A 56,438-nucleotide genomic window follows, 5' to 3' on the forward strand; every position below is an offset into this window, starting at 1 on the left:
GCGCCCGGAACATCCGGCACATCCGAAGCGCCCTGCGCACCGGAGCGGCGGCCGATCACCCTCATCGCGGCCGGTACGGGCTGGGCCCCCGTCAAGGCGCTGCTGGAGCAAATGACGGGCGAGGCGCTACCGGGTGGAGATCTGCCGGGTGGGGATCGGTCGGGCGGGGATCTGCCGGGTGCGGGCCGGTCTGCCCTGGGACTGCCAGGTGAGGATCGGTCGGGTGAGGAGGCGGCGGGTGAGGAAGCGGCGGGAGAGGATTCGCCGGATGAGGCGCCTGCGGGCGGGCAGTCGCCCGAGGCTTCCACGGAGCGCCGGCCGGCGGAGGGCGGAGAGAGGACGCGGCTCCCCGCCCGGCCGCGCGGGTCGGCGGGGACCGGGGGCCGGAAGAAGCCCCTCGCCGATCCGAGCGCTCCCAGCGTCCGGCTCTTCGTCGTCGCCCGGGACAGCGCCCGTCTCTACGACCGCCTCGCCCTCGAAGCGGCCCAGGCCCGGCTGCCGGGTCTCACCGTCACCTGCATCACCCCCGCTCCCGGCCGCCCCGGCGCCCAGGCCACCGAACGGCTGCTCACCGCCCTCGGCAACCGCGCCGGCTGGGACCGGCACGATGTCTATCTGGCCGGGCCACCCGGACTGGTCGACGAGGTCACCGCCCACCTCCCCCTTCTCGGCACCAGGCCGGACCGCATCTTCCACGACTCCCTGCCGCCCGCCGGCGAGGACACCGCCCGCCCTCTCGGCCCGGGCGAATGGCTGCTGGGCCGCCCCCAGCCGCACTGGCACGACCCGGCCGCGCGCGACCTCCCGGACTGACGCGGCGACCGCTCCGCTGCTCCCCTACTCCCGCTACTCCCCCTACCTCACTGCTCCCCTACTCCCGCTCCGCGGCCGTCCCGTCGCCCGGCTCGCCCGGCTCCCGCGCCTCCTGTTCCTCGTACGCCCTGATCGCGTCCCGGTACGCGCGGGCCGCCGCGCGCAGGGCCGCCTCCGGGTCCGTGCCCTCGGCCTCGGCGCGCGCGGCCAGGGCCAGCAGCTCGTAGCCGATGCCCTGGGAGCGCGGCAGGGGGACGTCCAGTTCCGCGGTTCGCACCCGGGACGCCAGCTTCGCGGCGAGGGCGAGACCGGGCTGGTGCAGGGGCACGCCCTCCGTCACCGAGGTCCGCTGCTTCTCCTGGGCCTTGGTGCGCAGCCAGTGCTCCTTGACCTCTTCCGGCGTGGCGGCCGTCTCGTCCCCGAAGACATGCGGATGCCGGCGGATCAGCTTGGCGACGATGCCGCCGGCCACGTCGTCGACGGAGAACGGCGCCTCGATGTCCTCCTCGGCGATACGGGCGTGGAAGACCACCTGGAGCAGGACGTCCCCCAGTTCCTCGCGGAGCTCGTCGCGGTCGCCGTCCTCGATGGCCTCGACGAGTTCGTACGCCTCCTCGATGGCGTACTTGGCGAGCCCTTTGTGGGTCTGCCGGGACGACCACGGGCACTCCGCGCGGATGCGGTCCATGACCTGCACGAGGTCGAGGAGCCGGGCGCCCGGCAGGTCGTAGGAGGCGGGCAGCAGTTCCAGGTCGGGCATCTGCACCCGGCCGGAACCGGCGAGCCGCGCCAGGCCGTCGGTCAGGGCGGGCTCGCCCTCGCCGACCGCGACGACGACCACGGTGTGCCCGCCGGCGCAGGCGTCGACCAGTTCCTCGGCGGTCGGGGCGGCCTCGTCGACCGCTATCCCGGCCTCCCGCAGATAGGGGAGCTGCGGATGGGCTCCGTCCGCGCACAGCACGCGGTCGGCGGCGTGCAGCGCCTGCCACGCGGGCCAGGACAGCAGGCCCGGTGCGACGCGGTGGCTGGTGGTGAGCAGGACGACGCGTCCGGGGGCGGTCGGGTCCGGGGCGCCTTCGAAGCTGGTTGCGTTCACGATCCGAACGTAACGCACCCCGCCGACACGCCTCGCGAGTTGTCCACAGGCGTCCGCGATGATCCGATCATGTCACCGGCGCACGTCACCGGATCCGTCGTCGGGGCACGTCACCGGAGTGCGTCACAGAAGCGCGTCACCGGAGCGCGTCACCGGAGCGTTCGTCGAAGCACGTCGCGGAAGCGCGTCACGCCGTCTGCTGCGTCTGTGCCGTCGTGACCTCGCGCACCCACGGCGTCTTGGCGTCGACGCGGCTGCTCTTCTCCACGTCCCAGGTGCCGTAGCGCGGGTTGAGGTCGACGCCCAGGTCGGCGGAGGCCTCGGAGAGGGCCTTCCAGAAGGCGGGCTGGCTGGTGTCGGTGCCGAGCTTGGCGGCGAGCTTCTGGGCCTCCAGCTGGAGCCGCAGATTGTCGTCCAGGCGCTCCGGCGCCACGCTGTACTGCTGGAGCCAGGCCGTCTCCAGCGCCTCGGACCCGCCGACCTGCTGCTCCAGGCCGGACCGCATCTCCTGGACCTCCTTGCGGCTGACGGTGATGCCGGCGTCCTGGGCCGCCCGGTGCAGCACCTGGTCGAGGACCATGCCGTGCAGGGTGTCGCGGGTGAGGCTGCCGGTCTTGGCGATGGCCTGCGCGTACTGCGCGTCGCCGGCCACGGCGGCCCGCTGGGCGGCACGCACCTCGTCGACCCGGTTCTCCAGCTGCGAGACCGTGATCCGCTGGTCGCCGACGACGGCTGCCGCGCCGGGATGCGCATCGTTTCCGCAGGCGGTGAGGAGCGGCGCCGCGGCGATCGCGGCGGACAGCAGGAGCGCGGTGCGACGGCGGTGCAAGGAAGCCTCCCGAGGAGATTGTGCGACGGTGCACAAGGTCTTGCAGTGATCGATGGTAGGCAGTGGCCAAGCTCTGGCCAACCCATTCGACCAACGATTCACCGCCACTTCGGGCACCGCCGCGCCACCGGGCCGTACGTCCTAGCCGTGCACCTGCCCGAGCCACTGCAGGCTCCGGCGCACCTCCGCCGCCATCGGGTGTCCGGGGCCGCCGTGCCGTTCCACGTCGTGCAGCAGTCGCACGAGGGTGTCGTGGGCGGCGGCCCGGTCGCCGAGGGCGAGCAGCAGGTGCCCGATGCGGCGGCGGACGTCGTGGGCCGGCTCGGGGTCGCCGGAGACGTACTGGTTCTCGTAGTACGGCAGCAGCGCGCGGTACTCGGCGAGCGCCGCCGCGGGCTCCCCGAGCTGCTCCAGACACTGCGCGGCGTCGAAGCGGAAGCGGAGCGACTGCGGGTCGGCCTGGCCGGCCTCGGCGGCGCGTTCGTCGGCGAGGCGGCGCAGTTCGGGCAGCGCGCGCCGGTACTGGCCGTCGTCCATGAGCGTGGCGGCGTACTGCTTGCGCAGGGTGCGCACCACCGGGGAGTGCTCGCCGTGCTGCTCGGCGGCGGCGGGCAGGATCGCGCCGAGGATGTCGACGGCCTGGGTGATCCGGCCCTCGCCGAGCAGCCGCTTGACCTCGTCGACGGCGCCGGCGACATCGGGTTTCTCGGCGACGCTCGGGACCGGTGTGACGGCGGCGGGCTGGGGTGCGGGGGTCCGCGCACGGTCCGGCCAGGGAGCGTGGGGGCGCAGGAAGGGGCGCGTGGGGTCGAGGGGCGCGCCCGTGGGCATCCCGCGCGCGGGCAGCAGCAGCGCCAGCTCCTCGTACACCTCCTGCGCGGAGCCGGGCCGGTGCTGCGGGTCCTTGGCGAGCAGGCGCAGGACCAGGGTCTCCAGGGCCTCGGGCACCTCGGGGCGGAGCCGGCGCACCGGCAGCGGCGGCTCGTACAGATGCCGGTGCAGGACGCCGAGCGCCGTCGAGCCGGAGAACGGCACATCGCCGCTGAGCAGTTCGTGCATCAGCACGCCGAGCGCGTAGAGATCGGTGTACGGGCCGACCGCGCCGCCCATGGCCTGCTCGGGCGCCATGTAGGCGGGTGAGCCGATCGGTGAGCCGGTGTGCGTGAGCCGGGTGGTGTCGCTGTCCATGACGGAGGCGACGCCCAGGTCGAGGACGGTGACCGTGCCGTCCTGCTTGACCATCACATTGCGCGGCTTGAGGTCGCGGTGGACGATCGGCACGGCGTGCACGGCGCTCAGTACGGCGCACAGCTGCGCGGCGACCGCCACCGCCCACTGCCACGGGTACGGGTCGTGCTCGGCCAGGTGGTCCGAGAGGTCCGCGCCGTCCACGTACTGCATGACGAGGAACAGCTCCTCGCCCTCGCTGCCCGCGTCGTGCACGGTCACCAGGCCCGGGTGGTCGACCTGCGCGGTCACCCGGCACTCGCGCACGAAGCGGCGGCGCAGCTCGTCGGCCTCCTGGCCGGCCACCTTGTCGGGGCGCAGCAGCTTCACCGCCACGCGCCGGTCAAGCCGCTGGTCGTAGGCCGTCCAGACCTGGCCCATGCCGCCCTGCCCGATGAGCGTGGCCAGTTCGTACCGGCCGGCGACGACCCGTCCTGTCGCCACGGTCACCGTCCGGCCTCGTGATCGCCGTCCTGCCTGCGCAGGTAGTCACTGAGCTCGTCGAGTTCGGCGCGCACCTGGTCGATCCGGGCGGGCGCGGGGCGCTGCGGCGGCGGGGTGTGCGCCGGGGGGACCGGCACGGCGCCGCCGGGAGCCGGGATCGGGGTGTGGGGCTGAGGAGTCTGAGAGGGCTGAGAGGGCTGGGAGGGCTGGGAGGTTCGAGGGCTCTGGGGGCTCTGGGATAGGTGCGGCGTGGCCGGTGCCGGGGTCGCCTGGGCCTGCGGGGTGGCGGGCGTCAGCGGCGACAACGGGGACATCGGCGCCATCGGCGCCATCGGGACCGTGGTGGCGGTGCCCGTGGCGTACGGCGCGGCGGGCTGCGGATACCCGTACGCCGGTGTCGGCTGCGGGGCGTACCCGCCGTAGCGGAGCTGGTGGAAGTGGCGTACGTCCGCGGCGAGGTAGTACGCGATCACGATCACGAGCGTGCCCAGCAGCAGCGCGAGACCGGTCCAGCCGCCCGCGGTGTGGATCTCCTCGCCCGGTTCGGTGCCCAGCAGCACCATCGCGAGGATGTCGGTGACCAGTACGGCCACGAACAGCCCCCAGTCCAGCGACTTCCGGGTGACGATCGCCAGGCGCAGCAGCATGGTCCAGGTCAGGAAGCCGAGGCTGAGGATGGAGATCACCACGAACAGCACGCGCAGGAAGATCAGCCACGCCGTGGGAGGCGGCGGCTTCACCGGCCGCATGTAGCCGTGGCCATGCATGACTGCTCCTGATGCCTGAGGTGGGCGTACGGTGCCCGCCGGCGTCGGGCAACGCCGGTCGTGCGAATGTCGCTTCGAGCGTATAGGCCGACACGGACAAGCGGTCCCGGGTTGTACCGAACCGTTGTCGTGCTGATCACTTCCCATGACCGGGCAGGTCGGGCCGGGGCGGGCGCGCCCGGTGCCGGGAGGCGCGCGGAGGTGGTGGTTCCGCGCGCTGCCGTGGCCTCAGTCCGGGGTGACCGTGCCGTCCGTCAGGCCGTCGTACATCCCGCGCACGAGCTGCTCCCCGAGCCGGCTCGCGTGCCGGAGCGCCCGCTCGAACTCGTCCAGTGCGCGGAAGCGCGCGCCGTAGCGCCGCTGTTCGTCGAGCGGGAGCCGGGGCAGTTGCAGCCGGCGCACGTCGAGCCGGGTGGCGGTGGAGGCGTAGCTGCTGGCCTGGCGGTTGTTGGCGGTGCCGCGCAGGAAGCCGGCGAGGAACCACGGGTCGAGCGCCGTCGGGTCGGGGCGCAGGAGCACGAGGTTGCGCCCCAGGGCGGCGCCGGCGGTCGCGGCGTCGATCACGCGCGCCACCGCGCCCCCGCCGAGCACCGGGACCACGACATCGCCGGTCTCCGTCAGCACCGCCTCGTCGTCGCTCTCGGGAAGGGTTCCGGAAGGGGTCGTTCCGGCGAGGACGTCGTGGTCGGTGAGCACCGGCACGCGCGCGTGGCCGCCGTTCCCGCCCGTCCGCATCACCAGGGCTCCGCCGCGCGCGAGTTCGCCGACGGTGGTCAGCGGCCAGCGCGCGGGCTGGGCGGACCGGGCCGGCGGCGGGGTGAGGTCGCCGGTCAGCCGCAGGGTCTCGCCGAGGCGGGTCCGCACGTCCGCGAGCTGTTCGGCGCCGTCGGCCGCCGCCGCGGGCGGCAGATGGCGGGCCGGGGCGAAGTCCACGTCGTCGTCGAGAAGTTCGATGACCGGTACGGCACGCGCCAGCCCCGGCCGGGGCGGGAGGCCGCCGGTGCGGTCGAAGGTATGCCAGGCGTCGAGGACGGCGTCCCGCACGGACTGCCAGTCGGGCCCGCCCCGCCCCTCCGTGGCGAACTGCCCGACGTCCGCGAGCAGCACCTCGGGCTGCGCGGGAGCCCGGTCCGGGCGGCGCAGCACCCACAGGTGGAGCGGGATGTTGTACGGCGGTGCCGCGCCGACCGGCAGCGCGACGACCGCGCGCAGCGCCCCGCGCCGCAGCAGGTCGGCGCGGATACGGCGGCCGGAACGGCGGGAGGCGGCGGCGGGCGGCATGAGCAGTACGGCCGTACCGCCGTCCCGGAGCCGGGCCAGCGCGTGCTGCACCCAGGCCAGCTCGGACTCGGTGCGGGCAGGGAAGCCGTACTCCCAGCGCGGGTCGTAGGCCAGCTCGTCGTGGCCCCAGTTGCGCTCGTTGAACGGCGGATGGCACAGCACGACGTCGGCCCGCAGCGCGGCGTGGCCGTCAGCGCGGAGGGTGTCACCGGTGGCCGCGCGCACCACGGCCGGCGTGTGCAGGGCGAGCCGGAACGCGGTGAGCGCGGCGAGGTCGGCCGCGCTGTCCTGGGCGTACAGCTCCTGGTCGGGGCGGGGGGAGACGGCGCGCAGCAGGGCGCCGGTGCCGCAGGCCGGGTCCAGGACGGTACGGGCGGGTCCGGCGAGGTCGGCCATGAGACGGGCGAGTTCGGCCGGGGTGAGCGTGTACTGCCGGGGGTTGGCGTCGAGGTGCCGCCCGAGCAGGAACTCGAAAGTCTGCCGCGCGCCCAGCTCCGCCGCCAGCTCCGCGACGCCGCGCAGCAGCGGGACGGAGGGGAGGAGTGCGGGGGCGGCGGGGAGGAGTGCGGGGGCGGCAGGGAGGAGTGCGGGGGTGGCGGGGAGCGCGGAGGCAGCGGGGGCGGAAGTGGCCGCGGGAGCGGAAGGGGCCGCGGGAGCGGAGGGGGCCGCGGGAGCGGAGGGGGCGGAGGTGTTCACGCCTTCCGGCTGCTCGCCGCCGGTGGGTGTGTGAACCGTCGGGGACACGTTCACAGCACCGCCGGGGTTCACGACCCCGGCTGCGGCGCCGCGTCCGCGCCCGTCCGCCGTGCCGAAGCGCGGCGCGATCACCTCTTCCAGTGCCCCGGGCAGCATCGCCGCGAGCCGTTCGTCCGAGCCGGCGCTCACCTCCAGCCAGACCGTCGGCCGGTCGTGGATGAGCAGCAGGACGCAGCCGGCGTGGGTGAGTGCGGTGACCGGCCCTTCGGGGTGTCCGGCGAGCTGCTGCCAGACGCGTTCACGCAGCGGCACCTCGGCTAGTTTGCCCTGGTCACGCAGCCAGTTCTCGACTTCGGCGAGGGCGAAGGAGGGGCTGGTCTCGGTGCCGCCGACCGGCTTCGGGAAGTCGGCGTGCCGGCGGCGCCAGTTGCTCACGGCGGCCCTGCCGACGCCGGCGAGCCGTGCGATCCCGGCGGCGGTCACCTCTGTCGTGTCGTCCTGCACCGCCCGCTCCCCTCGCCGCGTGTGGCGTGCCGTACGGCATGCCGCTTGGCATTCCGCTGCCGTGTGGCATCCGTGTGTGCGTCGAGCATACCGACGGAAGCAAGACCTACGGATTCACGGCCGTGTACACAGTCGATTCCGTGAACCGTGTTGACTCGGTTCACAGCCCGTGCTCTTATTGACCCAGCGAACGAACGGCTGCCGGACGGAGGCAGTCGACACGCCGGGGAGGGAACAGTCATGGGCATGAAGACCAAGGTCGTGCTGGGGGCCGTCGTGGGTGTCGTCGTCATCGGCGCCGTGTCGGCGAACGGGGGCGGCGACGACGGCAAGTCCTCCGGCGACAAGGGCTCGTCGGCGTCCGCGGACCGCAAGTCCGGGGCCGGCGAGGACTCCGGGGCCGAGGCGGCCGCCGAGAAGAAGGTCGCCTTCGAGGGGGACGGCGACTTCCAGGTCGGTTCGGACATCAAGCCCGGCACCTATCGCACCACCGGCAACACCGACGACATGTGCTACTGGGAGCGCGCCAAGGACGCCTCGGGCGAGATGGACTCCCTGCTGGCCAACGACAACGTCAGCGGCACCAGCTACGTGACCATCAAGGACACGGACAAGATCTTCAAGTCGAGCGGCTGCAACGACTGGGAGGCCGTCGACACCAAGGCCAAGGGCTCCCCCGCGGACAAGATGGCCGGCAGCGGCGGCATGTTCAGAGTCGGCGTGGACATCGCTCCGGGCACCTACAAGTCGACCGGCAACACCGACGACATGTGCTACTGGGAGCGCGCCAAGGACGCCGACCACTCGATCGACTCGATCATCGCGAACAACAACGTGTCCGGCTCGGCGGTCGTCACCATCAGCGCCTCGGACGCCTACTTCAAGACGTCCGGCTGCCAGGACTGGAAGAAGACCGGCTGACACGGCGGCCCGCCGGGCGACCGACCGCTCCTGGGGACCGCCGTGGAACCGCCGTGAACTGCCGTTGACCGCCGTGCGGGGCACGGCCCACCACCCGGCAGCCCGCAGGCACACGCCGTCATTCCCCCCACCGAACCTCGCACCACCTCGCCGCACCCCGCCGCACACCTCGCACCACCACGTACATCCACCCCCGCAGATCACCACCGAGGAATCCTCATGCGCCGTACCGCTCTTGCCGCTCTCTGTCTCGCCGCCGTGACCACCGTCGGCCTGACCGGCTGCCTGCCGGGCCAGGACAAGGCGGACGACAAGCCGAAGGGGCCGTTCGCCGGGCTGACCGGCGGGCAGATCGCCGACCGCTCCGTTGAGGCCACGACCGCCGCCGCCTCGCTGCGGCTGACGGGCGACATGCCCGACGAGGAGAGCGGCGGCACGATCCACTTCGACATGGCCGTGAACAAGAAGGGCGAGTGCGCCGGAACGCTCGGCGTCAACGACGGCAAGGCCGATCTCATCCGGACCGGCGACACCGTCTACATGCGCTACGACGAGGCGTTCCTGCGCGCCCAGAGCGAGGGCGAGCCCGAGGAGGAGACCGACGCGGTCGTGGACATGCTGGCCGGGAAGTGGACGAAGATGGCCGCCACCGGCGCGGACGCCGACGACCTCGCGGCCTTCTGCGATCTGGACGAGCTGCTGGGCGGCGCCGAGGACACCGACTCCGACGCGCAGCGCGGCAAGACCACCACCGTCGACGGCACCCCGGCGATCGTCCTGCACGAGAAGGACGGCAAGGACCGCTACACGCTGTACGTCGCCACCGAGGGCAAGCCGTATCTGCTCCGGCTGGACAGCAGGACCGCCGGCGACCGGGGTTCACTGGTCTTCAGCGACTACGACAAGCCGGTCGACACGAAGAAGCCCAGCGGCGAGATCCTGGACCTGGACGCGCTCGCCGGCTGAGCCGCCGCCCGCCACCACCCCGGTAGGAGCCTGAACCCGCGGGCGCCGACCGGGGTTTCCGGGTTCCGGGCGGGGCGTACAGGGATCCAAGCCGGCACCCGCTCAGTCCGCGTGGAAGCGGGCCGGTGCCCTCGTCGAGGTGCCGCCGGCGGGCAGTTTCTGGCCGGGGCAGCCGGAGAGCACGCGGGTCATCGCGCTCTTCTCGGCGGAGGTCACCCACAGGCCGTACTTCTTCTTCACGGCGACCTGGGCGGCCACATAGGTGCAGCGGTAGTCCTTGTTCGGTGGCAGCCAGGTCGCGGTGTCCCCGTCGCCCTTGGCCCGGTTGGTGCCGGCGTCGACGGCGATGAGGTTGAGCGGGTCGTTGGCGAAGGCGATGCGCTTACTGGGGTCCCACTTCCCGGCGCCCTTCTGCCAGGCGTCGGAGAGCGCGACGACATGGTCGATGTCGACCTGGCTGCGGCCTCGGACGAAGTCGACGTCCCGGCCGGTGTAGGGGTCGGGGTCGAGGGTGCCGGAGGCCACCTCGCACTCCCCGTCGCTGAAGCGGACGCCGGACAGGTCCCGTTGGAGTATGTCGTCACGGGTGCCGCAGTCGTTGGAGTCGGTGTCCGCCCATGGACTGCCGAAACGGTCCCGGTCGTAACCGGTCTTCGGCGCGCGCCCCTTGACCGGCAGGGACCGCGCGGCGGCAAGGGCCGCTCCCCCGCCCGCCGTCTCCTCGGGTCCGCCCGCTCCCGTGGTCGACTCCACGCAGCCGGTCGCGGCGCACAGCAGTGCCGCGAGGACGGCCGCCGTCCCGCCCCTCAGACGCCTCACGATGCGTCCCTCCCCTGTGCCTGTCTCCCCGATGCCGCGTGTGCGGACGGGCCGTTGTGCCTGGTGCCACGGTAACGACTCAGAGGTCCAGACCATAGCGGGCGTAACTCGGCATCCGGCACATCTCGGGCGTATCGTCGGTTTTGAGTCACCTCGGAAGGAGCTCTGGATGGGCATCTTCGACAAGTTCAAGAGCCACGCGTCGCGGGACAAGGCCAAGCAGGCGTCCGACGCGGCGGAACGGAAGGCGAACGAGAGGACGGGCAACAAGTACGAGGGCCAGGTCGACGCGGCGCAGCAGCGGATGGAAGGCTCGCTCGGCATGGACCGTGACCGTGAACGGCCGCCCGACCAGCCCTAGGGCCGCCGGACCCGCGAAGGACAGAGGCCGACCCCGGGGCGCACCGCCCCGGCGGCGACCCGCTGGACCACCTCGAACCGGAAGCCGCCCGTGAACGGTCGGACTCACGCGGGCGGCTTCACCCGTGCCCGCACTCCCGCCCGCACTCCCGCCCGCACCCGCGCCCACGGCGAGCGACCCGGCGTCTTTGCGCGCGCCCGTCCGGGCCGCCAAGTCCGTCGCGTCCGCCAGGTCGCTACACCTTGCCGATCCCCAGCGTGTTCTCCGCGGGCAGCAGGCCCGAGCCGAGGACCGCCACCCAGTAGTCGCCGAGCAGTCCGGAGAGGCGCTCCAGGCCTTCGCCGCCGAGGGACTGCCAGGGCGCGGCGGCGAGTTGGTCGGTGTGCTCCTCCACGCGGTGGCGCAGGTCGCGGCCGGCTCGCGTCGCTCTGCCCTCCCGGTCGACCAGACCCCGGCCCTCCAGACGCTCGCGCGCGGCCGTCCACTGCGCCTCGCCCCAGCCGCGGCTCGCGAAGCGCTCGGTAGGGGCGGCGCCGATCGCGGCGAAGGACACCAGGGACTCGACCGGATCTAGGCCGGCGACCAGCAGGGCGGCGACATGGCCGTCGCCGCGGTGCTCGCGCAGGATGGTCGCGGCGTGCCAGAGCTGGAGGTGGGGTTCCTCGGGCCAGTCCAGTGCGGCGTTGGCCGCGGCCAGCGGGCGGCCCGCCGTGTTCGCCGCCTCGGCCGCGCACCGGGCGAGGGCGGCGGCCTCCGCCAGCTCGGGACTGTGCACGCCGTCGCCGAACAGCGCGCGGTAGACCCGGTCGACCGCCCGCAGCCGTGCCTCCAGCACCGCCTCCGGGCTGGCGACTTCCCAGGCGGGGTCGATGTGTTCGGCGACCATGTCCGGCGCGAAGCTGTAGAACGCGGAGGTCACCACCTGGCTGTCGACCGGCCCCAGGAGTGCGGCCCGGAACGGGAAGTAGCTCGGCCAGCGGTCCCGCGTGGAGTAGCCGAGCGCGGCCGCCTCCTCCAGGGCCTGCGGCGCGTAGTACAGCACCGCGTGCAGCGGCTCCAGCAGGTGCCAGATCTGGCGTACCCGCGACAGCTCGATCTCCTCGACGAATCCCGCCTCGTCCACGTACCGCGCCATGACACGACCCCCGTCACTCTCCGTAGAACTTGACGTTGTCAAGATTGCCAGCGCCCATCTAACTTGTCAATGACTAGATCGGAGTACGCTGGCGCCATGACCCCCGCCAAGCCGCAGACGGACGCCAGCACCGGGGCGCCCGCGTCCATCCCCCGCAGCCGGCCCTACCACCACGGTGACCTGCGCCGCGCCATCCTCAGCGCGGCGCTCGACGTCATCACCGCCGACGGCCCGGCAGCGCTGAGCCTGCGTGATCTGGCCCGCCGCGCCGGCGTCTCGCACGCCGCGCCCGCCCACCACTTCAAGGACCGCACAGGGCTGCTCACGGCCCTCGCGGCCGAGGGATTCGGGCTGCTCGCGACCACCATCAGGCAGGCGACCGACCTGAAGGACGCGGGTGTGCGCTATGTGCGCTTCGCCCGTGAGCACCCCGCGCACTTCCAGGTCATGTTCACTCCCGGCCTGCTGCGCGCCGACGACCTGGAGCTGACCACCGCCCGCACGCTGGCCGGCGACGCCCTGCGCGAGGCCGTGTCCGCCGTGCGGCCCGAGCGCCGCGGCGACGACGCCCGGCTCGCCGGTGTCGCCGCCTGGTCGCTCGCCCACGGCTTCGCCACGCTGCTCCTCGGCCACAACCTGGACGGCCCGGTGGGCGACCAGGACCCCGAGGAGGTGTTCCGCACGCTGGCGGCGATGCTGTTCCGCGTGACCTGACCTGCCGTGGCCCCAGGCACCGCCGCTCGGAGCGGCCCGGGGACCACCGGCTCTACGGCCCCGGCACCGATGTCAGGACCCACCGCCCCCGGCACCCATGGCACCGAGGCCAGGACCACCGTCCTACGACCCCGGCACCGAGGCCAGGACCCACCACCCCTGCGCCCCCGGCACCGAGGCCAGGACCCACCGCCCCCTGCACTCCCGGCACCGAGGCCTGAACCACCGTCCCCACGACCCCGGCGCCGACATCACGACCGGCCTCTACGACCCCGGCACCGCCTTCCCGGCCACCGTCCCTACGACCCCAGCACCGACGTAAGGAACTCCCCGACCCACGCCAGCAGCTCCCGCCCGACCAGCGGCTTGCCGCCGACCTTCGCGGTCTTGGGCCGTGGCACCAGCACCTGGTGCGCCGTCGCCTTGATGACCGTGCCCGGGTAGAGCCGCTTCAGCCGCAGTTCCTGCGACTCCCGCAACTCCACCGGCGCGAAGCGGATGTTGGTGCCCTGGAGGACGACCTCGCCGACGCCGCAGGCGCGGGCCAGCATCCGCAGCCCGGCCACGAGCAGCAGGTTCTCCACCGGCTCCGGCAACTTGCCGTAGCGGTCGACCAGTTCCTCGCGGACGGCCTTGATGTCCTCCTCCGTGTTGGCGGAGGCGATGGCTCGGTAGGCCTGGAGCCGCAGCCGCTCGCCCGGCGCGTAGTCGTGCGGCACGTGCGCGTCCACCGGCAGCTCGATCTTGACCTCGAGCGGCGGCTCCTCCTCGATCCCGCCGGTCTCCAGCTGCCGCCGGTAGTCCGCCACCGCCTCGCCGACCATCCGCACGTACAGGTCGAAGCCGACGCCCGCGATATGGCCGGACTGCTCGCCGCCGAGCAGGTTGCCCGCGCCGCGGATCTCCAGGTCCTTCATCGCGACGTACATGCCCGCGCCCATCTCGGTGTGCTGGGCGATGGTGGCCAGCCGCTCGTGCGCGGTCTCCGTGAGCGGCTTCTCCGGCGGGTAGAGGAAGTACGCGTAGCCGCGCTCGCGGCCTCGGCCGACCCGGCCGCGCAGCTGGTGCAGCTGGGAGAGGCCGAAGGTGTCGCCGCGCTCCACGATCAGGGTGTTGGCGTTGGAGATGTCGATGCCGGACTCGACGATCGTCGTCGACACCAGGACGTCGAACTTCTTCTCCCAGAAGTCGACGACGACCTGTTCCAGCGCGGACTCGGACATCTGGCCGTGGGCGGTGGCGATGCGCGCCTCGGGCACGATGTCCCGCAGCCGGGCCGCCGCGCGGTCGATCGACTCCACGCGGTTGTGGATGTAGAAGACCTGGCCCTCGCGCAGCAGTTCGCGGCGGATCGCCGCGCCGATCTGCTTCTCCTCGTAGGGGCCGACGAAGGTGAGGACCGGGTGCCGCTCCTCCGGCGGGGTGGTGATCGTGGACATCTCGCGGATGCCGGTGACGGCCATCTCCAGGGTGCGCGGGATGGGCGTGGCCGACATGGTCAGCACGTCGACGTTGGCCCGCAGCTTCTTCAGCTGCTCCTTGTGCTCGACGCCGAAGCGCTGCTCCTCGTCGACGATGACCAGTCCGAGGTCCTTGAACTTGGTCTCCGAGGAGAACAGCCGGTGGGTGCCGATGACCACGTCCACCGAGCCCTCCTTGAGGCCCTCCAGGACCGCCTTGGCCTCGGTGTCGGTCTGGAAGCGGGAGAGCGCCTTCACGCTCACCGGGAACTGCGCGTACCGCTCGCTGAACGTCCCGAAGTGCTGCTGCACCAGCAGCGTCGTCGGCACGAGCACCGCGACCTGCTTGCCGTCCTGGACGGCCTTGAAGGCGGCCCGGACCGCGATCTCCGTCTTGCCGTAGCCGACGTCGCCGCAGATCAGGCGGTCCATGGGGACCGACTTCTCCATGTCCTCCTTGACCTCGGCGATGGTGGTGAGCTGGTCGGGCGTCTCCGCGTACGGGAAGGCGTCCTCCAGTTCGCGCTGCCAGGGTGTGTCGGGTGCGAAGGTGTGGCCGGGGGCGGCCATGCGGGCGCTGTACAGCTTGATCAGGTCGGCGGCGATCTCCTTGACCGCCTTCTTGGCGCGGGCCTTGGTCTTGGTCCAGTCGGCGCCGCCCAGGCGGTGCAGGGTGGGGGCCTCGCCGCCGACGTACTTGGTGATCTGCTCCAGCTGGTCGGTCGGGATGTACAGCCGGTCGCCGGGCTGGCCGCGCTTGGCGGGGGCGTACTCCACGACCAGGTACTCGCGGGTGGCGCCCTGCACCGTGCGCTGCACCATCTCGATGTAGCGGCCTACGCCGTGCTGTTCGTGCACGATGTAGTCGCCGGGTTCCAGGGTGAGCGGGTCGATGGTCTTGCGGCGCCGCGCGGGCATGCGGGCGCCGTCCCGGCCGGCCGCCTTCTGCCCGGAGAGGTCGGTCTCGGTGAGCACGGCGAGCTTGAGCGCCGGGTCGACGAAGCCGTGGTCGATCGAGCCGCACGACACGTGCACGACCGACGGGGAGATCGTGCCGAGGTCCGTCTCCAGGCGGGCCGCGATGCCCTCGCCGCCCAGCACCTCGGCGGTACGGGCGGCCGGGCCGTGGCCCTCGGTGACGTAGACCGTGCGCCAGCCGTCGGCGAGCCAGCCCTTGGTGTCGGCGAGCGCCTTGGCGGTGTCCCCGCGGTAGGTCTCCGGGGCGTGCATGCCGAGCTTGAGGGTGTCGGCGTCCTCCAGGGCGTCGTCGGCGGCGAACGGCGACACCGACCACCACATCATGTCCAGCTCGCGCGCGCGGTCGCGGACGTCGGCGATGGACCACAGGGAGGCGGCACCGACGTCGATGGGGGCCTCGCCGCCGCCGGCGGTGGCCGCCCAGGAGGCCTGGAGGAACTCCTGCGAGGTCGCGACGAGGTCCGAGGCGCGGGTGCGCACCCGCTCCGGGTCGCAGACGACGGCCATCGAGCCCTTGGGCAGGACGTCGATCAGCAGTTCCATGTCGTCGACGAGGACCGGGGCGAGTGACTCCATGCCCTCCACGGCGATGCCCTCGGCGATCTTGCCGAGGAGTTCGCCCAGCTCGGGGTGTTCCTCGGCGAGGGCGGCCGCGCGGGTGCGGACGTCCTCGGTGAGCAGCAGCTCGCGGCAGGGCGGGGCCCACAGGCCGTGCTCGGCGACCTCCAGGGAGCGCTGGTCGGCGACCTTGAAGTAGCGGATCTCCTCGACGTCGTCGCCCCAGAACTCGATGCGCAGGGGGTGTTCCTCGGTGGGCGGGAAGACGTCGAGGATGCCGCCGCGGACCGCGAACTCGCCGCGCTTCTCGACCAGCTCCACGCGCGCGTACGCGGCGGCGGCGAGGGCTTCCACGACCTCGTTCAGATCGGCCGTCTGCCCGGATCTGAGGGCCACCGGTTCCAGGTCGCCGAGGCCCTTGACCTGCGGCTGGAGCACGGACCGCACGGGGGCGACGACGACGGAGACGGGGCCGGTCTCGGGGTCGTCGGGGCGGGGGTGGGCCAGGCGGCGCAGCACGGCGAGCCGGCGGCCCACGGTGTCGCTGCGCGGGGAGAGCCGCTCGTGCGGGAGCGTCTCCCAGGAGGGGTACTCCGCCACGCCGTCCGGCGGCAGCAGGGTGCGCAGCGCCGCCGCCAGGTCCTCGGCCTCGCGGCCGGTGGCGGTGACCGCGAGGACGGGGCGGCCGGACTCGCGGGCCAGTGCGGCGATCGCGAAGGGGCGGGCAGCCGGGGGGCCGACCAGATCGACGTGCATCCGGTTGCCGTCCGCGGCCGCCTTGATCGCTTCCGCGAGTGCGGCGTCCTTGACGACGGCGTCGAGCAGACCGTGCAGACTCATGGAGGGGCTTTCCGTCCGGTGATGGGCAACGCGAAGGGCCCGACACGTGGTGCGGCCGGGGGGTCTCCAGCCTACGACGGTGCGACGACGGCCGCCCGGGCCTGTGGACAACGCCCGTCCTGTGGACAACGCCCGGCTCACGGATATAGCCCGGCTCCCGCACAAAGCCCGGTGCCGAGGAGCGACCGCTCCCCGGCACCGGGCCACCACCCCCGCGACCCCCGTACGCGAGGGCTAGTCCGTGGCGATGGCGTTCAGGACGTTCATCCGGCCCGCGCGGAACGCCGGGATCAGCGCGGCGAACAGGCCCACGAAGGCCGATCCGACGAACACCCCGCCGATCGTCGGCCACGGGATGTCGAGGACCTTCAGGCCCTCCAGCGCCAGCAGCTGCTGCGCGGTGGCGCCCCAGCCGATGCCGAGCCCGAGGCCGAGCAGCGCGCCGAACAGGGCGATCACGACCGACTCCAGGCGGATCATCCGGCGCAGCTGGCGGCGCGAGAGGCCGATCGCCCGCATCAGGCCGATCTCCCGGGTGCGCTCCACGACCGACAGCGCCAGGGTGTTCACGACACCGAGGATCGCGACGATGATCGCCAGGGCCAGGAGGCCGTAGATCATGTTCAGGAGCTGCCCGATCTGGTCCTTCAGGGCCTCCTTGTAGTCGGTCTGGTCCCGGACCTGGTACTGCGGGTAGTCGTGCAGCACGTCCTTGATCGACTGGTAGGCGGCCGCCTCCTGGCCGTCCTTCGCCGCGGCGAAGACCAGCGTGTCCAGCGGCATCTTGTCGGCGGGCACGTACTTGGCCAGCGTGTCGATGGAGGTGTACATCGCCCCGGCGTCGATCACCGCCTCGCTGCTGGTGATCGCGCGGACGGTCAGCCGGCCGGTGGAGCCGTCGTTGAAGTCGACGGCGATCGTGGAGCCGATCTCGATGCCGTGGTCCTTGGCGTAGTCCTCGTGGACGGACATCGAGTCGGGCCGGTAGGCGTCGGCGAGGTCGCCGGCGACGGTCTCGACCCGCAGGTCCTCGGCGTACGTCGGGTCCGCGGCGGTGATCGCGGTGTTCTCGGAGGTCTTGCCGTCGGGGGTCTTGAAGTCGGCCTCGAGCCACTTGTACTCGGTGACCCGCTCCACTCCGTCGGCCGACTTGACGGCCTGCACGGCCTGCGGAGTGATCAGCTGGCCCTGGTCGTTCTGGATGATGAAGTCGGTGCCGACGCTCTTGTCGAGTTCGTCGGTGGCCGAGGCGACCATCGAGGAGCCGACCACCGACAGGCAGGCCACCAGCGCGAGCCCGATCATCAGCGCGGCGCCGGTGGCGCCGGTGCGGCGCGGGTTGCGCAGCGCGTTGCGTTCGGCCATGCGTCCGACCGGCCCGAAGACCCGCAGCAGGACGGCGCTGAGCACCCGCACCACACCGCTCGCCAGCAGCGGTCCGACGACGACGAACCCGATCAGCGTGGCCACCACGCCGGCGCCCAGCCACAGCGAGCCCTCGCTCGCCTTGTCGGCGCCGGCCGCGAGGTAGAGGGCGTAGCCGCCCGCGCCGGTCAGCAGCAGGCCGATCACGGCCCGGACGACACCGGCCTTGGCGTCGGTCGGGGCGCCGGCGTCGCGCAGGGCGGCCATCGGCGAGACCTTGCCCGCGCGGCGGGCCGGGAGGTAGGCGGCCAGGACGGTGACGACGACGCCGAGGACCAGGCCGACCACCGGGGTCGTCCAGGCGATCGTGAGGTCGTCGGTGGACAGCTTCATGCCCATGGTGCCCATGAGCTTCATCAGCCCGATCGCCAGGCCCACGCCGGCGGCGACGCCGAGCACCGAGCCGACGACACCGAGCAGCAGCGCCTCGACCAGCACCGACCGGTTGACCTGCTTCCGGCTGGAGCCGATGGCCCGCATCAGGCCGATCTCGCGGGTGCGCTGGGCGACCAGCATCGAGAAGGTGTTGATGATCAGGAAGATGCCGACGAGGAAGGCGATCCCGGCGAAGCCGAGCATCGCGTACTTCATGACGCCCATGAAGTCGCCGATCTCCTCGGCGTTGGCGTCGGCGACCTCCTTGGCGGTCTGCACCTTGTAGGCGCCGTCGAGGGCGGTCGAGACGTCCCGCTTCAGCTGCGCGTCGGTGACGCCGGGCGCGGCCATGACGTTGACGTTGGTGTAGACGCCGCTCTCCCCGACCAGGGTCTTCTGGGCGGTCGCGGTGTCCAGGTAGAACATCGCGGCACCGGGGTTGGTGACGGTGAAGTCGGCGATGCCGGAGATCTTCGCGCGGTGGGTGCCGACGGCGGTGATCACACCGATCTCGTCGCCGAGTTCCAGGCCGTGCTTGTCGGCGGTGTCCGCGTCGACCATGACCTGGTCGGCGCCCTTGGGGGCCTTGCCGGAGGTGATCTCCATGGTGCGGGCGTCGTTGGAGTTCCAGTTGCCGACGATGGTCGGCGCGCCGCTGGACGGCGAGAGGCTCTCCTTGTCGCCGTCGACGACGGTCACGGAGGTCGAGAAGATGGTGCCCTCGGCCGACTTGACGCCCTCGACGCCGCGCACGTCGTCGACGACGGAGGCGGGCATCACGGGCGGCTTGCCGGTGTCGGAGGTGGTCTCGCCGGTGTCCGAGGAGCCCTTGGCGCTGACGGTCACGTCGGAGGACGTGGCGGCGAACAGCTTGTCGAACGTCGTGTTCATGGTGTCCGTGAACACCAGCGTGCCGCACACGAACGCCACCGACAGCAGCACCGCCACGGCCGACAGGGCCATGCGCCCCTTGTGCGCGAAGAAGTTGCGCATCGAGGTCTTGAGGACGGTCATGACGTACGCCCCCGGGCGTCGAAGTCCTTCATGCGGTCCAGGACCTGCTCGGCGGTCGGGTTGTGCATCTCGTCCACGATCCGGCCGTCGGCCAGGTACAGCACGCGGTCGGCGTAGGAGGCGGCCACCGGGTCGTGCGTGACCATGACGATCGTCTGGCCCAGCTCGCTGACCGAGCGGCGCAGGAAGCCCAGTACTTCGGCCCCCGCGCGGGAGTCGAGGTTTCCGGTCGGCTCGTCACCGAAGATGATCTCGGGCCGCGCGGCCAGCGCCCGGGCCACGGCGACGCGCTGCTGCTGGCCGCCGGAGAGCTGGGTCGGCCGGTGCTTGAGCCGCCCGGCGAGCCCGACGGTGTCCACCACGCGTGCCAGCCACTCCTTGTCGGGCTTGCGGCCGGCGATGTCCATGGGCAGCGTGATGTTCTCGATCGCGTTCAGCGTCGGCAGCAGATTGAACGCTTGGAAGATGAACCCGATCCGGTCCCGCCGCAGCTGGGTGAGCTTCTTGTCCTTCAGCCCGGTGATCTCGGTGTCGTCCAGGTGGATCTGACCGCTCGTCACGGTGTCGAGCCCGGCGAGGCAGTGCATCAGGGTGGACTTGCCGGACCCCGAGGGGCCCATGATCGCGGTGAACTGGCCGCGTGCGATGTCCACGTCGACATGGTCGAGGGCGACGACGCGCGTCTCCCCGCTCCCGTAGGCCTTGACGACCTGCCGCGCCCGCGCGGCAACGGCCGTACGCCCTCCAGTGCCCCCGTGCCTGGGAATGGTCACAGCCGATGTCACGGTATGTCTCCTATGTCGGTCAACAGGTCCTTCGTGCTGAGCCGGTGGGGCTCGCACGAAGGGGTCACGTGAATGAGTCTCGCGGTCGGAGGGGGTGCGGTTCGATGGTGCTCGGCCCCGTCCTGTACGGGGGAAAACCCCACCCCCGAAGCTGCGGTACGCCGGTGCCGGCGGCGCCCTCAGCGGCGTAAAGCCAGGTTAAGGACGCCCCCCGCCCGCTCTCGTCCTCCGCCGGGACGAACCCTCCCCGAGCCGTTGTACGGAGGAACCCCTAGGGGCCGTCCACCGGCAGGCGGATCCGCTCTCGGGGTCGCCGTCCGTCCTTCGGCGCATTCACCTTGCACCCTCCCGCCGCGTCAGGGGCAAGTGGGAAGCTGTCCCGCGGCAGATAGGTGCAAGGGGAAGGAATCTCGTGAGCCAGGGGGACACCGAGCCGACGGGCCGGGAGCACACCGGCATACGCGCCGCCGACGCCGGCCGGCCGCCGGACACCCGGGGCCGCGGCGCCGTCGTCGCCGCGCTGATGCTCTCCATGGCGCTGGCCGCGCTGGACTCCACCATCGTCTCCACGGCCGTCCCGCAGATCGTCGGCGACCTCGGCGGCTTCTCGGTCTTCTCCTGGCTGTTCTCCGGCTATCTCCTCGCCGTCACCGTCACCCTCCCGGTCTACGGCAAGCTGTCGGACACCTTCGGCCGCAAGCCGGTGCTGATCGTGGGCGCGGTCCTCTTCCTGCTGGGTTCGCTGCTGTGCGCGCTGGCCTGGAACATGACCGCGCTGATCGCCTTCCGTATCGTGCAGGGGCTCGGCGGCGGCGCCCTCCAGGGCACCGTGCAGACCCTCGCCGCCGATCTGTACCCGCTCAAGGAGCGCCCCAGGATCCAGTCGAAGCTGTCCACCGTGTGGGCGGTGTCGGCGGTCGCCGGACCCGGTGTGGGCGGGGTGCTCGCCGCCTACGCCGACTGGCGCTGGATCTTCCTGGTCAACCTGCCGGTCGGCGGACTCGCGCTCTGGCTGATCGTGCGTCATCTGCACGAGCCGGAGCGCGCACGCGCGGCCCGCGCGCGCGTGGACTGGGCGGGCGCCCTGGCGGTGTTCGCCTGCGGCGGGGTGCTGCTGACCGCGCTGGTACAGGGCGGGGTGGCCTGGCCGTGGCTGTCGGCGCCGTCCGTGGCGCTGTTCGCCGCCGGGCTCGCGCTGGTCGCGGTGGTGGTGCTGGTGGAACGCCGGGCGGCGGAGCCGATCATCCCCGGATGGGTCTGGCGGCGCCGCACGATCGCCGCCGTCAACCTGGCGCTGGGCGCGCTGGGGCTGCTGATGGTGGCACCCACGGTGTTCCTGCCGACGTACGCCCAGTCGGTCCTCGGCCTCGGCCCGGTCGCGGCCGGATTCGTGCTGTCGGTGTGGACGCTCAGCTGGCCGGTCTCGGCGGCGTTCAGCCAGCACGTCTACCGCAGGATCGGCTTCCGCCACACGGCGATGCTGGGCATCGGGACGGCCGCGCTGATCCTCTTCGCGTTCCCGTTCCTGCCGTATCCGGGCGCGGCCTGGCAGCCGGCGCTGCTGATGCTGCTGCTCGGGGCCGCGCTCGGCCTCTTCCAGCTGCCGCTGATCGTCGGCGTCCAGTCGACGGTCGGCTGGGCGGAACGCGGCACGACCACCGCGTCGGTGCTGTTCTGCCGGCAGACCGGCCAGACGATCGGCGCGGCCGTCTTCGGCGCGGTCGCCAACGGGGTGCTGGCCGCGCGGCTGGGCGACGCCGGGGACCTCGACTCCGTCGCCCGGGGCCTGGACGGCGGCGCCGCGTCCGAGGCGACCAGGCGGGCGATCGCGGACGCGGTCCACGCGGTGTACCTCGGCGCGGCGGGGGCGGCGGCGCTGGCCTTCCTGGTGCTGCTGACGCTGGCGCCGCGCAGGTTCCCGGTGCTCGCGGAGAACTGAGCCGGCCGGTACCCCGGAAAGCGGAGAGCCGAGCCTGCCTGGAGGCCCCGGAAAACCGGGGGCCCGCGGCCGACGCGCGGTCATACTCTGGGCCGCATGGTGACCTTGGAGCGGCTGCGCGCCGATCACGCCGGCGCACTGCTGGCCTTCGAGCGGGAGAACCGCGAGTACTTCGCCCGGACGATCCCGGACCGCGGGGACGCCTACTTCGCCGAGTTCACCGACCGCCACCGCGCGCTGCTCGCCGAACAGGACGCCGGGATCTGCCACTTCCACGTCGTCCTGGACGAGGAGGGTCGGCCGGCCGGCCGGGTCAACCTGATCGACGTCGAGGACGGTTCGGCCGAACTCGGCTACCGCGTGGCGGCGCGCGCCGCGGGCCGGGGCGTGGCCACGGCGGCCGTACGCCTGGTGTGCGCGGCGGCCGGCACGGCGTACGGCCTGCGATCGCTCACCGCCGTCACCACCCTCGACAACGTGGCGTCCCGCACCGTCCTGGCGCGCACCGGCTTCACCGCGGTCGGCGACCTCACCGTCGGCGGCCGTCCCGGGATCCTGCACCGACGGGAACTGCTCGCCGAAAGCCAGGGTTAACGCGGGTAACACCGCAGGTCATCGCGGGATCGGCGAAGTAAGCGCATACCGACCACTCAGTTTGGTGAAAACGTCGCGCACTCCCGGTGCGCCGAGTAGCGTGCGTCACCCGCAACCCGCCCCCCACTCCCTGCGGTCCCCGCCGGACCCGAGCCACGCAAGGAGCACCGGGATGTCCTCCGACCCTCATCCACCTCCCCGCACACCCCGCGCGCCCTACCGCGCGGGCGACCTCTCACCCTCGTACCCGACCTATCCGTGGCAGCCGCTCCCCCCGGCCCCGGCGGCCGAGGCCACCGGCCGACGGCGGCCGGCCCACGCGCCGCTCGGCCACCACAGCGATCTGCGCGTCCTGCGCAGCGCCTACCGCTGGCAGCGAAGGGTCGCCACCCTCACCGCGCTGGGGTACTTCACGCTGTTCCTCCTGCTGTCGGCGCTCGCGCCGTCGTTCATGACCGCGGACGTCACCGCCGGCCTGCCCGCCGGACTGCTGCTGGCGCTCGTGCAACTGCCCGTCACCTGGCTGGCGATCGCGCTGTACGAGCACACCGCGCGGCGCTACGTCGACCCGCTCGCGGACCGCATCCGCAAGCAGTCCGAGCTGGACGCCAAGCGGGAGGCGGCGCGGTGACCGGGTTCGATGAATCGGCGCAGACCATGTCCCTGGTGGCCTTCACCGCCATCGCGACGATCACCCTGCTGCTGTGCGTGATGACCGGCCCCGACCGCGACGACCTCGACGAGTTCTACACCGGCTACAGCTCCCTGTCCCCGATGCGCAACGGCCTGGCGATCGCCGGCGACTACATCTCCGCCGCGACCGTGCTGGGCACCGGCGGGGTCATCGCGCTGTACGGCTACGACGGCATCGTGCTGGCGCTGAGCACCGCGCTGTCGCTGATGCTGCTGATGTTCCTGCTGGCCGAACCGCTGCGCAACGCGGGACGGTTCACCATGGGCGACGCCTTCGCACGCCGTATGCCCGGCCGCGCGGTGCGGATCACCGCGTGCCTGGTGACCCTGGCCGCGCTGCTGCCGCTGATGCTGGTGCAGCTCGCCGGCACCGGACAGCTCCTGGCGTTCATCCTGGGCTTCTCCGGCGACGAGGTGAAGACCGGCTGCATCGTCGGGCTCGGCGCGCTGATGATCTCGTACGCGGCGATCGGCGGGATGAAGGGCACCGCGCTCATCCAGATCCTGAAGATCGTCATCCTGCTCGGCTCGGGCGGCGCCGTCGCCGTACTGATCCTGAACAGGTTCGACTGGAACCCGGCCGCCCTGTTCGACGCGGCGGCGGACAGGAGCGGCGTCGGCGCCGACTTCCTCAGCTCCGGGCTGGAGTTCGCCGGCGGCCCGTACCCGCGCATCGACATGATCAGCGCGCAGCTGTGCGTGGTGCTCGGCGGCGCCTGCCTGCCGCACGTCACCATGCGCATGTACACCGCCTCCAGCGCGCCGCAGGTACGCCGGTCGATGTCCTGGGCGGTGTCCTGTGTGGCGGTGTTCGTGCTGGTCATCACGGTCGTCGGGATGGGCGCCACGGCGCTGCTCGGCCGGGAGGCGATCGCGCTGGCCGACCCGCAGGGCAACTCGGCCTTCCTGCTGGGCTCCCTGGCGGCGCTCGGGCCAAAGGTGTCGACGGCGGAGACGTTCCTGTTCACCACGGTCGCCACGGCCGTCTTCCTGACGGTGCTCGCCTCCGTCGCCGGCATGATCCTCGCCTGCGCCAACTCCCTCGCGCACGACGTGTTCTCGTCCCGCTTCCAGGAGATGTCGGCCCGCCGCGAGATGACGCTGGCCCGCCTCGGCGCCCTCGCGGTCGGCGTCCCGGCGATCGTGCTCGCGACGCTGGTCCAGCACCGCAGCCTGCAACCGCTGGTGACGCTCTCCTTCAGCCTCGGCGCGTCGGCCCTCGCGCCCGCGCTGGTCTACAGCCTCTTCTGGCGCCGCTACACCCGCGCCGGCCTGCTCGCCACCCTCATCGGCGGCACCCTCGCGGTGCTCGTCCTCACCCCGGGCACCAACCTGGTCTCCGGCTCCCCCACCGCCGCCTTCCCCGAGGCGGACTTCAACTTCTTCCCGTTCACCACGACCGGCCTGGTCTCGGTCCCCCTCGGCTTCGCCTTCGGCTGGCTCGGAACGGTGCTCTCCGGCCGGCGGAGGGCGGAGGAACAGCGGCGGCAGTACGAGGCGGTGGAGGCGTGGATCCTGGCGGGGGCGGTGCGAAGGCGCGGCTGAGGGGGCGCCGCGCGGGCGCGGACGTCACTCCACCGGCGCCCGCCCGCCGGTGAGCGCCGCCAGGCTGCTGCGCACGGAAGACATGTGCGCCTGGACGTCGTCCCAGCGCTCCCCGTGCTCCCGCAGCACCCGCTCGGTGTCGCGCGCGATGTGCTCCTCGCGGACCCGTGCCTCGGCGAGGATCTCGGCGGCCCGCGTGTGCGCCTCCTGTGGCCGGCGCCGGGTGAACTCCTCCGCGTCGGCGAGGGCCCGCACCGCGTCGGCGAGCGCGGCCTCGGCACGGGCGAACTGCTGGGCGTGGTGGGCGTCCAGCGCGGCGGCGCAGGCGATGGCCTCGCGGTCGGCGGCGGCCAGCCGCTGGGCGTACTCGCTCTGCTCCTCGGCCAGGAGCGCGGCGGTGCGCTGCCGCATCTCGCGCAGGGCGGCCAGCGCCTCGGAACGGCTCTCCTTCACCTCCCGCCGGGCCTCGACTCGGATCTCGTCGGCCTCGGCACGCGCCGCGAGCAGCCGGTGGCGGGCGCGTTCCTCCGCCTCCGCGCGGAGCGCGTCGGCCTCCTCCTGCGCCGCCCGGCGCACGCTGAGGGCGTACTCCTCCGCCTGCGCCACCTGCTCCTGCGCCTCACGCCGCGCCCTGGCGCGCACGGCGGCCGCCTCCTCCGTCCCGAGCTGGAACAGGCGCCGCGCGCGCTCGCCCAGGGAGTCGTACGTCTGCGGCGGAAGCGCGGCGACCGTCTCCCGCAACCGCGCCGCCTCCGCCTCCATCTGCTTGGCTAGCACGGTCAGCCGGGCGGCGCGTTCCCAGGCGGCGTCGCGCTCCTCGCTGAGCGCCGTGGTGAACCTGTCGACCTGTCGGGGGCGGTAGCCGCGCCCCCGGACGGCCACGAACCCGTGTGGTGACTCCGATGCGCTGCTCATCCCGGGACCCCTCTCCGCCGACCACGCGACACGACATTTGCACGATTTCGTTTTTTTTCGATTGCGCGGACATCTTGATGGATCGGATGGAAGTGTGCATAACGCGACACTCCGGGCACAGGTAACGGACGGCACGGACACACGAAAGGGGCCTGGCCCGGTCGTCCGACCGGGCCAGGCCCCTCCTCACACTCCGTCAGGCGGCCCGCGCCGCCCGTGCGGTCACAGCAGTCCGTCCCACATCTGCTCCAGCAGCACCGACCACCAGCTCTCCGGCGAACCGAGCGCCGCCGGGTCGAGGGCGGCCAGCTGCGCCTGGAAGTCGACGGTCCAGCGGCCCGCCTGCTCCTGGTTCAGCCCGAACCGCAGCCGCCACATCCGCCCGAGCAGCGCCAGGCAGCGCACGAACTCCGGCAGACCGGTGTTCACGAACTGCGGCGGCACCGGCGCACCGCCCGGCCCCGCCTCCACGGGCACGGCGACGATGTTCGCCGTGCCGTACTGCACGCAGATCGCCCTGCCGAAGTCGCTTCCCATGACCAGGTAGGAACCCGCGTCCGCGGCCGGCTGCACACCACGCTCCTGCGCCAGTTCGGCGAGGGTCGGCACTGGGCGCCCCGGCTGGGCCTGCGCCCAGAAGAACGGCCCCATGTCGAGCGGCAGACCGGCCACCATCAAGGTGTGCGCCACGATCGGCGGCACGCCCTGCCGGGACACCGCGACCTGCTCGAACCGGAAGACCCCCGGCCCGAACGCCGCCGCCAGCTCCTGCGCCACGCCCTCCGGCGGAATCGGCGGCGCGGGCTGCACCGGCGGCAACGGCGCCCGCACCGGCGCGGGCCGCGCGGGACCGTCCGCCACCTGATGCAACTCGCCCTGGTGCACCAGCAGCTGCCGCATGCCCTGCTGCCGGCTCGCGTGATCCGTGCCGTACGGCGCGATGCTCGTGATCCGCGCCTGCGGCCACTGCTCCCGGATCATCCGCGCGCAGTACGCACCCGGCAGCTCGCACGACTCCAGCTCGGTGTGCAGCTCCAGCACCTGGTCCGGCGGCACGTTCATCGCCCGCAGCTCATGGAAGATCTGCCACTCCGGGTGCGGCGTGCCCGGTGCCGAACGCCGGATCAGCTGCTGCTCCGAACCGTCCTGCGCGCGGTAGCGCAACACGGCCTGATAGCCCGGGCCGACCGTCGGCTGCCCCTGCTGCGGATAGCCGTACGCCGGAGGCTGCGCACCCGGCACGGGCTGACCCGGCAGAGGCTGACCCGGCGCGGGCGGCATCGGCTGATGGGCACCCGGAACACCGGGGGCACCGGGGACACCGGGTGCGCCCGGGGCCTGCGGCGGCGGAGGCGCGCCCGGTCCGGCCACGGGAGGACCGGCCAGCATCGTCTCCGCGTGATGCACGGCGCCGGGAGCGCCAGGAACGCCAGGAGCACCCGGAGCACCCGGAGCACCGGGCGGCTGAGGCGCGCCCGGAGCGCCCGGAGGCTGCGGCATGCCCGGACCGCCCGGCCCCAGCTGCGAGGGGTCGGCCAGCATCGTGGCGGCGTGATGGACACCGCCCGGAGGCGTGCCACCGGGGGTGTTGGGAACGCCGGGCGGACCCGGAGGCGTGGGAGCACCCGGTACGCCCGGAGGCTGCGGCGCGCCCGGTCCGCCCGGTCCGCCCGGTCCGCCCGGTCCGTCGGGACCGAGAGCCGAGACGAGCTGAGTGGGCACGTACGCACCGCCCGCCGGAGTACCCGGAGTGCCCGGCGCGCCCGGCGGAGGGGGCGTGCTGCCCGGACGCGCGCCCGGCGTCCCCGGAGTGCCCGGCGGAGGCGGCGGCGTCGCACCGCCGACCCGGCCGCGTCGCGGCGGCGGGGCCGCCTTGCTCGTGGCGGCGTCGGCGATGTCCCCGGCGTTCGGCGGCAGCGGCTGCGCGCCGCCCGGCTGCGGGTGACCGTGGGAGGGCGCACCCGGCGGGGGCGTGCTGCCCTGCGGCGCACCGGGAACGGGCGCCGCGGGGACGGACGGAGGAGGCGGTGTGCCCGGCAGGCCAGGAGCACCCTGCGCCCCGGCCCCACGGGTCCCACCGGTCCCACCGGTCCCACCGGTCCCACCGGTCCCGCCGTGCGCCCCGGCCGCATGCGGATCCGTGAGCGCCGGCGCGACCGCCGTGGGCGGAAGCCGGCTGCCGCCCGACATCAGTGCCGTCTTCGCGTCCGGCACCACCGCCGGCGGCGGCGGTTCGTCGTCGGTGCCGCTCAGCGGCGGCGCGAACACGGTCTCCGGTAGCGGCACCGAACGGTCCTCACCGGCATCGGCGTTGGTGTCGGTCCCGGCCCAGGGAGTCGCCCCCGGCGGCACACCGGGCACCCCGGGCACCGGACCCGGCGCCCCCGTCACCGACGCGCTCCCCGGAATCCCGGCCTGCGTCTGCGGCAGCTCGGCCCCGGGACCACCGGCCGGCGGAAAGCCACCGGCGACGGGCGGAGCACCCACGGCGGGCACCCCAGGAGCGGCCGAACCGGCGGGCACGGCACCGGAGGGCACGGCACCGGAAGGCACGGCATCGGAGGGCACAGCACTGGAAGGCACCGCGTCCGAGGGCCCGGCGCCCGCAGCAGGCACCGCGTCCGAAGGCACCGCGTCGGAAGGCACCGCGTCCGCGGGCACCGCGTCCGCCGCCCCCTCGGACGACACACCCCGCCCGGACGTCTCCCGCCGGTCCGGGATCCCCAGCTTGTCCGCCGCCTCCTGCAACCACTCCGGCGGACTCAGCAGGAACGACGTCTGGTTCAGATCCACCCGCGCCGCCGGCCCGGCCACGGGCTCCGGCTCCGCGTCGGAACGGCCGTACTCCTCCTCGTACCGGCGGATCACCTCGCCCACCGGCAGCCCAGGCCACAGCGTGGCGTCGCCGCTGTCGCGAGCGATGACCAACCGCTGCGCGCCGCCGTCCGAACGCGGCCCGTCGGCACGGTCCTCGGCCCACACCACGAACCCCAGGTCGAACTCCCGCACCCGCACCTCACGGTGCTGGTACGCGGGCAGCTCACCGTTGATCCACTCCTCGGCGCGCTCCTGCGCCTGCGCGAACGTCACCATCGTCAGCTCACTCCCCCACCGACGGCGCGGGCACCGACGCCACCGGCACCGCTCGCGCGAAACCACCGTCGACCATCAGATCGGCCACCGTCTCCAGCTCCGGCGGAGACCCCGCGAGCCGCGACAGGAAGGCGTCGAAGTCCTCCCCGCACGGCAGCAGCAGCCGCTCCACCCGCTCGGCCGGCGCCCACGACGGGTCCACGTCCCGCGCGTCGTCGTACGCGCAGAACCACACCGAACCGATCCGCTCGCCCCGCACCTTCACGGCCAAAAGACCGCCCTGCACGAACGACACGCACAGGTAGTCCTTGGTCAGATGGTCACGCAGACACTTGTTGACGTACACGAGGTCGTTGACCGCCGCCTCGTCCCGCACCGTGAAGAACGGCTGGTCGATCAGCAGCCCCAGCTCGGCGTCGAGCGCGGTCCCGACCGGCGCGCAGCCACCCGCCGCCTTCAGGAACGACCGATAGGCGCCCGGCAGCCGGTATCCCAAATCCTCCTCGACGCCCTGCACCTGCGCCTCGCTCACCGCCACACCCGACTTCGGCAGCCCGAAGTGCGCCGGACGCGTCTCCTGGAGCGGCCGCGTGCCCCGCTTGTTCTGGTCCACCACAGCCGTCGCGATACCGCCGTGATGCCGCAGCAGCGCCTTCACCTCGACCGGCACCAGCTCCAGCCGCCGCGTCCCGGCCGCGTGGTGCCACGTCCAGCCGTGCGGCGTCGCCACCGCAGGCACCGTGTCCCACAGATCGTGCCCGGAAGCCGCCAGCGCCGCGTTCGCCGAGACGTAGTCCGTCAGCCGCAGCTCATCGACACCGAAACCCTCCGGCGGATCCGCGATCTCCGCCGCAGCCCGCGCGTAGGGCGAGAAGTCGGGGTAGCCGTGCTCGTCCACCCGCACCCCTCTCGGATGACGGGCCGCCCGGACCGGATCCGGGAAATGCACGACCTGCCCGGCGTAGGCCGCGTTCGGCGGCGCGGCTTGTCCCCCGGCCTGGCGGCCGGGAGGTGCCCCGAGCCCGAGCCGACCTGTCGTCATGGCGGTTGCCCCCTGCGGCACTCTGTACGACCCGTAACGACCGACTCCGGCCACTACGCCCCGTATCGACTTCTCTGCTCCGACGCACCCCTGTCCCGGGCACACCGACCGCGCGCGGCGCGGTGTCGACAGCCTATGCGGTACGGGGAAAGCGGTCACCGGCGCCGGTCACGGCACCTCGCACCACCGGACGCCCCCCTTCCGCACCCGGCCCGCAGACCACCCGTCCCGGCACCCGCACCCCTGACCCCGCGTCACCACACCGTGACAGCCCGCCCCCGAACAGGCGTGTCGCGCCGCCCCAGCTTCCCCACCCGCCACGGCATTTGGCACTCTGTGTCCGCCGGGGGGCTGCACGGGAGGGGAAACACGATCATGAACGCGACGCAAACGGGACCGCACACCGGCGCCTCCGGCGACCCCCGCATCGGCTGGAGCGCCACCGGCGACCACCACGCACCCACCCTGCTCCACCGCCGCGACGGCATACTCCCCACCGTCGCCGCCGCACTCTCCGTCCGCGGCGCCACCCTCACCGGCACCGCCGCCCGCGGCGACCAGCCACCGGCACTGCACCCCCTCGTCCAGGACTTCCTCGACACCCTCACCAGCGCCCAGCGCGACCGCTTCACCGGCCGCTGCGCCGAGACCATCCTCATCTCACGCCACCTCTCCGCCGCCGACGCCGCCCGCAGCAAGCGCGCCGCCCGCAGACCCATGACCAACGGCGAAGCCCGCAAAGCCCTCAAGCACGCCAAGCTCACCGCCCGCCGTATCCGCGAGGACGGCGACCCCCTGCACGGCAGCTTCGCCACCCCCTGCCGCGCCTGCACCGCCCTCAGCGCCCACTTCGGCGTCCGCGTCGTCGACCCCGCGGCAACCGACGGCTGAGCCGCGGCGACCCACCCACGACGCCGCACCACACCACCGAACAGACGACTGAAGGCAGATGCACGCCGACCGCACCTCGACCACCCGCTTCTCCGTCCCCGTCGACGCCGCCCTGCGCGACGCCGGCTGGCAGCCCGGACGCTGGGACATCAAACAGGCCGAGATCTGGGCCGACGCCCTGCGCGAACACAGCTCACCCGCCGGCCACCGCCACGCCGTCTTCCCCGCCGCCGTCGAAGCCTGGGCCGAATTCGGCGGCCTCCACATCAACCCCACCGGCCCCGGCCGCCAGCTCGCCCCCGCCGCGCTCCACCTCGACCCCCTGCACGGCCTCCACATGGCCCGCACCCTCGGCGACCTCGGCCGCGCCCTCGACACCGAGGTCAGCCCCCTCGGCGCCGAGACCGACACCCAGACCCTCCTCGCCATCGACACCGAAGGCCGCGTCTACGCCCTCGACCACACCGGCGACTGGTACCTCGGCCCCGACATCGACCACGCCCTCACCACCCTCGTCGCCGGCCTCGAACCCGTACGACTGACGGCCGGCTGAACACCCGGGCACAGACACACGACGCCAACCCCGCACCCGCCACACACCGACGGCCACACCGGTCACGCAGGCCACCCAGGCCACACCGGTCACGCAGACCAAGCCGGTCACGTAGGCCTTACGCCGCCGGAATCACCGCGGACACCCGAAAACCCCCCGCGTCCGTCGGCCCGGACACGAACACCCCGCCGAGCCCGACGACCCGCTCCTTCATCCCCACCAGCCCATTGCCCCCCGACGGCAACCGGGCCGACGACGCCGACGACACCTCCGGCGGCGGCTCGTTCTCCACCTGCATCGCGATCTCCGACAACCGATGCGCCAACCGCACATGCGTCTTCGCCCCGGCCGCGTGCTTGTGCACGTTCGTCAACGCCTCCTGCACCACCCGGTACGCCGTCTGCTCCACCTCCGGCGCGTACCCCCGCGCCTCCCCCTCCACCGACAGATCCACGACCATCCCCGCCGCCGCCGACTGCCCGATCAACTCGTCCAGCTCCGACAGACACGGCCCCTCCCCCGGCACCCCGTCCTCGTCCACCGCCCGCGAGGCCGCCGCGGCAGCCGCCGCACCCACCGCCGCCAACGGCACCGACGCCCGCTCCCGCCGCACCCCGTCCCCCGTACGCAGCACCCCGAGCATCTCCCGCAGCTCGGTCAGCGCCTGCCGCCCCATGTCCCCCACCAGCGCGGCGTTCCTCACCGCCTTCTCCGGATCCTTCCGCGCCACCGCCTGCAACGCCGCCGCGTGCACCACCATCAGACTCACCCGGTGCGCCACCACGTCGTGCATCTCCCGCGCGATCCGCGTCCGCTCCTCGTTGCGCGCCCACTCGGCCCGCTCCTCCGCCCGCTCCGCGAGCAGCTGAAGCTCCCGCTCCAGACTGTCCGCCCGCTCCCGCAGACTCTCCATCAGCCGCCGCCGCGCCCCCACGTACAGCCCCAGCAGCAACGGCGGAGCCGTCACCCCCAGCGACGCGGTGATCGAGATGAACGGCACGAACCAGTCCCCGAGGCTCAGCCCCATCTCCCCGCGCGACATCCCCTGATGCGCCCGGACGAACGTCACCACCAGCGTGCCCAGCAGCGACATCCCCGCCAGCGCCGCGATGATCCGGCGCGGCAGCTCCGACGCGGCGAGCGTGTACAGGCCCACGACCGTCAGCAGCAGCCCCATCTGGGCCGGCGCGATCGCGATCGACACCAGCACCACCACGATCGGCCACCTACGGCGCAACAGCAGCGTCGAGCCCGCGAGAACCCCGAACACCACCCCCGCGGCCACCGGTATCCCCGCGTCCTGCGCGAAGGGATACCCCTCCACCCCGCACTCCAGCGCCGACAGCAGCGCGAGGCCGCCGTCGAGCACCGCACCGCGCCACCTCTCCCACCACAGAGGCCCCGAACGGGCCTCCGTGCGGTCATCCCCCGTCGTGGTCATGCCTCCAGCCTACGGGCGGCGCCCCCGGCTTTTCCGGCGAGTTTTGCCGAGCGGCCGACACCACACTCCGTAATCGAATAACAACGAAACCCACCGGAATCCCTCGAACTGCTGAACCCCGCCCGTTCGATCCCGGAACCCACCATTCCGATCGGACGGTATGCGTATGGCACATACCAACGGCAAGCACGCCGACATGGAGACCCTGCGCGAGCAGGCGGTCGCCCTGCGGCGCACGGGGCACAGCAGGCGCCAGATCAGGGACCGACTGCACATCGACAACAACGACCTCCTCAACCGCCTCCTGGAGGGCGAGCCGGCCCCGGAGTGGACGAAGCGGCCCAACGCGAGGGACGACCTGCGCGAGAGGGCGAGGGAACTCCGGCTCCAGGGCTGGACGTACGACCGCATCCAGCTGGAGCTGGGGTGCTCCAAGAGTTCGATCTCCCTATGGGTACGGGACCTGCCGAAGCCCGAGCGCAGGCGCAGCCGGCAGAAGGCGTCGGCGATCGCCCGGAAGGGCTGGGGAGAGAGGCTCAGGATTCGCGACGAGGAGCGGCAACGGACGAAGGAAGCAGCCGAGCGGGCTGTCGGCAGCCTCTCGGCCCGCGAACTGTTCCTGGTCGGAGTGAGCCTGCTTTGGGCGGAGGGCAGCAAGGACAAGCCGTACGACCGGCGGGAGAACGTCACCTTCGTCAACAGCGACCCCGGGGTCATCCGGGTCTTCCTCGCCTGGCTCGACCTTCTCGCGGTGGAGCGCGAGCGGCTGCGCTTCACCGTCATGATCCACGAGAACGCGGACGTGGCGGGCGCCGAGCGCTACTGGGCCGGCCTGGTCGGCGCCGATCGCTCCGCGTTCAACAAGACGACCCTCAAAAAGCACAACCCGAGGACGATCCGGAAGAACGTCGGCGATTCGTACCGAGGCTGCTTGGTGATCAAAGTCCTGAAGGGGGCCGACTTGTACCGTCGCATCGAGGGCTCCTGGTACGGCATAGTTGGGTCTGCGCACGAGGCCGATCAACAGAATCGGACATAATGCGCAAACCATCCCGGATCGTCTAAGGGCAGGACAAACGGTTTTGGTCCGTTGAATGAGGGTTCGAATCCTTCTCCGGGAGCTCACAGAACACAGATCCACCGTTCGGGCCCTGACTGCCAACAGCCAAGTCAGGGCCCGCTCCCATGTCACCCCCAAACACCCCCGGTATCCTGCGGTTGTCCACACCCCGTCCACAGCCGAAGGGCATCCCGTGAGCGCCATTCGCCCGGCAGCCGTCGTCGTACTCGCAGCGGGTGAGGGCACCCGTATGAAGTCGGCCACACCCAAGGTCCTGCACGAGCTCTGCGGTCGCAGTCTCGTGGGTCATGTGCTGGCCGCGGCCGGTGAGTTGGAGCCGGAGAATCTGGTCGTCGTGGTCGGGCACGCGCGAGAGCAGGTGACCGCGCATCTCGCCGAGGTCGCGCCGGACGTGCGGACCGCCGTGCAGGCCGAGCAGAACGGCACCGGGCACGCGGTCCGGATGGGCCTGGAGGAGCTGGGCGGCGGCGTCGACGGGACCGTCGTGGTGGTCTGCGGCGACACTCCCCTGCTGACCGGCGCCACGCTGGCAGGCCTCGCGCGGACGCACTCCGAGGACGGCAACGCGGTCACCGTCCTGACCGCCGAGGTCCCGGACGCGACCGGGTACGGCCGGATCGTGCGGGACGAGTCCACGGGTGCCGTGACGGCGATCGTGGAGCACAAGGACGCCTCGGAGGCGCAGCGGGCGATCCGGGAGATCAATTCCGGGGTGTTCGCGTTCGACGGGCGGCTGCTGGCGGAGGCGCTGGGGAAGGTCCGGCGGGACAACAGTCAGGGCGAGGAGTATCTGACGGATGTGCTCGGGATCCTGCGGGAGGCGGGGCACCGGGTGGGTGCTTCGGTGGCCGGTGATCATCGGGAGATCGCGGGGATCAACAACCGGGTGCAGTTGGCGGAGGCTCGGCGGATTCTGAACGATCGGCTGCTGGCAGAGGCGATGCTGGCCGGTGTGACGGTGGTGGATCCGGCGTCTACGTGGGTGGATGTGACGGTGACGTTCGAGCGGGACGTGCTGGTGCATCCGGGGACGCAGTTGGAGGGTGCCACTCATCTGGCCGAGGGGTGTGAGGTCGGTCCGAACAGCCGGCTGCGGGACACTCGGGTCGGTGCGGGGGCGCGGGTGGACACTACGGTGGCCGATGATGCGACGGTCGGGGCGGATGCGTCGGTGGGTCCGTTCGCCTATCTGCGTCCGGGGACGCGGTTGGGGCGCAAGGGCAAGATCGGGACGTACGTGGAGACGAAGAACGCGTCGATCGGTGAGGGTACGAAGGTGCCGCATCTGTCGTATGTCGGGGATGCGACGATCGGCGAGTATTCGAACATTGGTGCCGCGAGTGTGTTTGTGAACTATGACGGTCAGGAGAAGCATCATTCGACGGTCGGCTCGCACTGCCGTACCGGTTCGGACAACATGTTTGTGGCTCCTGTCACCATCGGGGACGGCGCGTACACGGCTGCCGGCTCGGTGATCACGAAGGATGTGCCCCCCGGCTCGCTGGCCGTGGCCCGTGGTCAGCAGCGGAATATCGAGGGTTGGGTGGCTCGTAAGCGTCCGGGAAGCGCGGCGGCGAAGGCGGCTGAGGCGGCGTCCCGGGAGCCGGAAGGCGAAGGCTGACCGGAAACAGGTGCGTCTGGGACGGCGTACCGTGATAAGTGCACACCCGCACCCCACCAGCTGAGACGACGGTTCTCGCCCAGCTGCCGAGACGTTGTGTCCACATCCAGCTGAGACATCTCTGAGGAGAAAGTGCTGTGACCGGGATCAAGACGACCGGCGAGAAGAAGATGATGTTCTTCTCCGGCCGCGCCCACCCCGAGCTTGCCGAGGAGGTCGCCCACCAGCTGGGTGTCGGGGTTGTCCCGACGAAGGCCTTCGACTTCGCCAATGGCGAGATCTATGTCCGTTATCAGGAGTCGGCGCGTGGCGCGGACTGCTTCCTGATCCAGAGCCACACGGCTCCGATCAACAAGTGGATCATGGAGCAGCTGATCATGATCGACGCGCTGAAGCGTGCGTCGGCTCGCTCCATCACGGTGATCGTGCCGTTCTACGGTTACGCGCGGCAGGACAAGAAGCACCGTGGTCGTGAACCGATCTCGGCGCGTCTGATCGCGGATCTGATGAAGACCGCGGGTGCGCACCGGATCCTGACGGTGGATCTGCACACGGATCAGATCCAGGGTTTCTTCGACGGTCCGGTGGATCACCTGTTCGCGCTGCCGCTGCTGGCGGACTACGTGGGTCAGAAGGTGGACCGGGAGAAGTTGACGGTGGTCTCGCCGGACGCGGGTCGGGTCCGGGTGGCGGACCGTTGGTGCGACCGGCTGGGTGCGCCGCTGGCGATCGTGCACAAGCGGCGTGACAAGGATGTGGCGAATCAGGTGACCGTCCACGAGGTCGTGGGTGAGGTCAAGGGCCGGGTGTGTGTCCTGGTCGATGACATGATCGACACGGGTGGCACGATCTGTGCGGCGGCGGACGCGTTGTTCGCGCATGGTGCGGAGGACGTCATCGTGACGGCGACGCACGGTGTGTTGTCGGGTCCGGCGGCGGACCGGTTGAAGAACTCGCGGGTGAGTGAGTTCGTGTTCACGAACACGCTGCCGACGCCGGGTGAGCTGAGCCAGGATCTGGACAAGCTGACGGTGCTGTCGATCGCGCCGACGATCGCGCGTGCGGTGCGTGAGGTGTTCGAGGACGGTTCGGTGACGAGTCTGTTCGACGAGCAGTGAGTCGCGTGTTCCGGTTCTGCCGGATCGCTTCTGCTTGATCGATTTTTGTGCGGCCTCCCGCGCCGAGTACTCTGTTGCAGTTGCTCGGCGAGGGAGGCCGTACGCATGCGTACGGTGGTCCGTTATCGACGCGCTCTTCGTAGCAGGCCGTTCGTGGCCGGGTAACCCGTCCGTTCCGCCTTTTACGAGGAGTGATGATCATGTCCGAGGTGAAGCTCACCGCCGAGACGCGTTCCGAGTTCGGCAAGGGCGCCGCCCGCCGTATCCGCCGTGACAACAAGGTTCCCGGTGTTCTCTACGGTCACGGTTCCGACCCGCTGCACCTGACCCTGCCGGGTCACGAGCTGCTGCTGGCGCTGCGTACGCCGAACGTGCTGATCTCGCTGGACATCGACGGCAAGTCGCAGGAGCTGGCGATTCCGAAGGCCGTGCAGCGTGACCCGCTGAAGGGCTTCCTGGAGCACGTGGACCTGCAGCTGGTCAAGCGCGGCGAGACGGTCACGGTCGAGATCCCGGTCGTCGCCGAGGGCGAGCTGGCGCCGGGTGGCAACCTGCTGGAGCACGTGCTGAACGCGCTTCCGGTCGAGGCCGAGGCCACGCACATTCCGGAGACCGTGACGGTGTCCGTCGAGGGCCTGGAGGCCGGTGCCTCTATCCTCGCCAAGGACATCAAGCTCCCGAACGGCACCAAGCTGGCCGTCGAGGACGACGCTGTCGTTCTTCAGGTGCTGGCCGCGCAGGCGGAGGAGGCCGCGGAGGGCGAGGAGTCCGCCGAGGGCGCCGGAGAGTCCGCCGAGGCCTGATCCTCAGCATCGCCGTTTCGTCAGCCGCTGTTCCCCGGAGGGTTCTCCGTGGGGGCAGCGGCTGGCGCGTATCAAGGAGAGATGGACGTGACGACCGATGCGGGTGCCCCCTGGCTGATCGTGGGGCTGGGCAATCCGGGGCCGGAGTACGCGATGAACCGGCACAACGTGGGGTTCATGGTGGCGGATCTGCTGGCGGAGCGGGTCGGGGGCAGGTTCAAGCGGGCGGGCAAGGCGCAGGCGCAGGTCGTCGAGGGGCGGATCGGTCCGGTGGGGCCGGCCGGGCGGCGGGTGGTCCTGGCGAAGCCGATGTCGTTCATGAACCTGTCGGGTGGTCCGGTGAACGCGCTGCGGGACTTCTACAAGGTGCCGGTGGGCCATGTCGTCGCGGTCCACGACGAGCTGGACATCGACTACGGGGCGCTGCGGCTGAAGCTGGGCGGCGGTGACAACGGGCACAACGGTCTGAAGTCGATGACGAAGGCGATGGGGCCGGACTATCACCGGGTGCGGTTCGGGATCGGGCGGCCGCCGGGGCGGATGCAGGTCGCGGATTTCGTGCTGAAGGACTTCTCGTCGGCGGAGCGCAAGGAGTTGGACTGGTTCGTGGACCGGGCGGCGGACGCGGTGGAGACGTTGGTGATCGAGGGGCTGGAGCGGGCGCAGGGGACGTACAACTCCTGACGTTTCCCCCACCCGAGTTGACCGACCGTGCAGGCATGGCCAAAGATCGCGGCCATGCCTTCTGCGGTCGTCTCCAGTCAGGGAGCGGGCGCCGTGCTGCGGTTCGGTCGCTTCGCGGCGATGAGTGTGCTCACGGTGCTGATCCTGATCGCCGGGGTGTGGGCCTCCTGGGGTTCCGCCCAGTACGTGATGCTCACCAAGGGGCGGGAGAGCGGGACGGTCGAGGTGAGACGCTGCGACGGTGACACCTGCGCGGGGCCGTACGCGCCGCTCTCGGTGGGTTCGCGGGCCAGGACCCGGGTGGTCGTCGAGAACTCGGCCGCGGTGCGGGAGGGACGCACGTACACGGTGGTGATGAAGCCCGGTGGCGCCGAGGCGGTGCGTTCCGGGCCGGCCGGGGTGCTCTACGCGTGGGTGCCGCTGGGCGGTGCGCTGCTGCTGGCGTCGGTCGTGGTGGCGGGCGGGCTGCGCCGGACGCGGGCGGCGTGGGTGCTGGCGGGCGCGGGGATCGCGCTGATCTCGGCCGCGTTCGTAACCGTGTGACCCCCTTTCACCGTTCTCCACACTGTGGAGAGCCTGTGCGTTGCCTGATCGTGCTTGATCCGTCATCGGGCCCTGCCGGAAGCTGAGCCGCCCCCTCCACATCTTCCCCGCTCGTCACTCGAAGATGGACTGCTTCATGCGAACCCTCCCTCGCGCCGGCGCGGTGTCCGCCGTCGCCGCAGCAGCGCTGCTCCTGTCCCCCGCCGCCCACGCCACCGCGCCCGCCACCGGCGGCGACAACGGCACCGTCAAGATCCATGACGCGGCCACCGGTGAGGAGCTGCGCAAGAACGAACCGCACGTGTGCACCTTCTACCTGGACGCCTTCGGCTTCGACGCCGGCCAGCGGGTGGACTGGCACATCGAGGCGTGGGCGCCGACGGCCGGCGTCAAGGGCGAGACGGTGAAGTCCGGCTCGCTCGCCCTGGACGGCGAGGGCCACGGCCGCACCGCCGATCTGTCGCTGCCCGACGGCCACTACAAGCTCTTCTGGAACTTCGACGGCGAGAACGGCGCCGCCAAGCACAAGGTGTTCTGGACGGACTGCGCCGAGGAGGACGAGCAGCCCGGTACGACGCCGTCCGCCACGCCGTCCGCCACGCCGTCGGCGACCGCCGGGGCGTCCGGGGCGCCGTCGGCCGCTCCGAGCGTGTCCGCGGGCGCCTCCGAGGGCGGCGGGGCCGTGCCGGGCGCTTCCTCCTCCCCGTCCGGGCAGGGCGGCGCCGGGGGTGACCTCGCCGAGACCGGCAGCGGCGCTCCGGTGGGGCTGCTGTCCGGTGTGGCCGCCGTGCTGCTGGCCGCGGGCGGCTTCCTGGCGTTCCGCCGTCGCGGGGCCCGGCAGGGCTGACGCGGGCGGCTGAAAAGGGGCGGCGCCCCTGTCCCGTACGTCTCGTACGGGACAGGGGCGCCGTCTTCTGTCTGCGTGATCAGCGCGATCCGCGGCCTGCGCCGGGGTCAGCCGGTGTTGCGCAGGCCCGCCGCGACACCGTTGACGGTGAGCAGCAGCGCGCGGGCCAGCAGCGGGTCGGCCTCCTCGCCGGCCGCGGCGGCGTCGCGGTGGCGCTTGAGCAGGGCGACCTGGAGGTAGGAGATCGGGTCCAGGTAGGCGTCGCGGATGCTGAAGGTCTGCTTGAGGACGGGCTGGGCGTCCAGCAGTTCCTGTTCGCCGGTGATCCGCAGGACCTCGCGCACGGTCAGCTCGTGCTCGGCCTCGATGGTGGCGAAGACGTGCTTGAGCTCGTCGGGGACGAGGGTGTCGACGTAGTGGCGGGCGATCCGCAGATCGGTCTTCGCGAGGGTCATCTCGACGTTGGAGATGAAGTTCCGGAAGAAGTGCCACTGCTCGTACATCTCGTCGAGCACAGTGTCCCCTTCCTGCCGCAGGCCTGCTTCCCGCAGCGCCTTCAGACCGGAGCCCACGCCGAACCAGCCGGGGACGATCTGGCGGGACTGGGTCCAGCCGAACACCCAGGGGATGGCGCGCAGTCCGTCGAGCGAGACGCCGGAGCCGGGGCGGCGGGAGGGCCGCGAGCCCAGGTGCAGGTCGGCGAGCTGGTCCACGGGCGTCGAGGCGAGGAAGTACGTCGGCAGGTCCGGGTCCTCGACGAAGCGGCGGTAGGCGCTGTGGGCCGCGTCGCTGACGACGTCCATGGCGGCGTCCCAGCGGGCCAGCGCCTCGTCGGACTGGCGGGGCGCGGTGTGCAGGGCGGAGGCCTGGAGGGTGGCGGCGACCGTCAGTTCCAGGTTCTCGCGGGCCAGCGACGGGATGAGGTACTTGTCGGAGATGACCTCGCCCTGCTCGGTGACCTTGATCTCGCCCTCCAGGGTGCCCCAGGGCTGGGCGAGGATCGCGTCGTGGGTGGGGCCGCCGCCGCGGCCGACGGTGCCGCCGCGGCCGTGGAAGAGGCGCAGCCGGACGCCGTAGCGGTGGGCGACGTCGCGCAGGCGGCGCTGGGCGCGGTGGATCTCCCACTGGCTGGTGGTGATGCCGCCGAACTTGGAGGAGTCGGAGTAGCCGAGCATGACCTCCTGGACGTCGCCGCGCAGCGCGACCAGGCGCCGGTAGGACGGGTCGGAGAGCATGTCCTCCAGGATGGTGTCGGCGGCCTTGAGCTCGTCGGTGGTCTCCAGCAGCGGCACGATGCCGATCTTGGCCCAGCCGGCGTGCAGGTCGATCAGGCCGGCCTCGCGGGCGAGGACGGCGGCGGCGAAGACGTCGTCGGCGCCCTGGCACATGGAGATGATGTAGGACTCGATGACCTCGGGTCCGAAGACCTCCAGGGCCCGCTTGACGGTCTGGAAGACGCCGAGGGTCTTCTCGCCGGCCGCGTCGACGGGCGCCGGGGTGGGGGCCAGCGGCCTGCGGGAGCGCAGCTCCTTGGCGAGCAGCCGGGCGCGGTAGTCGCGGGGCATGTCCGCGTACCGCCAGGACTCCTCGCCGAGCCGGTCGAAGAGCTGGCCGAGGGCGTGGTGGTGGGCGTCGGCGTGCTCGCGGACGTCCATGGTGGCGAGCTGGAGGCCGAAGGCGGACAGGGTGCGGATGGTGCGGTCCATCCGGCCGTCGGCGAACAGGGCGCCGCGGTGCTCGCGCAGGGAGGTCTGGATGAGCACGAGGTCGGCCAGCAGTTCGCCGGTGCCGAGGTAGTCGTGGCCGGGCTCGTGCGGGGTGCCCTTGGCGAGGCGCTGCTTGGTGTTCTCCAGCTTCTGCCGGATGCAGGTGGCCTTGAGCCGGTAGGGCTCCTCGGCGTTGAGCCGCTTGTAGCGGGGGCTGATCTCGGGCAGGCGCTCGAGGTCGGCCTGGAGGGATTCCAGCAGTTCGGGCGTCGCGCCGGTGTAGCGGATGGAGTTCGACAGGAAGCCGCGCAGCTCGTCGATCATCTCCAGGGCGTCGTTGATGCCGTGCTCGTGCTGGAGGATGAGGATGTCCCAGGTGACCTGGGGGGTGACGTTGGGGTTGCCGTCGCGGTCGCCGCCGATCCAGGTGCCGAAGGTCAGCGGGCGGGTGTCGTCGGGGAGCTGGACGCCGACGCGCTCCAGTTCCGCGGTGAGGTCCTCCAGGACGTCGCCGACGGCGTTGGCGTGCAGTTCGTCGAGGTAGTAGATGGCGTTGCGGGCCTCGTCGGCCGGTTCGGGGCGGACGACGCGCAGTTCGTCGGTCTGCCAGACGAGGTCGATGTTCTCGGCCAGCCGGGTGTCGAGGCGGCGCCGGTCGGACTCGATGACCGGGGTGTCCAGGAGCGCGGCGATGCGCCGGAGCTTGTTGAGGACGGAGCGGCGGGCGGCCTCGGTGGGGTGCGCGGTGAAGACGGGGCGCACATTGAGGTGCCGCACGGTCTCGCGCAGGTGTTCGGGGTCGGCGTCCTTGAGCCGGTCCGCCGTGCGCGAGAGCAGGCCGCCCTCGGCGGCGCGCTTGGCGCGCAGTTCCCGGCCGCGGTGCACCTGCTCGGTGACGTTGGCCAGGTGGAAGTAGGTGGAGAAGGCGCGGACCAGCTTGCCCGCGGTCTCCAGTTCCGTGCCACGCAGCAGCTCGGCGGCGGCCTCGCCGTCCTCTCGGGTGAGGCGGCGGACCTTCTCGACGAGCTCCAGCAGCTCGGGGCCTTCCTGCCTCACCAGGGTCTCGCCGAGGAGATCACCCAGCCGGCGGATGTCGGCGCGCAGCTCGCTGCTGGTCGTCGTGGTCTGGTCGTCGGCACTGCTCACAGGTGCGGCTCCTTGCAGTGTTGAAGCTCGTCTGGGAGGGAACCCGGACGGCGTCTCGCGCGGCGGCTGCCGCATACGGGCCGGACATCCGGGAAATAAACAGAGCGGACCGCGCTGTCCGACCGACTCCAAGGATAGGTGTCCACGCGGACGCGCAGACTCTCGGGCTCTTGCCGCCGGGCGACGCGCTGCCATACTTACGACGCCGTAGGTTACGGAACCGTAGGGAGCGACTCGGTTCCCGGCCCCCGCGGCACCCCCGCCACCACCCTCGACCCCACAGGGGACGCCCATGACCCCAAGCTCCGATGTGATCGACAACGCCCCGAAGTCGACCCCCGAGTCCTCGGCCGCGCAGCTTCCCTCCGCCACGCTCGGCGGGGAGAAGAAGCGGTCCGTCGAGCAGATCACGCTGCTGCTCTTCATCACCGTCCCGTTCGTCGCGCTGCTCGCGGCCGTGCCGCTGGCGTGGGGGTGGGGGGTGAGCTGGCTGGACCTCGGTCTGCTGGTCTTCTTCTACTACCTCGGCTGCCACGGCATCACGATCGGTTTCCACCGGCACTTCACCCATGGCTCCTTCAAGGCCAAGCGCCCGCTGAAGATCGCGCTGGCGATCGCCGGGTCGATGGCGGTGGAGGGCCCGCTCGTGCGCTGGGTGGCCGATCACCGCAAGCACCACAAGTTCTCCGACGCGGAGGGCGACCCGCACTCCCCGTGGAAGTACGGCGAGACCGTGCCGGCGCTGATCAAGGGCCTGTGGTGGGCGCACATCGGCTGGATGTTCGACGAGGAGCAGACGCCGCAGGAGAAGTACGCCCCGGACCTGATCAAGGACGGCACGCTGCGCGCGATCTCCCGGCAGTTCGTGCTGTGGACGGTGGTCTCGCTGGCGCTGCCGGCGCTGATCGGCGGCCTGGTGACGATGTCCTGGTGGGGCGCCTTCACCGGCTTCTTCTGGGGCTCACTCGTCCGGGTGGCGCTGTTGCACCATGTGACGTGGTCGATCAACTCGATCTGCCACGCGGTGGGCAAGCGCCCGTTCAAGTCGCGGGACCGCTCGGGCAACGTGTGGTGGCTGGCGGTGCTGTCGTGCGGTGAGTCCTGGCACAACCTGCACCACGCCGACCCCACCGCCGCCCGGCACGGGGTGGAGCGCGGCCAGCTGGACTCCTCGGCCCGGCTGATCCGCTGGTTCGAGCAGCTCGGCTGGGCGTACGACGTGCGCTGGCCGTCACGCTCGCGTATCGATTCGCGTCGTCACGACGGCGAAGACGGCTCCCGACGCCGGAAGGAGACGGCCGAGGCGGCATGATTGACGCCGTGGCGACCGACTCCAGCAGTACCTCGAACAGTGACAAGCCGCGGCGCGCGCGCCGCACCCGCATGACCGGTGCGGAGCGGCGTCAGCAGCTGCTGGAGATCGGTCGCACCCTGTTCGCCGCAAAGGGCTTCGAGGGTACGTCGGTGGAGGAGATCGCCGCGAAGGCGGGCGTCTCCAAGCCGGTGGTCTACGAGCACTTCGGCGGCAAGGAGGGCCTGTACGCGGTCGTCGTGGACCGCGAGATGCGGCGTCTGCTGGACATGGTGACCGGTTCGCTGACCGCCGGGCACCCGCGCGAACTGCTGGAGCAGGCCGCGTTCGCGCTGCTGGACTACATCGAGGAGTACACGGACGGGTTCCGGATCCTGGTCCGTGACTCCCCCATCCCCCAGTCGACGGGCTCCTTCGCCTCGCTGATCTCGGACATCGCCACCCAGGTGGAGGACATCCTCGGCAAGGAGTTCAAGAGCCGCGGCTTCGACCCGAAGCTGGCCCCGCTGTACGCGCAGGCCCTGGTCGGCATGGTCGCGCTGACCGGCCAGTGGTGGCTCGAGGTGCGCCGCCCGAAGAAGGCGGAGGTCGCCGCGCACCTGGTGAACCTGGCCTGGCACGGCCTGGACGGCATGGAACAGAAGCCCCGTCTGATCGGGCACCGCAAGAGTTAGCCCTTGCGGGCGACCGCGAAGACCCGGCGGAACGGGAACGGCGTGCCGTGCGCGGTGGCCGGGTAGGCCCGGCGCAGGGCGTCGCGGTAGGCGCGGACGAATGCCTCGCGCGCGGCCGGGTCGTCGGCGAGCGCGGTGAGGACGGGCCGCAGCGCGGTGCCCCGCACCCAGTCCAGGACCGGGTCCTCGCCGGGCAGCAGATGGACGTACGTGGTCTCCCAGACGTCGGCGGCGCAGCCGAGGGCGGTCAGCCGCCGCAGGTACTCCGCCGGCGTGAGCACGTCGTCGTGGCGCAGGGTGCCGACCAGGCGGTCGTGCCAGGGCGGGGAGTCGGCCAGTTCGCGCAGCAGGCGGTGGCTGGGGGCGTCGAAGTTGCCGGGCACCTGGAAGGCGAGGGTGCCGCCGGGGGCGAGGGCGTCGATCCAGTCGGGGAAGCGGTCGGCGTGGCCGGGCACCCAGTGCAGGGTGGCGTTGCTGACGATCAGGTCGTACGGCTCGGCCGGCGTCCAGGTGCGTACGTCGGCCTCCTGGAAGTCGAGGCGGCCGCCGCCCGGGGTGGGGCCGAGGTGGTCGGCGCGGGCCCTGTCGAGCATCTGCGGGGAGTTGTCGTAGCCGGTGACGTGCGCGGTGGGCCAGCGTTCGGCGAGCAGCGCGGTGACGTTGCCCGGGCCGCAGCCGAGGTCGGCGATGCGGGGCGGTTCGCCGGGCAGGCCGGGGACGCGGGCGAGGAGGTCGGTGAAGGGGCGGGCGCGGTGGTCGGCGTGGCGCAGGTACTGGGCGGGGTCCCAGGCGGGTGTGGTCATGGCGGCACTCCTGTCCGAGGCGGTGTCCAGACTGCCCCGCGAAGTATCTTGACGTCAAGAGACTTCACATCGACACAACCACTACACTGATCGCTATGGAGGACGAGGTCGATCGGCTGGTCGCAGCGTGGCGCCGGGAGCGCCCGGACCTCGACGTGGAACCGCTCGAAGTGCTCAGCCGGGTGAGCAGGCTCGCCCGGCACCTGGACCGCGCCCGCCGGCTGGCCTTCTCCGAGCACAGCCTGGAGCCCTGGGAGTTCGACGTGCTGACCGCGCTGCGGCGCGCCGGGACGCCGTACCAGCTCTCGCCGGGACAGCTGCTCACCCAGACCCTGGTGACGTCCGGCACCATGACCAACCGCATCGACCGGCTGGCGAAGAAGGGCCTGGTGGAGCGGCTGCCCGACCCCAGCGACCGGCGTGGTGTGCTGGTGCGGCTCACCGACGAGGGCCGTGACCGCGCCGATCAGGCGCTCGCCGGACTGCTGGACCAGGAGCGGGCCATCCTGGCCGAGCTGTCCCGCGCCCAGCGCGCCGAACTGGCCGCCCTGCTACGCCAGTTGACCGCCCCGTTCGACAACATCCCCGGTTAGGTCGACCGGCCCGACGCCGGCCCGCCGGGCCAGGGCGACGGCGGCGAGCGTGGAGTGCACGCCCAGCTTGCCGAGCACGTTCTGCATATGGGTGCGGACCGTGTGCGGGCTGAGGAACAGCCGCTCGGCGACGGCCTTGCGGCCCAGCCCGGCGACCATGCAGCGCAGCACCTCCCGCTCCCGCGGCGTCAGCGACTCCACCAGCCGCTCGCTCTCGGTGCGGTGCCGGCGCGCGGCCGTCAGCTCGCGCAGCACGCCGGTGAGCAGCGCCGGCGGCAGATGGGTCTCGTCGCGCAGGACGCCGCGGATGACGGTGAGCAGCCGGGACAGCGAGCAGTCCTTGGCGACCCAGCCGCAGGCGCCCGCCTGGAGCGCCAGCGCCGCCCGGCGCGGATCGTCCTTCTCCGCGAGCACCACGGTGCGCACCCCGGGCTGCGCCGAGCGCACGCCCGCGACCAGGGAGATCCCGTCGACGATCCCCTCCTCGCCGCCGTCCCGCTGCGCCGGCACCGCCGCCATGGCGGGCCGTATGCCGGGCACCGCGGCGCCCAGGTCGGCGTCGACGAGCAGCACGTCGAACCTCCGCCCCTCGGCCGCCGCCCGCTCCAGGCTGCGCAGCGCGGCGGGGCCGCTGCCGGCCGCGGACACGTCCACGTCGGGCTCGGCCGCCAGGGCCGCGGCGAGCGACTCGGCGAAGATGCGGTGGTCGTCGACGACCAGGACTCGGATGCGAACCACTGAAAACCCCCACTGGTCCGGAAGACCCGGAGAACGAGAGACCGGCGCGGGTACGACGCCCATGGGGGTGTGGCAACCACGACCGCACGACCGCCGCCGTGCAGTGACTGCTACCCCCAGTTCGGGCGCCGTACCCGACTTCGTCTCGCCCCCTGAACAGCACCGGCCCCCACCGGCGCCGTTCATCAGGGTACGGGCGGGGGGCAGCAGCGGAAGGTTATTTGCAGAACTGGCGGTCCGCCGCGTTTATGGTGAGCCGCATGTTTCGTCTTGAGACAGAAGTCGACAAGGCACGGCGCGATCTTCTCCGTTCGCGGCTGCGCGAGGACAACACGGCCGCCTCTCCGGTGCTGGCCGCGCTGCGCGGGACGCCCGAGGAACGCGACAGCCCGCTGCACGTCTGGGCGACGGACGCGGCGGGCGCGCCGGCGGGCGGGCTGGTCGGCCACACCTGGACGACCTGGCTGCACGTGACCTATCTGTGGGTGGAGCCGGCCCACCGGGGCGGCGGGCTCGGCGGCAGGCTGCTGGCCGAGGCGGAACGCGTGGCGCGCGACGAACGGGGCTGCACGGCGGCCCGGCTGGAGACGTGGGACTTCCAGGCCCCGGACTTCTACCGCAAGCGGGGCTACGAGGTGGTGTGCGTGATCCCCGACTATCCGCCGGGGATCACCGAGTACACCCTGACCAAACGGCTCAGCCGATCCGCCGCGCGCCCGGCGACGGCACCGCCTCGAACACCCGCGGGGCGGTGAACCCGGCCGCGGCAAAGGCACCCTCGACGGCCTTGGTGATCGTGTCGACGTCGGCCGCCTCGGCGAGGACGATCGCCGAGCCGCCGAAGCCGCCGCCGGTCATCCGCGCGCCCAGCGCGCCGGCCGCGTTGGCCGACTCCACCACCAGGTCCAGCTCCGGGCAGGAGACCTGGAAGTCGTCCCGCAGCGAGGCATGACCCTCCGTCAGCACCGGGCCGATGGACCGCGTCTCACCGGACTCCAGCAGGGCGACGACCCGCTCGACGCGCTGGTCCTCGGTCACCACGTGACGGACCAGGCGGCGCACCTCCTCCTCGTCGCCGAGCCGCGCGAGGGCCGCGTCCAGCCCGTCGTACGGCACGTCCCGCAGGGCGTCCACGCCGAGCAGCGCCGCGCCCTTCTCGCAGCCCGCGCGGCGCTTGCCGTACTCGCCGGTGCTGTGTTCGTGCTTGACCTGGGTGTCGACGACCAGCAGCCGCATGCCCTCGGCCGCGAGGTCGAACGGGATCTGCTTCTGCGACAGGTCCCTGGTGTCCAGGAACAGGGCGTGGCCGTCGGTGCAGCACGCGGACGCGGTCTGGTCCATGATGCCGACCGGGGCGCCGACGTAGACGTTCTCGGCGCGCTGGCACAGACGGGCCAGCTGCCAGCCCTTCAGCCCCAGCTCGTAGAGGTCGTTCAGGGCGAGGGCGACCACCACCTCCAGGGCCGCCGACGAGGACAGGCCCGCGCCCGCCGGGACGGCGGAGGCGAGGTGGACGTCCGCGCCGGTCACCGGGTGGCCGGCCGCGCGCAGCGCCCAGACCACGCCCGCCGGGTAGGCCGTCCAGCCCTTGTCCGACTCGGGGGCCAGTTCATCGACGCGCAGTTCGACGACGCCGCCCTCGACGTCCGCGGAGTGCAGCCGCAGCCGGCCGTCGGAGCGCCGCGCGACGGCGGCGACGGCGGTGTGCGGCAGCGCGAAGGGCATCACGAAACCGTCGTTGTAGTCGGTGTGCTCACCGATGAGGTTGACGCGGCCGGGCGCCGCCCAGACGCCCTCCGGCTCGGCTCCGTACAGCTTCGCGAAGCCGTCCCGCACCTGCTCTGCGTCCACGCTCACCGCTCCCTTGTGATGTTCTGCGCGAACTCCCACGCGTCCGCCACGATTCCCGCGAGGTCCGCGCGGGACGGGTTCCAGCCCAGCTTCTCGCGGGCCGTGTCGGCGGAGGCCACCAGGACCGCCGGGTCGCCGCTGCGGCGCGGTGCGGTGACCTCCGGGACGGGGTGGCCGGTGACCTGACGGACCGTCTCGATGACCTCGCGGACCGAGAAGCCGTTGCCGTTGCCGAGGTTGCAGATCAGGTGCTCGCCCGGCTGCGCGGCGCGCACCGCCAGCAGATGGGCCTCGGCCAGGTCCGCGACGTGGATGTAGTCGCGCACGCAGGTGCCGTCCGGCGTCGGGTAGTCGTCGCCGTAGACCGAGATGGCGTCGCGGCGGCCCTGGGCGACCTGGAGGACCAGCGGGATGAGGTGCGACTCGGGGTCGTGCCGCTCGCCGTGCGCGCCGTAGGCGCCGGCCACGTTGAAGTAGCGCAGCGAGACCGCGCCCAGGCCGTGCGCCTTCGCCTCGCCGGTGATCATGTGGTCGACGGCCAGCTTGGAGGCGCCGTAGGGGTTGGTGGGGCGGGTGGGGGCGGTCTCCACGATCGGGACCTGCTCCGGCTCGCCGTAGGTCGCGGCGGTGGAGGAGAACACCAGCCTGCGCACGCCCGCCTCGCGCATCGCGGCGAGCAGCGCCATGGTGCCGCCGACGTTGTTGTCCCAGTACTTCTCCGGCTTCACCACCGACTCGCCGACCTGCGAGAACGCGGCGAAGTGCAGGACGGCGTCGTAGGAGGCGTCGAGCACCTTGGCGGCGTCGCGGATGTCGCCCTCGACGAAGGCCGCCCCGGCGGGGACGCCCTCGCGGAAGCCGGTGGAGAGGTTGTCGAGGACGGTGACCTCGTGACCCGCCTCCAGCAGGTGCTGGGCGACCACGCTGCCGACGTATCCAGCGCCGCCCGTGACCAGGTACTTACCGCTCATCAACTCGCTACCTCTCGCAGTCGCTCGGCCGCGCGCTCCGGCGGCACGTCGTTGATGAACACGCTCATGCCGGATTCGGAACCCGCGAGGTACTTCAGCTTGCCGGAAGTCCGTCGGATGGTGAAAAGCTCCAGGTGGAGCGCGAAGTCGTCCCGCGTGACACCGTCGAACTCCTCCAACTGGCCGAACGGCGCCTGGTGCCAGGCGGCGATGTACGGCGTCGGAGGCTCACCCTCGCCGAAGATCCGGTCGAAGCGCCTCAAGAGTTCCAGATAGAGCTGGGGGAACTCTGAGCGCGCCTCCTCGTCGAGCGCGAGCAGATCGGGCACCCGGCGCTTCGGGTACAGGTGGACCTCGTACGGCCAGTGCGCGGCGTACGGCACGAAGGCCGCCCAGTGTTCACCCTCAAGGACGATCCGCTCGCCGGCCAGCTCGCGCTCCAGGACGGCGTCGAACAGGTTCTCCCCGCCGGTCGCCTCCTTGTGGACGGCGAGCGAACGCAGCATCAGCGCGGTGCGCGGGGTGGTGAAGGGGTAGGCGTAGATCTGGCCGTGCGGGTGCTGAAGGGTCACGCCGATCTCGGCGCCGCGGTTCTCGAAACAGAACACCTGTTCCACGGAGGGCAGATGGGACAGCTCCGACGTCCGGTCGGTCCAGGCGTCCAGCACCAGCCGCGCCTGCTCCTCGCTCAGCTCGGCGAAGGTCGAGGTGTGCTCGGAGGTGAAGCAGACGACCTCGCAGCGGCCAAAGTCGCCGGCCAGCGAGGGGAAACGATTCTCGAAGACGACGACGTCGTAGGACGAGTCGGGGATCTCGCTCAGCCGCTCACCCTCGGACGGGCACAGCGGGCACTCGTCGGCCGGCGGGTGGTAGATGCGGCCCTGCCGGTGCGAGGCGATGGCGACCGAGTCGCCGAGCAGCTCGTCGTGGCGGATCTCGGAGGTCGTCACGGTGCGGTCCAGCGGACGGCGGTCGACCGCGTCACGGACGCTGTCGTCCCGCAGGTCGTAGTAGATCAGCTCACGACCGTCGGCCAGCCGGGTCGAGGTCTTCTTCATGACTGCCACCCATCCATCAAACAGAACCAAACACATCGAAACACAACTCACCACAACCGTCAACATCACAATCAAACAAAGAGCATCAACATAAGTGTTCAATTGCTGAACGCGGAGGCATAGGTTCCGCCACGGATCAGTTCGCGCAACGAAGCGAGTACTTATGCAGACCCCCACACATGCCGCCGCAGAGCTGGCGGCCGAGCTACGGCTCCCCACGAACTGGCTCGACTACACGATCCTCGGCATCTACTTCCTCGTCGTGCTGGGCATCGGCTTCGCCGCTCGCCGATCGGTGAAGACCAGCCTCGACTTCTTCCTCTCCGGCCGCTCGCTGCCCGCCTGGGTCACCGGTCTGGCGTTCATCGCCGCCAACCTCGGCGCCACCGAGATCCTGGGCATGGCCGCCAACAGCGCGCAGTACGGCGTCTACACCACGCACTGGTACTGGATCGGCGCCATCCCGGCCATGGTCTTCCTCGGCCTGGTGATGATGCCCTTCTACTACGGCTCCAAGGTGCGCTCGGTCCCCGAGTTCCTGCTGCTGCGCTTCGACAGAGCGGCGCACCTGCTCAGCTCGATCCTGTTCGCCTGCGCCGCCATCCTGATCGCCGGCGTCAACCTGTACGCCCTCGCCATCGTCGTCGAGGCGCTGCTCGGCTGGCCGCAGTGGGTGGCGATCGTGGTCGCCGGCTTCTTCGTGCTGGCGTACATCACCCTCGGCGGCCTCTCCTCGGCGATCTACAACGAGGTGCTCCAGTTCTTCGTGATCCTCGCCGCGCTCATCCCGATCACCGTGCTCGGCCTGAAGAGCGTCGGCGGCTGGGACGGGCTGTCGGACAAGCTCACCGACCAGCACGGCGCCGACTTCATGACCTCCTGGGGCGGCACCGGCATCGGCAGCGACAACCCGCTCGGCGCCAACTGGCTGACCATCGTGCTCGGCCTCGGGTTCGTGCTGTCCTTCGGCTACTGGACCACCAACTTCGCCGAGGTGCAGCGCGCGCTGTCCGCGAAGAACCTCTCCGCCGCCCAGCGCACCCCGCTGATCGCCGCCTACCCGAAGATCTTCATCGTCTTCCTGGTGATGATCCCGGGCCTGGTCGCGGCCGCGCTGGTGCCGCAGATCGGCACCCCCGAGTCCGACCTGCAGTACAACGACGCCATCCCGTACCTGATGGAGGCACTGCTGCCCAACGGTGTGCTGGGTATCGCGGTGACCGGTCTGCTGGCCGCGTTCATGGCGGGCATGGCGGCCAACGTCTCGTCCTTCAACACCGTCTTCACCACCGACATCTGGGCGAAATACGTGGTGACGGACCGCGAGGACGGCTACTACGTGCGGTTCGGGCGGCTCATCACCGCGATCGGCGTGCTCGCCTCGATCGGGACGGCGTTCCTGGCCTCGTCGTTCTCGAACATCATGAGCTACCTCCAGACGCTGTTCTCCTTCTTCAACGTGCCGATGTTCGTCGTCTTCATCATCGGCATGTTCTGGAAGCGGGCGTCGATGAAGTCCGGCTTCTGGGGCCTGATCGCCGGCACCACCGCCGCGATGGTCAACTACTTCGTCCTCTACAAGCAGGACATCGTCGACATCCCCTCCGACCAGGGCGCCAACTTCGTCTCCGCGATCGCCGGATTCGTCGCAGGGGCGGTCGTCATGGTGGCTGTCTCGCTGTTCACCGCGCCCAAGCCGGCGGCGGAACTGCAAGGGCTGGTCTACGGCACCCGCTCCCCCGGCATGTCGGAGCCGCCCGCCGAGGGCGACGACGCCTGGTACCGCAGGCCGGCGCTGCTGGGCTGGGGCGCGGTCATCCTGGCCGCCGCCTGCTACATCCCGTTCTCGTTCTGACGCGGGAGGATGGAGAGAGCATGTCTGAACACCCCGAACACCCCGAGCACCCGCGGCACCCACGGCACCCCGGCTACTCCGAGCAGGACGTCCAGCGCGAGGTCACCGAGCTCCAGGGCAAGTCGGCGACGGCCGCCCGGCTCTTCGACATCCGGCGCATCATCGGCGGACTGTTCGTGGTCTACGGCGTGATCGTCACCATCGCCGGCCTCACCGACGACGACGCCGCGATCGACAAGGCGCAGGGCGTCAACATCAACCTGTGGACCGGACTGGCCATGCTGGCCCTCGGGCTGTTCTTCCTCGCCTGGCTCAAACTCCGCCCCACGGCCCCGCCACCCCCGGCCGCCGTCCCGGAGGAACGCGAACCGACGGAATGACCCGCGTCTGAACCCCGACACCGGGCAACAGGGGCCGGAGCCCTGTCCAGGGCTCCGGCCCCCGCGTGCGTCCGAGCCGGCCGTCGCCGTCGGGTGCAGGGGGGTGGGCGGGTGGGCGGGTGCGGCCCGGTGCCGCTCAGGGTTCGGGGTGGGGGGTCTGGGGTGGGAGTGAGGGGCGCAGGGGGCCTGCGTGGTCCAGGAGGCCGGTGCGGGCCGCGAGGGCCGCCGCTTCCAGGCGGGAGCCGACGCCGAGCTTCATCAGCACCCGCTGCACATGGGTGCGGGCGGTGGACGGGGCGATGCCCATGCCGGCCGCGATCAGCCGGGTGTCCTCACCGTCGGCGACCCGGACCAGTACCTCGATCTCTCGCGGGGTGAGCATCTGGAGCAGCCGGCGGCCCTCGTCGTCCGGCTGGGCGGCGGGGTTGAGCAGTTCGCCGAAGGCGCCCTGGAGCAGCGCGGGGGCGACGGCCGCCTCACCCGACCTGGCCTTCATGATCGCCCGCTCGACGCCCTCGATCCGCTCGTCGTGGCGGACGTACCCGGAGGCCCCGGCGGCGAAGGCCGCCGCGATGCCGCGTGGGGACGGGACCGGGCCCAGCACCAGGACCGCCACCTGCGGCCGCTCCCGCTTGATCCGCACCACCGGATCGAAGGTGCCCGGCTCCGCCGGTGCCGCCGTGCCCAGCAGGCACACTTCCGGCGCCCGCGTGATCACCAGCTCCGCCGCCCCCGCGGCGGGCGCGGCCGCGGCCAGCACCCGGTGTCCCCGCAGCTTCAGCGCCGAGGCCAGCGCCTCGGCGAGCAGACGGTGGTCGTCGACCACCATGAGCCGCACTCCCATCGAGCAACCCCCAGTCCCCCAGTGGACGCCCCTGTGGATGCCCACCGCGCGGGGCCCCCCGGCACCCGCGCCCTTCATGCCCCCGGAAGCTACACGCTTGTTCGACGTCGCGCTGCCCCTACTGATGAGAAGTGCCCCGGAACGCCGAAATTCCGCTCTTTCGAGGGTGTTGAGCGGTACGCGCACGACCCCGCCCCTGAGCTGGGACGGGGTCGTGCACTCCGGCGCGTGCGCCGCGCTCGGCGGTCGCACGCGGCGGTCGGGTCAGCCGGTCGCGCCGAAGCCGATCGCCAGGTACTCCTGGCCGCCGGTGGAGGAACCGCTGGCGTAGACGTCGGCCATGAACAGCCGGCCCTGGGAGTACAGGATCTCCGCGAACTCCGGCAGCATGCTGGTCTCCACGTCGCGCACCGCCTCGGTGGAGGGGTTCTCCAGCAGCTTGGTCTCCTTGAAGGTGCCGCCGTCGAGGCTGACGATCTGCCCGCCCTTGTCGTACGGCGGCCGCTTGTACGCGATCACGTTGGCGCCGTCCATGCGCAGCGGGTAGATGTTGTAGCCGTCGCCGGAGTCGCCGCGCTGGCCGGTCTGCTTGCCGGTGGCCAGGTCGAAGACGACGATCTGGTTGGCCCGCCCGTACTTGCCGGAGGTGGTGTCCTCCTCCTCGGTCGGCAGGTACAGCCGGTCGTTGCCGACGGCGATGCCCGCGCAGTCCTCGATCCGCGAGATGCCGTCGCACTCGGCGGCGTAGGTGTCACCCGGCGCGGAGATGCGGTTGCGCAGCTCGCCGGTCTTGTTGTCGATGGAGAAGAAGTCGGAGATGCCGGAGCCGTCGCCCGCGGAGTCGCCGACGTCGGCGGCCACCACCAGCGGGTCGGTCGACACCACGCTGGCGTACTCGATGCCCCGGGTCATCTTGTACTCGGAGATCACCTTGCCGGACTTCGGGTCGATGGTCTGGATGTGCAGTTCGCGCTCGCCGTACTGGCCGCACTTGCGCACCGCGACCAGCTTGGGGCCGCCGCCGTAGCCCGCGTCGTAGCAGGTGTCGGCCGGCTTGGGGCTCCACAGCGCCTTGCCCGAGGCGATGTCGAACGCGGCGCCGCCGCTGGTGCTGCCGACGGCGACGGTGGACCCGCTGACGGTGACGTTGTCCAGGTTGATCACCTGGTCGCCGGACTTGGCGGTCTTCGTCCACAGCTTCTTGCCGGTGTCGAGGTCGATCGCGGCGATCTGGCTGCATCCCTCGGAGGAGTTCTTCGCCGGCATCTTCGGCTGGAACAGCACCGCGGTCTTGTTGTCCTCGGTCATCTTGCGGCTGGCCTGGCAGACCGGGCCGGGCAGCTTGATCGTCCACAGCTTGGTGCCCTGGGCGGGGTCGTAGCCGACGATCTCGGCGATGCCGCTCTTGGCGTACACCTTGTCGGTGAGCCAGGAGCCCTCGACGACGACGGTGTCGTCCTCGTCGACCTTCGGCTGCGGGATCTGGAACAGCACCTCGGCGGCGGTGTTGCCGGGGACCTTCTCCGAGCCGTTGGACGAGGTCCCGCCGGTGCCGCCGGAGTCGCCCTTGCCGTCGCCGCCGGTGCCGCCGCCGGAGGTCGCGGTGTTCTCCTTGCCGCCGTCTTCACCGGAGTTGGCGTACCAGACGCCGCCGCCGACGATCAGGGCGATCGCCACGACCGCGGCGACGATGATCGCCAGCTGCGCGTTGAACTTCCGCCCGCCGCCCGTCGGCGCGGTCGCCTGCGGGTGCGGCGGCATGCCCGGCTGCGGGTAGCCGTAGCCGGGCTGCTGGCCGGGCTGGCCGTAAGGGCCCGTCGGCGGCGGGGCGCCGTAGGGGCCGGGCGGGGTGGGCGGGCCGCCGTAGGGACCGGGCGGGGTGGCGGGGTTCCCGTACGGGCCGGGCTGCTGGCCCGGGTAGCCGTAGCCGGCCGGCGGGGTCTGCGGGGGGCCCTGGGGCGGCTGGGGCGCCTGGGGGTAGCCGTAGCCCGGCTGCGGGGCCGGCGGCGTCTGCGGGGCGCCGAAACCGCCCGGCTGCGGCGGCTGCTGCGGGGGCTGGTCCTGGGGCGCGCCGGAACCTCCCCCCTGCGGGGGCTGGTGGGGCGGCGGGGGTGGCGGCTGGGTCATGGCGTGGCTACCTCGGGGACGGATCGGCCGGGTGGAAGGAGTGCGGGGCGCGTCACTTGCCGTAGGCGAGCATCAGCTTCTCCCTGGCTTCGTCGTCGCCGGTCAGCCGCGTGGTGGAGAGGTACAGCCGCCCGTCCACCCAGTCGATGTCCCGGGAGAAGAAGCCGTTCTCGACGTCGGCCGCGCCCTGCGGGTTCTGGAGCAGCTTCGTCGGCTTGTGGCTCTTGCCGGTGGTCGCGATGGACACCACCTGGCCGCCCGCGTCGTACGACGGCTCGACGTAGGCGACGAGCTTGCCGCCCTCGGCCTTCAGCGGCAGCATCGTCTCGTCCGCCGGGGACTCGACGCGCCACTTCTCCTTGCCGTCGGCCAGGGAGATCGCGACGATCTCGTTGGCGGCGGCGGTGGCCTCGGTGGGCAGGTAGAGGGTGCTGTCGTCGACGGCGACGCCGAGGCAGCCGGTCAGGTCACGCTGGAGGACGGCCCAGCCGCACTCGGGGGCGATGCTGTCCTTGATGTCGACCTGGGAGCGGATCTTCCCGCTGCCGGTGAACGTGGCGATGTTCCAGGTGTCCTTGTCCTCGTTGGTGCTGTAGACGACCAACGGGTCCACGGAGAAGGTGCGGCCGATCCGCCAGCCCTTCTCGTAGGCGAAGGTCCACTTGACCTTGCCGGTCTTCGGGTCCAGCTCCTGGATCTCGTCGTGCTCGTCGTCGGTTGCGGCGCCGCAGGAGGCGACCTGGATCAGCCGGGAGCCGCCCGCGAACGCGGCCGGGAAGCAGGAGTCGCCGTATTTCTTCTTGTCGTACAGCTTCTTGCCGGTGGTGGCGTCGTACGCCGTGCCGGACTGCGAGCGGCCCACCATCAGGGTGTTGCCGGCCAGCGAGAGCTCGATGGTGATGGTGCTGTCGAACAGCGCGCCGTCGGCGACCTCGCCGCTCCAGCCCTTCTTGCCGGTGGCCAGGTCGA

At 71.8% G+C, this 56,438-nt stretch carries 48 protein-coding genes and 1 tRNA gene (2 of these 49 cut by a window edge); 26 read left to right on the forward strand and 23 right to left on the reverse strand.

Annotation, left to right across the window (positions count from 1 at the left end):
- Positions 1 to 813: the 3' portion of a globin domain-containing protein gene (locus tag ABT232_RS02890; RefSeq protein WP_351834963.1), read on the forward strand. Its footprint begins 750 nt before the window's first position; 813 of the gene's 1,563 nt are visible here — the last part of the coding sequence; its start codon lies beyond the left edge, outside the window; it ends in the stop codon at positions 811 to 813.
- A 58-nt stretch (positions 814 to 871) separates the two neighbouring features.
- Here ABT232_RS02890 and ABT232_RS02895 read toward each other — a convergent pair whose 3' ends face one another.
- The 5 genes from ABT232_RS02895 to ABT232_RS02915 form a co-directional block, all read right to left on the reverse strand.
- Positions 872 to 1,909 carry a nucleoside triphosphate pyrophosphohydrolase gene (locus ABT232_RS02895; RefSeq protein ID WP_351834965.1) on the reverse strand — a complete coding sequence of 346 codons (1,038 nt, stop codon included), beginning with the start codon at positions 1,907 to 1,909 and terminating at the stop codon, positions 872 to 874.
- A gap of 187 nt (positions 1,910 to 2,096) precedes the next feature.
- On the reverse strand, positions 2,097 to 2,738 hold the full coding sequence (locus ABT232_RS02900) for a SurA N-terminal domain-containing protein (protein WP_351834968.1): 642 nt from the start codon (positions 2,736 to 2,738) through the stop codon (positions 2,097 to 2,099).
- 141 nt (positions 2,739 to 2,879) lie between these two features.
- Positions 2,880 to 4,346, reverse strand: coding sequence for a protein kinase domain-containing protein (locus tag ABT232_RS02905; RefSeq protein ID WP_450871585.1), 1,467 nt, complete (start codon positions 4,344 to 4,346; stop codon positions 2,880 to 2,882).
- Between the two features lie 65 nt (positions 4,347 to 4,411).
- Positions 4,412 to 5,176 carry a hypothetical protein gene (locus ABT232_RS02910; RefSeq protein ID WP_351834970.1) on the reverse strand — a complete coding sequence of 255 codons (765 nt, stop codon included), beginning with the start codon at positions 5,174 to 5,176 and terminating at the stop codon, positions 4,412 to 4,414.
- Between the two features lie 228 nt (positions 5,177 to 5,404).
- Positions 5,405 to 7,657: an N-6 DNA methylase gene (locus tag ABT232_RS02915; RefSeq protein WP_351834972.1), complete on the reverse strand. Its 2,253-nt coding sequence runs from the start codon at positions 7,655 to 7,657 to the stop codon at positions 5,405 to 5,407.
- A gap of 240 nt (positions 7,658 to 7,897) precedes the next feature.
- On the opposite strand from ABT232_RS02915, the gene ABT232_RS02920 reads away from it, so the two are divergent.
- Together ABT232_RS02920 and ABT232_RS02925 are read left to right on the forward strand one after the other, a co-directional pair.
- Complete coding sequence (locus ABT232_RS02920; RefSeq protein WP_351834973.1) at positions 7,898 to 8,578, forward strand: Rv1352/Rv1906c domain-containing protein; 681 nt, start codon at positions 7,898 to 7,900, stop codon at positions 8,576 to 8,578.
- 219 nt (positions 8,579 to 8,797) lie between these two features.
- Positions 8,798 to 9,544 (forward strand): hypothetical protein, encoded by a 747-nt coding sequence (locus ABT232_RS02925; protein WP_351834975.1) that lies wholly within the window; start codon positions 8,798 to 8,800, stop codon positions 9,542 to 9,544.
- A 102-nt stretch (positions 9,545 to 9,646) separates the two neighbouring features.
- Here ABT232_RS02925 and ABT232_RS02930 read toward each other — a convergent pair whose 3' ends face one another.
- Entirely contained in the window at positions 9,647 to 10,363 is a 717-nt protein-coding gene (locus ABT232_RS02930; RefSeq protein ID WP_351834978.1) for an HNH endonuclease family protein, read from the reverse strand.
- Positions 10,364 to 10,532: 169 nt separating this feature from the next.
- On the opposite strand from ABT232_RS02930, the gene ABT232_RS02935 reads away from it, so the two are divergent.
- Positions 10,533 to 10,724 carry an antitoxin gene (locus tag ABT232_RS02935; protein WP_351834981.1) on the forward strand — a complete coding sequence of 64 codons (192 nt, stop codon included), beginning with the start codon at positions 10,533 to 10,535 and terminating at the stop codon, positions 10,722 to 10,724.
- A gap of 235 nt (positions 10,725 to 10,959) precedes the next feature.
- On the opposite strand, the gene ABT232_RS02940 is transcribed toward ABT232_RS02935, so the two are convergent.
- On the reverse strand, positions 10,960 to 11,859 hold the full coding sequence (locus ABT232_RS02940; RefSeq protein ID WP_351834982.1) for an SCO6745 family protein: 900 nt from the start codon (positions 11,857 to 11,859) through the stop codon (positions 10,960 to 10,962).
- A 96-nt stretch (positions 11,860 to 11,955) separates the two neighbouring features.
- On the opposite strand from ABT232_RS02940, the gene ABT232_RS02945 reads away from it, so the two are divergent.
- Both ABT232_RS02945 and ABT232_RS02950 read left to right on the forward strand, forming a co-directional pair.
- Positions 11,956 to 12,573, forward strand: a complete 618-nt coding sequence (locus ABT232_RS02945) for a TetR/AcrR family transcriptional regulator (RefSeq protein WP_351834984.1) — start codon at positions 11,956 to 11,958, stop codon at positions 12,571 to 12,573.
- 97 nt (positions 12,574 to 12,670) lie between these two features.
- Positions 12,671 to 12,895 carry a hypothetical protein gene (locus ABT232_RS02950; protein WP_351834987.1) on the forward strand — a complete coding sequence of 75 codons (225 nt, stop codon included), beginning with the start codon at positions 12,671 to 12,673 and terminating at the stop codon, positions 12,893 to 12,895.
- Here the strand turns inward: ABT232_RS02950 and mfd are convergent.
- From mfd to ABT232_RS02965, 3 genes are all read right to left on the reverse strand, one after another.
- Complete coding sequence (mfd, locus tag ABT232_RS02955) at positions 12,873 to 16,409, reverse strand: transcription-repair coupling factor (protein WP_351834990.1); 3,537 nt, start codon at positions 16,407 to 16,409, stop codon at positions 12,873 to 12,875. The two genes, ABT232_RS02950 and mfd, sit on opposite strands and share 23 nt — an antisense overlap.
- A 234-nt stretch (positions 16,410 to 16,643) precedes the next feature.
- The gene (locus tag ABT232_RS02960; RefSeq protein WP_351834992.1) at positions 16,644 to 19,223 is read right to left on the reverse strand and encodes an ABC transporter permease; all 2,580 of its coding nucleotides are present in this window, start codon (positions 19,221 to 19,223) and stop codon (positions 16,644 to 16,646) included.
- The gene (locus ABT232_RS02965) at positions 19,220 to 20,008 is read right to left on the reverse strand and encodes an ABC transporter ATP-binding protein (protein ID WP_351834995.1); all 789 of its coding nucleotides are present in this window, start codon (positions 20,006 to 20,008) and stop codon (positions 19,220 to 19,222) included. The genes ABT232_RS02960 and ABT232_RS02965 overlap by 4 nt, the downstream gene beginning before the upstream one ends.
- A gap of 457 nt (positions 20,009 to 20,465) precedes the next feature.
- Here ABT232_RS02965 and ABT232_RS02970 point away from each other — a divergent pair, with 457 nt between their 5' ends.
- The 4 genes from ABT232_RS02970 (at position 20,466) to ABT232_RS02985 (ending at position 24,779) form a co-directional block, all read left to right on the forward strand.
- The gene (locus tag ABT232_RS02970; RefSeq protein ID WP_351835639.1) at positions 20,466 to 21,947 is read left to right on the forward strand and encodes an MFS transporter; all 1,482 of its coding nucleotides are present in this window, start codon (positions 20,466 to 20,468) and stop codon (positions 21,945 to 21,947) included.
- A 96-nt stretch (positions 21,948 to 22,043) separates the two neighbouring features.
- Positions 22,044 to 22,541, forward strand: a complete 498-nt coding sequence (locus ABT232_RS02975) for a GNAT family N-acetyltransferase (protein WP_351834998.1) — start codon at positions 22,044 to 22,046, stop codon at positions 22,539 to 22,541.
- A 172-nt stretch (positions 22,542 to 22,713) separates the two neighbouring features.
- Positions 22,714 to 23,172, forward strand: coding sequence for a DUF485 domain-containing protein (locus tag ABT232_RS02980; RefSeq protein WP_351835001.1), 459 nt, complete (start codon positions 22,714 to 22,716; stop codon positions 23,170 to 23,172).
- The gene (locus ABT232_RS02985) at positions 23,169 to 24,779 is read left to right on the forward strand and encodes a sodium/solute symporter (RefSeq protein WP_351835003.1); all 1,611 of its coding nucleotides are present in this window, start codon (positions 23,169 to 23,171) and stop codon (positions 24,777 to 24,779) included. The genes ABT232_RS02980 and ABT232_RS02985 overlap by 4 nt, the downstream gene beginning before the upstream one ends.
- A gap of 24 nt (positions 24,780 to 24,803) precedes the next feature.
- Here ABT232_RS02985 and ABT232_RS02990 read toward each other — a convergent pair whose 3' ends face one another.
- From ABT232_RS02990 to ABT232_RS03000, 3 genes are all read right to left on the reverse strand, one after another.
- Positions 24,804 to 25,694, reverse strand: a complete 891-nt coding sequence (locus ABT232_RS02990; protein ID WP_351835006.1) for a coiled-coil domain-containing protein — start codon at positions 25,692 to 25,694, stop codon at positions 24,804 to 24,806.
- 222 nt (positions 25,695 to 25,916) lie between these two features.
- Entirely contained in the window at positions 25,917 to 28,787 is a 2,871-nt protein-coding gene (locus tag ABT232_RS02995) for an SUKH-4 family immunity protein (RefSeq protein WP_351835008.1), read from the reverse strand.
- Positions 28,788 to 28,794: 7 nt separating this feature from the next.
- Positions 28,795 to 29,829, reverse strand: a complete 1,035-nt coding sequence (locus ABT232_RS03000; protein ID WP_351835011.1) for an SMI1/KNR4 family protein — start codon at positions 29,827 to 29,829, stop codon at positions 28,795 to 28,797.
- A gap of 375 nt (positions 29,830 to 30,204) precedes the next feature.
- On the opposite strand from ABT232_RS03000, the gene ABT232_RS03005 reads away from it, so the two are divergent.
- Positions 30,205 to 30,720 carry a YwqJ-related putative deaminase gene (locus ABT232_RS03005; protein WP_351835014.1) on the forward strand — a complete coding sequence of 172 codons (516 nt, stop codon included), beginning with the start codon at positions 30,205 to 30,207 and terminating at the stop codon, positions 30,718 to 30,720.
- A gap of 58 nt (positions 30,721 to 30,778) precedes the next feature.
- Positions 30,779 to 31,273: an SUKH-3 domain-containing protein gene (locus ABT232_RS03010; protein ID WP_351835017.1), complete on the forward strand. Its 495-nt coding sequence runs from the start codon at positions 30,779 to 30,781 to the stop codon at positions 31,271 to 31,273.
- 118 nt (positions 31,274 to 31,391) lie between these two features.
- On the opposite strand, the gene ABT232_RS03015 is transcribed toward ABT232_RS03010, so the two are convergent.
- Complete coding sequence (locus ABT232_RS03015) at positions 31,392 to 32,714, reverse strand: sensor histidine kinase (RefSeq protein WP_351835020.1); 1,323 nt, start codon at positions 32,712 to 32,714, stop codon at positions 31,392 to 31,394.
- Positions 32,715 to 32,880: 166 nt separating this feature from the next.
- On the opposite strand from ABT232_RS03015, the gene ABT232_RS03020 reads away from it, so the two are divergent.
- From ABT232_RS03020 to ABT232_RS03055, 8 genes are all read left to right on the forward strand, one after another.
- Positions 32,881 to 33,753: a hypothetical protein gene (locus tag ABT232_RS03020; protein WP_351835023.1), complete on the forward strand. Its 873-nt coding sequence runs from the start codon at positions 32,881 to 32,883 to the stop codon at positions 33,751 to 33,753.
- An 11-nt stretch (positions 33,754 to 33,764) separates the two neighbouring features.
- Positions 33,765 to 33,835 (forward strand) — tRNA-Gln (locus tag ABT232_RS03025).
- A 132-nt stretch (positions 33,836 to 33,967) separates the two neighbouring features.
- Entirely contained in the window at positions 33,968 to 35,416 is a 1,449-nt protein-coding gene (gene glmU / locus ABT232_RS03030) for a bifunctional UDP-N-acetylglucosamine diphosphorylase/glucosamine-1-phosphate N-acetyltransferase GlmU (RefSeq protein WP_351835025.1), read from the forward strand.
- A 137-nt stretch (positions 35,417 to 35,553) separates the two neighbouring features.
- The gene (locus ABT232_RS03035) at positions 35,554 to 36,534 is read left to right on the forward strand and encodes a ribose-phosphate diphosphokinase (RefSeq protein ID WP_351835027.1); all 981 of its coding nucleotides are present in this window, start codon (positions 35,554 to 35,556) and stop codon (positions 36,532 to 36,534) included.
- Positions 36,535 to 36,734: 200 nt separating this feature from the next.
- Positions 36,735 to 37,337 (forward strand): 50S ribosomal protein L25/general stress protein Ctc, encoded by a 603-nt coding sequence (locus ABT232_RS03040; protein ID WP_351835030.1) that lies wholly within the window; start codon positions 36,735 to 36,737, stop codon positions 37,335 to 37,337.
- Between the two features lie 81 nt (positions 37,338 to 37,418).
- Entirely contained in the window at positions 37,419 to 38,021 is a 603-nt protein-coding gene (pth, locus tag ABT232_RS03045; protein ID WP_351835031.1) for an aminoacyl-tRNA hydrolase, read from the forward strand.
- Between the two features lie 54 nt (positions 38,022 to 38,075).
- Positions 38,076 to 38,564, forward strand: a complete 489-nt coding sequence (locus ABT232_RS03050; RefSeq protein WP_351835033.1) for a hypothetical protein — start codon at positions 38,076 to 38,078, stop codon at positions 38,562 to 38,564.
- A 136-nt stretch (positions 38,565 to 38,700) separates the two neighbouring features.
- Positions 38,701 to 39,411: an LPXTG cell wall anchor domain-containing protein gene (locus ABT232_RS03055; RefSeq protein ID WP_351835035.1), complete on the forward strand. Its 711-nt coding sequence runs from the start codon at positions 38,701 to 38,703 to the stop codon at positions 39,409 to 39,411.
- A 107-nt stretch (positions 39,412 to 39,518) separates the two neighbouring features.
- On the opposite strand, the gene ppc is transcribed toward ABT232_RS03055, so the two are convergent.
- On the reverse strand, positions 39,519 to 42,263 hold the full coding sequence (gene ppc, locus ABT232_RS03060; RefSeq protein ID WP_351835038.1) for a phosphoenolpyruvate carboxylase: 2,745 nt from the start codon (positions 42,261 to 42,263) through the stop codon (positions 39,519 to 39,521).
- Between the two features lie 292 nt (positions 42,264 to 42,555).
- Here ppc and ABT232_RS03065 point away from each other — a divergent pair, with 292 nt between their 5' ends.
- Complete coding sequence (locus ABT232_RS03065) at positions 42,556 to 43,575, forward strand: acyl-CoA desaturase (protein ID WP_351835040.1); 1,020 nt, start codon at positions 42,556 to 42,558, stop codon at positions 43,573 to 43,575.
- A complete protein-coding gene (locus ABT232_RS03070; protein ID WP_351835043.1) occupies positions 43,572 to 44,249 on the forward strand; it encodes a TetR family transcriptional regulator in 678 nt (225 codons plus the stop codon). Before ABT232_RS03065 ends, ABT232_RS03070 begins: the two co-directional genes overlap by 4 nt.
- Here the strand turns inward: ABT232_RS03070 and ABT232_RS03075 are convergent.
- Positions 44,246 to 45,052 carry a trans-aconitate 2-methyltransferase gene (locus tag ABT232_RS03075; protein ID WP_351835045.1) on the reverse strand — a complete coding sequence of 269 codons (807 nt, stop codon included), beginning with the start codon at positions 45,050 to 45,052 and terminating at the stop codon, positions 44,246 to 44,248. The two genes, ABT232_RS03070 and ABT232_RS03075, sit on opposite strands and share 4 nt — an antisense overlap.
- 95 nt (positions 45,053 to 45,147) lie before the next feature.
- Here ABT232_RS03075 and tamR point away from each other — a divergent pair, with 95 nt between their 5' ends.
- On the forward strand, positions 45,148 to 45,645 hold the full coding sequence (tamR, locus tag ABT232_RS03080; protein ID WP_351835048.1) for a MarR family transcriptional regulator TamR: 498 nt from the start codon (positions 45,148 to 45,150) through the stop codon (positions 45,643 to 45,645).
- On the opposite strand, the gene ABT232_RS03085 is transcribed toward tamR, so the two are convergent.
- Positions 45,604 to 46,383: a LuxR C-terminal-related transcriptional regulator gene (locus ABT232_RS03085; RefSeq protein ID WP_351835050.1), complete on the reverse strand. Its 780-nt coding sequence runs from the start codon at positions 46,381 to 46,383 to the stop codon at positions 45,604 to 45,606. The genes tamR and ABT232_RS03085 overlap by 42 nt on opposite strands.
- 248 nt (positions 46,384 to 46,631) lie before the next feature.
- Here ABT232_RS03085 and ABT232_RS03090 point away from each other — a divergent pair, with 248 nt between their 5' ends.
- Positions 46,632 to 47,138, forward strand: coding sequence for a GNAT family N-acetyltransferase (locus ABT232_RS03090; RefSeq protein ID WP_351835052.1), 507 nt, complete (start codon positions 46,632 to 46,634; stop codon positions 47,136 to 47,138).
- Here the strand turns inward: ABT232_RS03090 and galK are convergent.
- From galK to galT, 3 genes are read right to left on the reverse strand one after another with little or no spacing between them, the layout of a single operon-like run.
- Positions 47,080 to 48,234 carry a galactokinase gene (galK, locus tag ABT232_RS03095; RefSeq protein ID WP_351835642.1) on the reverse strand — a complete coding sequence of 385 codons (1,155 nt, stop codon included), beginning with the start codon at positions 48,232 to 48,234 and terminating at the stop codon, positions 47,080 to 47,082. The genes ABT232_RS03090 and galK overlap by 59 nt on opposite strands.
- A 2-nt stretch (positions 48,235 to 48,236) precedes the next feature.
- The gene (gene galE / locus ABT232_RS03100) at positions 48,237 to 49,205 is read right to left on the reverse strand and encodes a UDP-glucose 4-epimerase GalE (protein ID WP_351835054.1); all 969 of its coding nucleotides are present in this window, start codon (positions 49,203 to 49,205) and stop codon (positions 48,237 to 48,239) included.
- Complete coding sequence (gene galT / locus ABT232_RS03105) at positions 49,205 to 50,263, reverse strand: galactose-1-phosphate uridylyltransferase (protein ID WP_351835057.1); 1,059 nt, start codon at positions 50,261 to 50,263, stop codon at positions 49,205 to 49,207. Before galT ends, galE begins: the two co-directional genes overlap by 1 nt.
- Positions 50,264 to 50,426: 163 nt before the next feature.
- On the opposite strand from galT, the gene ABT232_RS03110 reads away from it, so the two are divergent.
- Positions 50,427 to 52,118: a sodium:solute symporter family protein gene (locus ABT232_RS03110; protein ID WP_351835060.1), complete on the forward strand. Its 1,692-nt coding sequence runs from the start codon at positions 50,427 to 50,429 to the stop codon at positions 52,116 to 52,118.
- A 20-nt stretch (positions 52,119 to 52,138) separates the two neighbouring features.
- Positions 52,139 to 52,498, forward strand: coding sequence for a hypothetical protein (locus ABT232_RS03115; protein ID WP_351835063.1), 360 nt, complete (start codon positions 52,139 to 52,141; stop codon positions 52,496 to 52,498).
- A 136-nt stretch (positions 52,499 to 52,634) separates the two neighbouring features.
- Here the strand turns inward: ABT232_RS03115 and ABT232_RS03120 are convergent, their stop codons facing one another.
- The 3 genes from ABT232_RS03120 to ABT232_RS03130 form a co-directional block, all read right to left on the reverse strand.
- Positions 52,635 to 53,342, reverse strand: coding sequence for a helix-turn-helix transcriptional regulator (locus ABT232_RS03120; protein WP_351835066.1), 708 nt, complete (start codon positions 53,340 to 53,342; stop codon positions 52,635 to 52,637).
- 264 nt (positions 53,343 to 53,606) lie between these two features.
- A complete protein-coding gene (locus tag ABT232_RS03125; protein WP_351835068.1) occupies positions 53,607 to 55,469 on the reverse strand; it encodes an outer membrane protein assembly factor BamB family protein in 1,863 nt (620 codons plus the stop codon).
- A gap of 52 nt (positions 55,470 to 55,521) precedes the next feature.
- Positions 55,522 to 56,438, reverse strand: the 3' portion of a protein-coding gene (locus ABT232_RS03130) for an outer membrane protein assembly factor BamB family protein (protein ID WP_351835070.1). 889 nt of this gene lie beyond the right edge of the window; only the last 917 of its 1,806 coding nucleotides appear in the window; its start codon lies beyond the right edge, outside the window; its stop codon occupies positions 55,522 to 55,524.

This window comes from Streptomyces sp. NPDC001532 (genome assembly GCF_040298625.1).
Taxonomy (GTDB): Bacteria; Actinomycetota; Actinomycetes; order Streptomycetales; family Streptomycetaceae; genus Streptomyces.

What these genes read in the sequence shown, in the direction of transcription:
- ABT232_RS03005 (WP_351835014.1), top strand. Translation starts at nt 30,205, where the DNA reads ATGAACGCGACGCAAACGGGACCGCACACCGGCGCCTCCGGCGACCCC.
- ABT232_RS02975 (WP_351834998.1), top strand. Translation starts at nt 22,044, where the DNA reads ATGGTGACCTTGGAGCGGCTGCGCGCCGATCACGCCGGCGCACTGCTG.
- ABT232_RS03040 (WP_351835030.1), top strand. Translation starts at nt 36,735, where the DNA reads ATGTCCGAGGTGAAGCTCACCGCCGAGACGCGTTCCGAGTTCGGCAAG.
- ABT232_RS03090 (WP_351835052.1), top strand. Translation starts at nt 46,632, where the DNA reads ATGGTGAGCCGCATGTTTCGTCTTGAGACAGAAGTCGACAAGGCACGG.
- ABT232_RS03055 (WP_351835035.1), top strand. Translation starts at nt 38,701, where the DNA reads ATGCGAACCCTCCCTCGCGCCGGCGCGGTGTCCGCCGTCGCCGCAGCA.
- ABT232_RS02925 (WP_351834975.1), top strand. Translation starts at nt 8,798, where the DNA reads ATGCGCCGTACCGCTCTTGCCGCTCTCTGTCTCGCCGCCGTGACCACC.
- ABT232_RS02905 (WP_450871585.1), bottom strand. Translation starts at nt 4,346, where the DNA reads ATGGGCCAGGTCTGGACGGCCTACGACCAGCGGCTTGACCGGCGCGTG.
- ABT232_RS02920 (WP_351834973.1), top strand. Translation starts at nt 7,898, where the DNA reads ATGGGCATGAAGACCAAGGTCGTGCTGGGGGCCGTCGTGGGTGTCGTC.
- ABT232_RS03020 (WP_351835023.1), top strand. Translation starts at nt 32,881, where the DNA reads ATGGCACATACCAACGGCAAGCACGCCGACATGGAGACCCTGCGCGAG.
- ABT232_RS02990 (WP_351835006.1), bottom strand. Translation starts at nt 25,694, where the DNA reads ATGAGCAGCGCATCGGAGTCACCACACGGGTTCGTGGCCGTCCGGGGG.
- galE (WP_351835054.1), bottom strand. Translation starts at nt 49,205, where the DNA reads ATGAGCGGTAAGTACCTGGTCACGGGCGGCGCTGGATACGTCGGCAGC.
- ABT232_RS03010 (WP_351835017.1), top strand. Translation starts at nt 30,779, where the DNA reads ATGCACGCCGACCGCACCTCGACCACCCGCTTCTCCGTCCCCGTCGAC.
- ABT232_RS03065 (WP_351835040.1), top strand. Translation starts at nt 42,556, where the DNA reads ATGACCCCAAGCTCCGATGTGATCGACAACGCCCCGAAGTCGACCCCC.
- ABT232_RS03120 (WP_351835066.1), bottom strand. Translation starts at nt 53,342, where the DNA reads ATGGGAGTGCGGCTCATGGTGGTCGACGACCACCGTCTGCTCGCCGAG.
- ABT232_RS02960 (WP_351834992.1), bottom strand. Translation starts at nt 19,223, where the DNA reads ATGACCGTCCTCAAGACCTCGATGCGCAACTTCTTCGCGCACAAGGGG.
- ABT232_RS03125 (WP_351835068.1), bottom strand. Translation starts at nt 55,469, where the DNA reads ATGACCCAGCCGCCACCCCCGCCGCCCCACCAGCCCCCGCAGGGGGGA.
- ABT232_RS03075 (WP_351835045.1), bottom strand. Translation starts at nt 45,052, where the DNA reads ATGACCACACCCGCCTGGGACCCCGCCCAGTACCTGCGCCACGCCGAC.
- ABT232_RS02935 (WP_351834981.1), top strand. Translation starts at nt 10,533, where the DNA reads ATGGGCATCTTCGACAAGTTCAAGAGCCACGCGTCGCGGGACAAGGCC.
- ABT232_RS03050 (WP_351835033.1), top strand. Translation starts at nt 38,076, where the DNA reads ATGCCTTCTGCGGTCGTCTCCAGTCAGGGAGCGGGCGCCGTGCTGCGG.
- ABT232_RS03015 (WP_351835020.1), bottom strand. Translation starts at nt 32,714, where the DNA reads ATGACCACGACGGGGGATGACCGCACGGAGGCCCGTTCGGGGCCTCTG.
- galT (WP_351835057.1), bottom strand. Translation starts at nt 50,263, where the DNA reads ATGAAGAAGACCTCGACCCGGCTGGCCGACGGTCGTGAGCTGATCTAC.
- tamR (WP_351835048.1), top strand. Translation starts at nt 45,148, where the DNA reads ATGGAGGACGAGGTCGATCGGCTGGTCGCAGCGTGGCGCCGGGAGCGC.
- ABT232_RS02910 (WP_351834970.1), bottom strand. Translation starts at nt 5,176, where the DNA reads ATGCATGGCCACGGCTACATGCGGCCGGTGAAGCCGCCGCCTCCCACG.
- ABT232_RS02995 (WP_351835008.1), bottom strand. Translation starts at nt 28,787, where the DNA reads ATGGTGACGTTCGCGCAGGCGCAGGAGCGCGCCGAGGAGTGGATCAAC.
- ABT232_RS02950 (WP_351834987.1), top strand. Translation starts at nt 12,671, where the DNA reads ATGGCACCGAGGCCAGGACCACCGTCCTACGACCCCGGCACCGAGGCC.
- mfd (WP_351834990.1), bottom strand. Translation starts at nt 16,409, where the DNA reads ATGAGTCTGCACGGTCTGCTCGACGCCGTCGTCAAGGACGCCGCACTC.
- ABT232_RS02945 (WP_351834984.1), top strand. Translation starts at nt 11,956, where the DNA reads ATGACCCCCGCCAAGCCGCAGACGGACGCCAGCACCGGGGCGCCCGCG.
- pth (WP_351835031.1), top strand. Translation starts at nt 37,419, where the DNA reads ATGGACGTGACGACCGATGCGGGTGCCCCCTGGCTGATCGTGGGGCTG.
- ABT232_RS03115 (WP_351835063.1), top strand. Translation starts at nt 52,139, where the DNA reads ATGTCTGAACACCCCGAACACCCCGAGCACCCGCGGCACCCACGGCAC.
- ABT232_RS02980 (WP_351835001.1), top strand. Translation starts at nt 22,714, where the DNA reads ATGTCCTCCGACCCTCATCCACCTCCCCGCACACCCCGCGCGCCCTAC.
- ABT232_RS03110 (WP_351835060.1), top strand. Translation starts at nt 50,427, where the DNA reads ATGCAGACCCCCACACATGCCGCCGCAGAGCTGGCGGCCGAGCTACGG.
- ABT232_RS02940 (WP_351834982.1), bottom strand. Translation starts at nt 11,859, where the DNA reads ATGGCGCGGTACGTGGACGAGGCGGGATTCGTCGAGGAGATCGAGCTG.
- ABT232_RS03000 (WP_351835011.1), bottom strand. Translation starts at nt 29,829, where the DNA reads ATGACGACAGGTCGGCTCGGGCTCGGGGCACCTCCCGGCCGCCAGGCC.
- ABT232_RS03070 (WP_351835043.1), top strand. Translation starts at nt 43,572, where the DNA reads ATGATTGACGCCGTGGCGACCGACTCCAGCAGTACCTCGAACAGTGAC.